At 42.8% G+C, this 57,671-nt stretch carries 51 protein-coding genes (1 of these 51 running past the window's edge); 25 read left to right on the top strand and 26 right to left on the bottom strand.

The features are described 5' to 3' along the window. From KDU71_RS18030 to hutG, 3 genes are all read left to right on the top strand, one after another. Window positions 1–1,401 carry the 3' portion of an ATP-binding protein gene (locus KDU71_RS18030; RefSeq protein WP_212192498.1) on the top strand. It extends 426 nt beyond the left edge of the window, so 1,401 of the gene's 1,827 nt are visible here — the last part of the coding sequence; its start codon lies beyond the left edge, outside the window; it ends in the stop codon at window positions 1,399–1,401. Window positions 1,402–1,634: 233 nt separating this feature from the next. Continuing rightward, window positions 1,635–2,135: a hypothetical protein gene (locus KDU71_RS18025; RefSeq protein WP_212192497.1), complete on the top strand. Its 501-nt coding sequence runs from the start codon at window positions 1,635–1,637 to the stop codon at window positions 2,133–2,135. Window positions 2,136–2,262: 127 nt separating this feature from the next. Beyond that, the gene (gene hutG, locus KDU71_RS18020; protein WP_212192496.1) at window positions 2,263–3,252 is read left to right on the top strand and encodes a formimidoylglutamase; all 990 of its coding nucleotides are present in this window, start codon (window positions 2,263–2,265) and stop codon (window positions 3,250–3,252) included. Here hutG and KDU71_RS18015 read toward each other — a convergent pair. After that, window positions 3,236–3,931 carry a Crp/Fnr family transcriptional regulator gene (locus tag KDU71_RS18015; RefSeq protein ID WP_212192495.1) on the bottom strand — a complete coding sequence of 232 codons (696 nt, stop codon included), beginning with the start codon at window positions 3,929–3,931 and terminating at the stop codon, window positions 3,236–3,238. The two genes, hutG and KDU71_RS18015, sit on opposite strands and share 17 nt — an antisense overlap. A 310-nt stretch (window positions 3,932–4,241) precedes the next feature. Between KDU71_RS18015 and KDU71_RS18010 the strand changes: the two genes are divergently transcribed. From KDU71_RS18010 to KDU71_RS17985, 6 genes are all read left to right on the top strand, one after another. Further along, the gene (locus KDU71_RS18010; RefSeq protein ID WP_244828560.1) at window positions 4,242–5,837 is read left to right on the top strand and encodes a tetrathionate reductase family octaheme c-type cytochrome; all 1,596 of its coding nucleotides are present in this window, start codon (window positions 4,242–4,244) and stop codon (window positions 5,835–5,837) included. A 2-nt stretch (window positions 5,838–5,839) separates the two neighbouring features. Beyond that, a complete protein-coding gene (locus tag KDU71_RS18005; RefSeq protein ID WP_212192494.1) occupies window positions 5,840–6,454 on the top strand; it encodes a cytochrome b/b6 domain-containing protein in 615 nt (204 codons plus the stop codon). A gap of 5 nt (window positions 6,455–6,459) precedes the next feature. Next, the gene (locus KDU71_RS18000; RefSeq protein WP_212192493.1) at window positions 6,460–6,969 is read left to right on the top strand and encodes a rhodanese-like domain-containing protein; all 510 of its coding nucleotides are present in this window, start codon (window positions 6,460–6,462) and stop codon (window positions 6,967–6,969) included. A gap of 61 nt (window positions 6,970–7,030) precedes the next feature. Beyond that, window positions 7,031–8,026, top strand: a complete 996-nt coding sequence (locus KDU71_RS17995; protein ID WP_212192492.1) for a rhodanese-like domain-containing protein — start codon at window positions 7,031–7,033, stop codon at window positions 8,024–8,026. A 57-nt stretch (window positions 8,027–8,083) separates the two neighbouring features. Further along, entirely contained in the window at window positions 8,084–9,097 is a 1,014-nt protein-coding gene (locus tag KDU71_RS17990) for a porin (RefSeq protein ID WP_212192491.1), read from the top strand. 18 nt (window positions 9,098–9,115) lie between these two features. After that, window positions 9,116–9,955, top strand: a complete 840-nt coding sequence (locus tag KDU71_RS17985) for a sulfurtransferase (RefSeq protein WP_212192490.1) — start codon at window positions 9,116–9,118, stop codon at window positions 9,953–9,955. A 76-nt stretch (window positions 9,956–10,031) separates the two neighbouring features. Here KDU71_RS17985 and KDU71_RS17980 read toward each other — a convergent pair whose 3' ends face one another. From KDU71_RS17980 to KDU71_RS17955, 6 genes are all read right to left on the bottom strand, one after another. Further along, complete coding sequence (locus KDU71_RS17980) at window positions 10,032–10,412, bottom strand: hypothetical protein (protein WP_212192489.1); 381 nt, start codon at window positions 10,410–10,412, stop codon at window positions 10,032–10,034. 3 nt (window positions 10,413–10,415) lie between these two features. Further along, complete coding sequence (locus KDU71_RS17975; protein WP_212192488.1) at window positions 10,416–10,658, bottom strand: DUF2007-related protein; 243 nt, start codon at window positions 10,656–10,658, stop codon at window positions 10,416–10,418. Window positions 10,659–10,697: 39 nt separating this feature from the next. Then, window positions 10,698–11,525: a hypothetical protein gene (locus tag KDU71_RS17970; protein ID WP_212192487.1), complete on the bottom strand. Its 828-nt coding sequence runs from the start codon at window positions 11,523–11,525 to the stop codon at window positions 10,698–10,700. A 12-nt stretch (window positions 11,526–11,537) separates the two neighbouring features. Further along, entirely contained in the window at window positions 11,538–12,614 is a 1,077-nt protein-coding gene (locus KDU71_RS17965; protein ID WP_212192486.1) for an amidohydrolase family protein, read from the bottom strand. Between the two features lie 130 nt (window positions 12,615–12,744). Next, window positions 12,745–13,446 (bottom strand): LytR/AlgR family response regulator transcription factor, encoded by a 702-nt coding sequence (locus KDU71_RS17960; protein WP_212192485.1) that lies wholly within the window; start codon window positions 13,444–13,446, stop codon window positions 12,745–12,747. A 2-nt stretch (window positions 13,447–13,448) separates the two neighbouring features. Beyond that, window positions 13,449–14,504 (bottom strand): sensor histidine kinase, encoded by a 1,056-nt coding sequence (locus KDU71_RS17955; protein ID WP_212192484.1) that lies wholly within the window; start codon window positions 14,502–14,504, stop codon window positions 13,449–13,451. 212 nt (window positions 14,505–14,716) lie between these two features. Between KDU71_RS17955 and KDU71_RS17950 the strand changes: the two genes are divergently transcribed. Together KDU71_RS17950 and KDU71_RS17945 are read left to right on the top strand one after the other, a co-directional pair. Continuing rightward, window positions 14,717–15,076: a MotA/TolQ/ExbB proton channel family protein gene (locus KDU71_RS17950; protein ID WP_212192483.1), complete on the top strand. Its 360-nt coding sequence runs from the start codon at window positions 14,717–14,719 to the stop codon at window positions 15,074–15,076. Between the two features lie 131 nt (window positions 15,077–15,207). Further along, entirely contained in the window at window positions 15,208–16,461 is a 1,254-nt protein-coding gene (locus KDU71_RS17945; RefSeq protein WP_212192482.1) for a DEAD/DEAH box helicase, read from the top strand. On the opposite strand, the gene KDU71_RS17940 is transcribed toward KDU71_RS17945, so the two are convergent. The 5 genes from KDU71_RS17940 to KDU71_RS17920 form a co-directional block, all read right to left on the bottom strand. Continuing rightward, window positions 16,462–17,145 carry a hypothetical protein gene (locus KDU71_RS17940; protein ID WP_212192481.1) on the bottom strand — a complete coding sequence of 228 codons (684 nt, stop codon included), beginning with the start codon at window positions 17,143–17,145 and terminating at the stop codon, window positions 16,462–16,464. Window positions 17,146–17,202: 57 nt separating this feature from the next. Continuing rightward, complete coding sequence (locus KDU71_RS17935; RefSeq protein ID WP_212192480.1) at window positions 17,203–17,469, bottom strand: DUF4834 family protein; 267 nt, start codon at window positions 17,467–17,469, stop codon at window positions 17,203–17,205. A 192-nt stretch (window positions 17,470–17,661) separates the two neighbouring features. Then, a complete protein-coding gene (locus tag KDU71_RS17930; protein ID WP_212192479.1) occupies window positions 17,662–19,275 on the bottom strand; it encodes a S41 family peptidase in 1,614 nt (537 codons plus the stop codon). 36 nt (window positions 19,276–19,311) lie between these two features. Beyond that, entirely contained in the window at window positions 19,312–19,797 is a 486-nt protein-coding gene (locus KDU71_RS17925; protein ID WP_212192478.1) for a deoxycytidylate deaminase, read from the bottom strand. 114 nt (window positions 19,798–19,911) lie between these two features. Then, the gene (locus KDU71_RS17920; RefSeq protein WP_212192477.1) at window positions 19,912–20,304 is read right to left on the bottom strand and encodes a DUF7670 domain-containing protein; all 393 of its coding nucleotides are present in this window, start codon (window positions 20,302–20,304) and stop codon (window positions 19,912–19,914) included. A gap of 424 nt (window positions 20,305–20,728) precedes the next feature. Between KDU71_RS17920 and KDU71_RS17915 the strand changes: the two genes are divergently transcribed. Next, window positions 20,729–23,419 carry a glycoside hydrolase family 3 C-terminal domain-containing protein gene (locus tag KDU71_RS17915; RefSeq protein WP_212192476.1) on the top strand — a complete coding sequence of 897 codons (2,691 nt, stop codon included), beginning with the start codon at window positions 20,729–20,731 and terminating at the stop codon, window positions 23,417–23,419. Between the two features lie 256 nt (window positions 23,420–23,675). Here KDU71_RS17915 and KDU71_RS17910 read toward each other — a convergent pair whose 3' ends face one another. Next, a complete protein-coding gene (locus tag KDU71_RS17910; RefSeq protein ID WP_212192475.1) occupies window positions 23,676–26,168 on the bottom strand; it encodes a YfhO family protein in 2,493 nt (830 codons plus the stop codon). 349 nt (window positions 26,169–26,517) lie between these two features. Here KDU71_RS17910 and KDU71_RS17905 point away from each other — a divergent pair, with 349 nt between their 5' ends. Continuing rightward, window positions 26,518–27,198, top strand: coding sequence for a pseudouridine synthase (locus KDU71_RS17905; protein ID WP_212192474.1), 681 nt, complete (start codon window positions 26,518–26,520; stop codon window positions 27,196–27,198). 65 nt (window positions 27,199–27,263) lie between these two features. Here KDU71_RS17905 and KDU71_RS17900 read toward each other — a convergent pair whose 3' ends face one another. Further along, window positions 27,264–27,515: a hypothetical protein gene (locus KDU71_RS17900; RefSeq protein WP_212192473.1), complete on the bottom strand. Its 252-nt coding sequence runs from the start codon at window positions 27,513–27,515 to the stop codon at window positions 27,264–27,266. 238 nt (window positions 27,516–27,753) lie between these two features. On the opposite strand from KDU71_RS17900, the gene KDU71_RS17895 reads away from it, so the two are divergent. Further along, entirely contained in the window at window positions 27,754–27,978 is a 225-nt protein-coding gene (locus KDU71_RS17895; RefSeq protein WP_212192472.1) for a hypothetical protein, read from the top strand. A gap of 137 nt (window positions 27,979–28,115) precedes the next feature. Here the strand turns inward: KDU71_RS17895 and KDU71_RS17890 are convergent, their stop codons facing one another. Further along, window positions 28,116–29,666: a glycine--tRNA ligase gene (locus KDU71_RS17890; protein ID WP_212192471.1), complete on the bottom strand. Its 1,551-nt coding sequence runs from the start codon at window positions 29,664–29,666 to the stop codon at window positions 28,116–28,118. Between the two features lie 279 nt (window positions 29,667–29,945). Between KDU71_RS17890 and KDU71_RS17885 the strand changes: the two genes are divergently transcribed. After that, entirely contained in the window at window positions 29,946–30,146 is a 201-nt protein-coding gene (locus KDU71_RS17885; RefSeq protein ID WP_212192470.1) for a hypothetical protein, read from the top strand. A gap of 96 nt (window positions 30,147–30,242) precedes the next feature. Here KDU71_RS17885 and KDU71_RS17880 read toward each other — a convergent pair whose 3' ends face one another. After that, a complete protein-coding gene (locus KDU71_RS17880; RefSeq protein WP_212192469.1) occupies window positions 30,243–32,714 on the bottom strand; it encodes a TonB-dependent receptor plug domain-containing protein in 2,472 nt (823 codons plus the stop codon). A gap of 24 nt (window positions 32,715–32,738) precedes the next feature. Continuing rightward, entirely contained in the window at window positions 32,739–33,251 is a 513-nt protein-coding gene (locus KDU71_RS17875) for a YfiR family protein (protein ID WP_212192468.1), read from the bottom strand. Window positions 33,252–33,703: 452 nt separating this feature from the next. Here KDU71_RS17875 and KDU71_RS17870 point away from each other — a divergent pair, with 452 nt between their 5' ends. Next, complete coding sequence (locus KDU71_RS17870; protein ID WP_212192467.1) at window positions 33,704–34,552, top strand: patatin-like phospholipase family protein; 849 nt, start codon at window positions 33,704–33,706, stop codon at window positions 34,550–34,552. On the opposite strand, the gene KDU71_RS17865 is transcribed toward KDU71_RS17870, so the two are convergent. The 6 genes from KDU71_RS17865 to KDU71_RS17840 form a co-directional block, all read right to left on the bottom strand. Continuing rightward, the gene (locus tag KDU71_RS17865) at window positions 34,549–38,109 is read right to left on the bottom strand and encodes an SbcC/MukB-like Walker B domain-containing protein (protein ID WP_212192466.1); all 3,561 of its coding nucleotides are present in this window, start codon (window positions 38,107–38,109) and stop codon (window positions 34,549–34,551) included. The two genes, KDU71_RS17870 and KDU71_RS17865, sit on opposite strands and share 4 nt — an antisense overlap. A 3-nt stretch (window positions 38,110–38,112) precedes the next feature. Further along, window positions 38,113–39,327 (bottom strand): exonuclease SbcCD subunit D C-terminal domain-containing protein, encoded by a 1,215-nt coding sequence (locus KDU71_RS17860; protein WP_212192465.1) that lies wholly within the window; start codon window positions 39,325–39,327, stop codon window positions 38,113–38,115. Between the two features lie 3 nt (window positions 39,328–39,330). Then, window positions 39,331–39,774: a C-GCAxxG-C-C family protein gene (locus KDU71_RS17855; protein WP_212192464.1), complete on the bottom strand. Its 444-nt coding sequence runs from the start codon at window positions 39,772–39,774 to the stop codon at window positions 39,331–39,333. Between the two features lie 104 nt (window positions 39,775–39,878). Continuing rightward, window positions 39,879–41,903 (bottom strand): helix-hairpin-helix domain-containing protein, encoded by a 2,025-nt coding sequence (locus KDU71_RS17850; protein ID WP_212192463.1) that lies wholly within the window; start codon window positions 41,901–41,903, stop codon window positions 39,879–39,881. Window position 41,904: 1 nt separating this feature from the next. Continuing rightward, the gene (locus tag KDU71_RS17845; protein WP_212192462.1) at window positions 41,905–42,732 is read right to left on the bottom strand and encodes a PorV/PorQ family protein; all 828 of its coding nucleotides are present in this window, start codon (window positions 42,730–42,732) and stop codon (window positions 41,905–41,907) included. Window positions 42,733–42,802: 70 nt separating this feature from the next. Continuing rightward, entirely contained in the window at window positions 42,803–43,429 is a 627-nt protein-coding gene (locus tag KDU71_RS17840) for an HAD family hydrolase (protein ID WP_212192461.1), read from the bottom strand. Between the two features lie 195 nt (window positions 43,430–43,624). Between KDU71_RS17840 and lysS the strand changes: the two genes are divergently transcribed. The 6 genes from lysS to KDU71_RS17810 all read left to right on the top strand — a co-directional run bounded on the left by lysS (window position 43,625) and on the right by KDU71_RS17810 (window position 51,097). Further along, window positions 43,625–45,346, top strand: coding sequence for a lysine--tRNA ligase (lysS, locus tag KDU71_RS17835; protein WP_212192460.1), 1,722 nt, complete (start codon window positions 43,625–43,627; stop codon window positions 45,344–45,346). Window positions 45,347–45,430: 84 nt separating this feature from the next. Further along, a complete protein-coding gene (locus KDU71_RS17830) occupies window positions 45,431–46,426 on the top strand; it encodes an NAD(P)H-dependent glycerol-3-phosphate dehydrogenase (RefSeq protein ID WP_212192459.1) in 996 nt (331 codons plus the stop codon). A 72-nt stretch (window positions 46,427–46,498) separates the two neighbouring features. Beyond that, window positions 46,499–48,148, top strand: coding sequence for a glucose-6-phosphate isomerase (gene pgi / locus KDU71_RS17825; RefSeq protein ID WP_212192458.1), 1,650 nt, complete (start codon window positions 46,499–46,501; stop codon window positions 48,146–48,148). A 283-nt stretch (window positions 48,149–48,431) separates the two neighbouring features. Continuing rightward, the gene (locus tag KDU71_RS17820; protein WP_212192457.1) at window positions 48,432–49,277 is read left to right on the top strand and encodes a C-GCAxxG-C-C family (seleno)protein; all 846 of its coding nucleotides are present in this window, start codon (window positions 48,432–48,434) and stop codon (window positions 49,275–49,277) included. An 11-nt stretch (window positions 49,278–49,288) separates the two neighbouring features. Next, a complete protein-coding gene (locus tag KDU71_RS17815; RefSeq protein WP_212192456.1) occupies window positions 49,289–50,440 on the top strand; it encodes a cysteine desulfurase family protein in 1,152 nt (383 codons plus the stop codon). 78 nt (window positions 50,441–50,518) lie between these two features. Then, on the top strand, window positions 50,519–51,097 hold the full coding sequence (locus tag KDU71_RS17810; RefSeq protein WP_212192455.1) for a DUF2179 domain-containing protein: 579 nt from the start codon (window positions 50,519–50,521) through the stop codon (window positions 51,095–51,097). A gap of 111 nt (window positions 51,098–51,208) precedes the next feature. On the opposite strand, the gene KDU71_RS17805 is transcribed toward KDU71_RS17810, so the two are convergent. Continuing rightward, on the bottom strand, window positions 51,209–53,023 hold the full coding sequence (locus KDU71_RS17805; RefSeq protein ID WP_212192454.1) for an AMP-dependent synthetase/ligase: 1,815 nt from the start codon (window positions 53,021–53,023) through the stop codon (window positions 51,209–51,211). 231 nt (window positions 53,024–53,254) lie between these two features. Between KDU71_RS17805 and KDU71_RS17800 the strand changes: the two genes are divergently transcribed. The 3 genes from KDU71_RS17800 to KDU71_RS17790 all read left to right on the top strand — a co-directional run bounded on the left by KDU71_RS17800 (window position 53,255) and on the right by KDU71_RS17790 (window position 55,057). Beyond that, complete coding sequence (locus tag KDU71_RS17800; protein WP_212192453.1) at window positions 53,255–53,668, top strand: hypothetical protein; 414 nt, start codon at window positions 53,255–53,257, stop codon at window positions 53,666–53,668. A 1-nt stretch (window position 53,669) separates the two neighbouring features. Next, the gene (locus tag KDU71_RS17795) at window positions 53,670–54,098 is read left to right on the top strand and encodes an SRPBCC family protein (protein WP_212192452.1); all 429 of its coding nucleotides are present in this window, start codon (window positions 53,670–53,672) and stop codon (window positions 54,096–54,098) included. Between the two features lie 152 nt (window positions 54,099–54,250). Then, a complete protein-coding gene (locus tag KDU71_RS17790) occupies window positions 54,251–55,057 on the top strand; it encodes a hypothetical protein (RefSeq protein ID WP_212192451.1) in 807 nt (268 codons plus the stop codon). Window positions 55,058–55,104: 47 nt separating this feature from the next. Here KDU71_RS17790 and KDU71_RS17785 read toward each other — a convergent pair whose 3' ends face one another. Next, window positions 55,105–56,481 (bottom strand): alpha-L-fucosidase, encoded by a 1,377-nt coding sequence (locus tag KDU71_RS17785; protein WP_212192450.1) that lies wholly within the window; start codon window positions 56,479–56,481, stop codon window positions 55,105–55,107. A gap of 245 nt (window positions 56,482–56,726) precedes the next feature. After that, window positions 56,727–57,491, bottom strand: coding sequence for a trypsin-like peptidase domain-containing protein (locus KDU71_RS17780; RefSeq protein ID WP_212192449.1), 765 nt, complete (start codon window positions 57,489–57,491; stop codon window positions 56,727–56,729). Window positions 57,492–57,671 lie beyond the last annotated feature (180 nt).

The following is a 57,671-nucleotide window of genomic DNA, read 5'->3' as shown; positions in this document are numbered from 1 at the left end:
TCGGTAATTACAATCGGCATTACAATTGCAGCCATTGCCATGGTGCTCTATACCAACATACTCAGCGTACCTTTCGAAGCATCTATACCTCTTAAAGCATACATCAAGACGTCCATTATCTTCCTGGTGATTATCTTAGTAACGCTTCTTCCCCTTGTAAGCCTGCTAAATGGTCTGATATTTAACCTGGAGAAAGAAACACGCTACCGAAGACTTTTAAGGCGCGAGCATGAGGATCTCACCCTGGCCAAACGCAAGGCTGAGGAAAGTGATCATCTGAAAACTTCATTCCTTTCCAACATGTCGCATGAGATTAGAACGCCGATGAATGCCATTCTGGGCTTCTCTAATTTATTGTCTCACCCTGACATAAGCACAACGGAAAAAGAAGAATTTATCAACCTCATACGCATCAATGGTAAAAACCTGTTGACGCTGGTGGAGGATATTATTGATATCTCAAAGATTGACAGTGGACAACTTCAGATTAAGAATGCTCCTTGTAAGTTGCACCATGTGATGATGCAGGTATATGAATCATTTTTAGATGACATCAAACGTCGTGGATTATTCAACCTGAAGCTGTATCTGAAAGAAGGAGTGAGTGATGAAAACATCCGAATACTAACGGATGAACACCGCTTGAAGCAGATTCTGATTAACCTGGTTGGCAATGCTGTTAAATTTACCGAAAGAGGATTTATTGAATTTGGCTACACACAAGAGGATGACCAGTTTCTGAGGTTTTATGTGAAAGATACAGGCATTGGACTGCCCAAAGGTAAAGAGAATGAAATCTTTGACCGTTTTTCTAAATTTAACGATGACAAAGAGCGCTTATATGGTGGCACTGGCATTGGCCTATCCATTGTGAAACACCTTGTTACGCTAATGGGTGGAGAAGTGTGGGTAGAATCAGAACCACTAGTGGGTACGACCTTCTTTTTTACAGTACCATATCACCGACTGGCTATTCCTGAGAACTTCAAGGAAGAAAGCAAAGAGCCTGTCAGGGAATTTAACTGGGAAGGTAAAACATTCTTAGTAGCAGAGGATGAAGAAGATAACTTCAGATATATTGAAGTTGCTTTAGCCTTATCAAATGCCAGCCTTATCTGGGCTCGCGACGGTCAGGAAGCAGTGGATGTATTTAAACGCATTGATGGTATTGATTTGGTTCTGATGGATATTAAAATGCCATTGATGGATGGCTATACGGCTACCCGCCAAATTAAGAGCCTCAGTAAAAAAGTGCCGGTTATTGCACAAACGGCCTATGCTATGTCTGAAGAAAAAGAGAAATCGCGCGAAGCCGGATGTGATGATTATATTGCCAAGCCAATTGGCTATGATGACCTGCTCAGCACCATCAACCGTTTTGTTCCCAGCAACGGACACTAAACAGATTTCTACACTCTTTAATGCGATTTAAACGGACAATTTCAGCACCACGCCTCGTCCAAAATCAAGTACGACTACAATTGCAATAAGTTATTATTCTGCCAGTTACGTCCGCAGTGTCATTTTTTATTACGTGTGAAGGATAAGTCATCTGTCATATCAGTACACAGTGAGAATGTTATCAGGGCCCGAAAACAGAAGCTGTAACTTGTATAACCATTAATCCACAAGTTATGAAAGCGAAATATATACTAATACTGATAGCCATCATTTCAACCAGCTGCTCAAAATCGGTTTTGAGCGATATGGAAATAACAGACCCGCACTTGCTAAAGGTGAAGGTGAAGATTGAACAAAATGTGCATGACGAAAGAGAAGTGCAGGTTTTTATAAGGGATAGAAACAATCGCCCTATCGATCTTTTGGCGGGCAAGGTGATAGTTAATGAATACATGGTACCCTTTGACAGGGCCGAAGTAAATGCTGCAGGTGCACGTGGTTACATTTACCAACCCTGCATGGATGAGCAGATATTCAAAATCACTATTTACTGGAATTCCTACGATTCGCACACATTTATACTAAGTCCGCAAAATGGCTGGCCCGGATTCAGATATCCCGACTGTTCATGCAACTATAATGATCCGGACTATATATATGACAGCTATTCTCTCAAACCGGCACCATTTTACGACCATGAAATTGATATTGTTTATAACATCATCAACTGGTAGCGATGTTATAAGCAAATTTTGATAGCGAGAAAAGGCCCATGCGGCCTTTTTTATTTCTACCACACAATTGATGCATATCAGAAGTTCTGTCAGTATTATCCAGCATCTTTGCATCAAAACGTGAACCATGCACATCAGATACCAGCAGCCAACAGCCTGGCAAGGACGAATAGATAGCATCAGTGATCCAATGGCTTTTAGATGGCACCAGATCGTCCATCCATTGAACCTCAACCAACCAGTAAAGGCCAATAGCGCGGTGATAAATATCTGTTTCTTAGGCTTCTGTTGCGACGAAGGTGTAAAGCGAAACCTGGGACGACCGGGTGCGGCCAAAGGCCCGGCCAGCATTCGTAAGGAAATGGCGAATTGGCCGGCCAACTGCCACCCGCATGCCCAGCTGTTTGATGCCGGTAACATTACCTGTACAGACAGTAATCTTGAAGAAGCCCAGGAAGCTTTAGCCAAGGCGGTACAGCTGATTTTGGAACATGGCTATTTCCCCATATTACTGGGAGGTGGTCACGAGATAGCGCTTGGTCATTTCAATGGCATACTTCAATCAAAAGGAGCAGCTCCTGCTATAGTTAATTTTGATGCTCACCTCGACTTAAGACCTGTGCAGGATAAAGGTTCATCGGGTACTATGTTTAATCAGATTCATGAAATCTGTTCTCAACTCCAACAGCCGTTTAATTACTTATGCGTCGGACCACAGACCTATGCCAACACGCAAAGTTTGTTTGCTAAAGCCGATGAAATGGGCGCCCGGTATATTTTGGCCAAAGAGATAACCGCGGCCCATATTTCTCAGGTAGATGAGCAAATACACTATTACCTGCACGACAAAGATGCCGTTTACCTGACACTATGTACCGATGTGCTTTCGGCAGCCCATGCGCCAGGCGTATCTGCCGTACAGCCCTTTGGACTGGACCCTGACTTAGTTCTTCAGCTTATTAAGAGCATTATAAAAACCGGTAAAGTGTGCAGCATTGATTTTGCAGAAGTATCGCCCCGCTTTGATGCGGATAACCGAACAGCCAAATTAATTGCCGTCTATATTTATGCCGTCATCAATGCCATTATTGAACAACAGATCAACCAATCGCACTAATTTCAAGTAATTTATCCGGGTCGAGTATCTCTATCTCATTGCAGTGAATGGCTATCAGTCCTTCCTCTTTAAACTTCGTTAAAATGCGCGTTGTACTTTCAATAGACATACTGGCCAGTTCAGACAGATCCTTGCGGGTAAGTTGCAGCGGGAATTTATCCTGCTTATAAATACGCTGGGCCAGGCATAATAACACATCAGCCAAACGACCATAGGTTTGTTTCTTGGTTAAGCAGAAGAAACGACCATTAATAATGACAGAATTCTCGGCCAGCAGACTTATAATCTGTACTGCGAAATGAGCATTGTTCTCTATTAAGCTTTTGAATGCGCCTATTTCAATAAGCTTAACGGTTGAATCCATGTAGGTCTGTGCACTATACGGGAAGGTGTTATTCCCATCAAATAAAGCGGGTAAACCAATAATATTAATTGCAGGTAGTATTTTCAGAATCAATGAGTCATTGCCATTCTCCAGGTAAATCTTGGCCAGGCCTTCTTTCATTACCATAATGTGCGAGGCAAATGCTCCTTGCTTGCATATTGTTTCACCACGCTTATACTCCACCTCAACACTGTTCTTTTCAACAAATGCAATTTCATCATCTGTCAAATTATCAAAACAACATAGTGGATTCTCTCCCACTGAACATCCGTTATAAACAACTGATTTTGGCATTTCTTTAGCTTTTAAGGGTTAGGTAAATATACTTAAAACATGATTATTACCATCATGACATTACTCATGTTAAACCTACTTATAATCAACCATAACCGTCACTACTATCTAATTATATATATTCATCATTGCAATTATACATATATACATACGTTTTGTTGCAAGCTTTTGACCGTAACGCATCATACTTTTCCTTGATTTGGATCATATAAAGCCGCCAAAAGTTACCATCCGATCCGCGTTTTGTTGCAGACACTTTTATATAGAGAAAAAATTCTTCAAAGCTAATTTTGCTTCAAATCCAATTTATATGAAAAATCAATTCTCGAAATCAGTGATGGCTTTATTGGTAAGTTTACTGCTCCCGCTTGCCGTATTGCTGTTAACCTTAAAGGTTGCTGCCCATAAGGGCACCCCTGATGTAGTGGATGTTAAGCTTAAGGCCGAACACATTTCATCGGTAGACCATTCGCAATTTGAAATCCTTCAGCAGGATTTTGAAACACCGCATGATGTGACAGCTGCATGCTTATCGTGTCACACAGGCCGCGATGAAGAAATAATGGCCACTGCACACTGGAAATGGGAGCGTGAAGAGGAAATTCCTGGCCGGGGAGTTGTTTCGGTAGGTAAAAAGAACCTGTTAAATAATTTCTGTACAGGTGCCAATGGTAATAATGGCTCCTGCATGCGTTGCCACATTGGTTTGGGCTGGAAAGATAAAAGTTTTGATTTTGCCGACAACCGCAACATTGACTGTTTAGTGTGTCATGATCAGACTGACACGTATTTTAAACAAAAAGGACAAGGTGGTATGCCGGCAACTGCCGAAACAGCCAACTCAGCATATCAGGTGCCCGATTATCCTTACGTAGCTCAGAACGTTGGTTTGCCAAAGAAAAATAACTGTGGGATCTGCCATTTTTATGGTGGTGGTGGTAACAATGTGAAGCATGGGGATCTCGAGGAGGCACTGTTATCGTGCACAAAAGAAGTGGATGTGCACATGGCCATGGACGGTCCTGATATGGCCTGTATTGATTGCCATACAACCGAACGTCATAACATCATGGGTAAATTGTATTCGGTTTCATCGGCCAATACTAATCGTATACATTGTGACCAGTGCCACACAACAACACCCCATAATGACAAGGTATTAGACAACCATTTTGAGAAGGTTGCCTGCCAAACCTGTCATATACCCATCTATGCCAAAGCCAATGCTACCAAGCTCTACTGGGACTGGTCATCGGCCGGGCTAACCGACGACCATGGTAATGGCTACTCTGAAGATGATGCTGATGGCAACCACAACTACTTATCCATCAAAGGTAATTTTGTGTGGGACGACCATGTAAAGCCTGAATACTACTGGTTCAACGGTACTGTTGATCATTACCTGTCTTCTGACACTATTACGGAAGTACCGGTTAAAATCAACAGCCTGTTTGGTGCTTACCGCGATTCAACCGCCAAGATATGGCCGGTGAAAGTGCACCGAGGCAAGCAAATCTACGATACCGGGAACAACACACTCATCAGCCTGAAGCTGTGGGCAGCTGAGAAAGGCGAAGGCGCCTTCTGGAAGGATTTTGACTGGGATACAGCTGCACGCCTGGGTATGGAGTATAACAATCGCCCTTACAGTGGCAACTATGATTTTATCGCCTCAGAAGTATACTGGCCCATCAACCACATGGTGTCGCCTAAAGAGGAAACACTTAGCTGTACCGAATGTCACAGCCGCGATGGCCGTCTGGCGCAACTCAATGACTTTTACTTACCTGGTCGCGATTACAACAAATCGGTTGATTACGCAGGCTTTGGTCTCATCTTCATGACCCTAATTGGTATTGTAGCACACTTCTTTGGGCGCCTTGTTGCCTATTTCAAAAACCGATAACTATGGAAAAAGTAAAAATATACAGCCGCTTTGAGCGCTTTTGGCACTGGACACAAATGATGCTCATCCTACTATTAATCATCACCGGGTTTGAAATCCACGGCACCTTTGAGGCATTCGGCTTTGAAACCTCAGTGCGTCTGCATTCAGCTGCCGGATGGGCCTTTCTGATACTGACTATCTTCGCCATCTTCTGGATGCTGGTAACCGGCCAGAGCCGACAATTTGTGCCTGTGCGCAACAATATCAAATCCCAAATAATGTATTACATATCGGGCATTTTCAAGAAAGAACCTCATCCGGTGAAGAAGACTGCCGATAGCAAGCTCAATCCGCTTCAGCGCATCATCTATTTTGGTTTGATTATCCTGGTATTTCCGGTGCAATTGATTACCGGATTCTCTTACCTGTTCTTTCATTATCCTGATAAGCCATTTGCTTTTGAAGGGCTGGAGGCCATTGCAGTGCTGCACACACTGGGCGCCTTTCTGCTGGTCGCCTTCGTGTTGGCGCACCTCTACCTCATTACAACAGGACATACGATTACTTCCAACCTTCAGGCCATGATAACAGGCTATGAAGAGCTTGATGAAGAAACTGAAACTGCTACAAACTAACAACTATGAAAAGATTATTTGTATACATCTCGTGCCTGGCTGCCTTAATGAGCTGCCAGACACAATCCGGCAACCTGAGTGTTGACGACATGGTGGCATCAGCCTCTAAAGTGGTGACCTACACAACACCAGCCGATTTAATGAAAACGATGGAATCTGAAGAGATATTTTCAGTCATCGACGTACGCCAAAGCAATGAACATTATCATGGATTCATTCCTGGCGCTGTTAATATTCCTCGCGGCAGTATGGAGTTCAATATTGGCACCGAAGCGTTTTGGGAAGCAGAAGGCTTATATGTTCCTCAAAAAGAGGAGATGCTTTTCCTCTACTGTAAAAAAGGTAAGCGCTCCACTTTAGCTGCACAAACGCTGATGCAGATGGGCTATAAAAAAGTCTATGTGCTTGAAGGAGGCTGGAAAAACTGGGAACTCACCTACCCCGATTTTTGCGATAAGAACCTGGAAATGCTGGCTGGCGGACCTGCCAAACATGATGATGGCGGTGGCTGCTAAAAATTGATTCTAACAATAATGTAAATACATACAATTCTTTAATTATTAAATCCTTTAAGTTATGAAAAATCTATTTCGTTATTTCTTTTTTATGCTGGCTATCAGCGCAGTAGTTTTTACCGGATGTAAGGACGACAATGATCCTACCACAACTACAAATCCAGCTGAAACATTGATGGACTACCTGGTGGAGATTGATATGGATCTGAACCATGTTATCAAAAACAGTGATGGGCAAAAATTTGTGATGGGCGCACCGGCCGATGGTAATGTGAGCAGCAAGTATATCATTGATATCAGAAGCGCTGAAGCTTTTAATGCTGGCCATATCACCAATGCGGTTAACGTACCTGATTTTAAAAACATCCTGACTGAAGCTGCCAAAGCAGACAAGCCAATATTAGTGGTTTGTTATACCGGCCAAACGGCTTGCTATGCAACTTCATTATTAAGGCTATATGGTTACCACGATGCACAGGCCTTAAAATGGGGAATGTCTGGTTGGAACGAAGCTACCGCCGGCCCATGGGATAATGCCATAGCCGATATTAGTGATGGTCACTCAAACTGGACGTTTAATGCCAGCGAACCTACCTTAGGTGTATACGATGCTCCTGCTTTCACCTCTACAGCTACAGAAGGTGAAGCTATTCTAAAAGAGCGTATTGAATACATCGTATCTCAAGGCTTCAAAGGAGTTGAAGCTTCAGATGTTTTGGGAAGCCCTAGCGGATACTTTATCAATAACTATTTTAATACAACCGACTACAGTGCTTTCGGGCATGTAGATGGAGCTTACCGAATGAATCCTTTATTAGTTAGCCCCAGCTCAACAGAGGAAGCTGCTGTAACCAACCTTGATCCTTCAAAGAAGGTGGTTACCTATTGCTACACCGGTCAAACATCAGCTGTTATTACTGCATACCTGCGCGTACTGGGTTATGATGCCTACAGCCTGAAGTTTGGTATGAATAAACTATCAAACTCAAGCGATGCATGGACCGCCAACCAGTGGAGAGGCGATTCAAACCCTAAGAATTTACCACTTGAGCAGTAATCCGAGATAAAGCCGCTTCGAGGAGCGGCTTCTTTTTCCCATCTTAATTAAATGATCATGACTAAAAATATTATTCTACTCATCTTGGCTTCCTGTCTGCTGTTGCCCGCTAACTTGTTGGCGCAGGGCTGCGAAGAAGCAGCCGGGAGTGATGAAGCACTAAAAATATTCGGGTTTTTACAGGCCGAATACGACCAACAGTTTACCGACGAAACAACCAGCTCGTTCAGCTTTAGAAGAGCACGACTAGGAGCGACCGGTAACATCCCTTACGACTTCTCCTATTATGTGGTAATGGAAATGAGTCCTATGCTCAGCAGCAACGGAAGTGCCTATCTACTAGATGCATTTATTACTTATGGCCGATGGGATTGGGCGAAAATTTCCATGGGTTCATTCAAAAATCCTTTTAGTATGGATTTGGGTGGTACAGCCTGTAGTGGTATTAATACCATTTTCCGCTCACGGGCAGTTGATCAGCTGGTGGTGCCACAGCGCGACTTAGGCATAATGGTGCTGGGTGGCGACCGCAGCACGTTCTTCCAGTATCGCCTGGCTTATATGAATGGTGCTGGCCTGAAGAAGGACAATAACAATTCAAAAGACATTATTGCCCGTGCCGTATTCCATCCGCTTGATTTCTTATACGTAGGTGGTAGTTATCGTTTGGGTTATCCAACCAATGACGATGATAAGCGCACATCATATGCTTTGGAGGCCGAATTCAATTATGGTCCCTTCAGAGCAATGGGTGAATACATTGTTGACGAAGGCGAATACGATCGCTCACTGGGCGGTGGTTGCGGTGGCGAATTGATTGCCCTTGGCGATGAGCGTAAAGGTGCATACGTGCAAGCCATGTACATGACCAAATGGAATGTTGAACCAGTCTTTAAATATGAGTTCTTTGATGCCGGAGTCAACGACTATCGCGAGGACATCATGACCTTTGGTGCCAATTACTTTTTCAACGACTGGACACGTCTGCAAGTGAACTACCTCTATCGTGCCGAGGAGCCGGTTGAAGGCAATAACGATGGTTTGTATGTACAATTACAAGTGAAATTTTAATCGATAAACAACAAAGAGATGAAGAAACTATGTATAGTAGCTGCCCTTGTTATTTATACCATAGGAGCAGTTGCACAGGGTGATTTTATTTCGGTTAAAGAATTAGCGGGTAAAATCAATGATTCTAAAGTGCAGATTTTTGATGCACGCAAAGAAGCCGAATACAAACAAGTACACATCCGTAACGCTGTCAGTTTCCCGGTTGAAGAGCTATCGACCAAAACACCCATTGAAGGTATCCTGAAAAGTGATGCTGAAATAGCGAAGGTAATGGGCGCTCATGGTGTTGATTTCAGCAAAGAAATTGTATTGTACTGCAATAAAGGCAGCAATGCCGGCCGTATGTATTGGATTATGAAAATGATGGGTGCCAGCAATGTAAAACTGCTTGATGGCAATCTGGATGCCTGGAAAGCAGCCCGCAAACCGGTTACCCGCATGCCAAAAATGCCAAAGAAAACGACCGTAACAGCTAATGTGGACCGTTCAAGTTACCTGACTATGGATGATGTAAAGGCCCAAAAAGCTAAAAGCAACGTTGTATTGGTGGATGCGCGCGCTGATAACTATTTCAATGGTACCGATCCTAAAAGCAAAGGCCATATAGAAGGTGCCATCAGCATCAACTCTGATTTGATGCGCGATGACAAAGGCCTGATTAAATCAGCTGAAGATTTAAACAAGCTGTTTGCTTCCAAAGGCGTTACAAAAGACAAGGAAGTGATTCTGTATTGCCAGACCAGCACGCGTGCCGGTTTGCTGTATACTATAATGACAACCAAATTGGGTTATACAAATGTGAAAGTATATGATGGAGCCTACAACGAGTGGGTGACCTCCAATAAGGTTGTATCGTAAAATACCCTTTTAATCAGTTAAACTTGATTTTCCAGACAGGCCGCTCCTCAACCCTTGAGCGGCCTGTTGTTATCTATTATCGCAGGAAAATAAAGAGTGCTATTAACACCCAAAAAATCCATTGGAACATCTTAAATAAGCCTCCCTGAACAGAAGACGTTAAAGCAATAATGATTTGAACCAAGGCAAAAAAGGCATAATTCATTCCTATAAAATTAAGTACCATGGTAGGGTCATACATACAGTTTTCGAAATTGACTCCCACCATTATCAGCAACAGCGAAGACAAAATCTGATAAACTGACACATAATGAAATACCGACAAAATCACATTCTTTGGCACAACATCCAGATCACATGCCTTAAAAGGCTTTAAATACATTTTTGTGCCGGCTGTAAAATGTCCCAGAGTTGCCAACCCGGCAATGACCCCGGCTAATAATACCATTGTATTCATAAATCACATATTTAGGTTTTGTAAATAGTTGTCAATAATTTCCTTCGCCCGTTCTACTTCGTTCTCCAGCACCATCACTTTAACCCCTTCTGCACCAATCGGATCATACATAAAGTCGTTCAAAGTTGAATTCTTTAGAAAGTGGGCTATCTGTGCATCCATCAATAAGGTGCGTATCATTTCAGCCTCCCATAAGGTGCCGGAAAATACTTCTACCGTAGCCTGCTGTGCTGAAGATAAAGCCATGCCCGCAACATAGCCAAATAACAGATTAATGTCAAACAGTTAATGGCTGGCTCTATCGATGATTTGCTGCAATTCGCTTTTTAACTCATCTGATATAACCGTACTTACCTGGTTATGCTCCCAATCAAAACTGACTATTGTCGTTGGCTCGTTCTTATAGTCAAAACGCCCGTCATTATTACGATCAACACCCAAGGTAACCATTAATTGGTGTTTATCTGGTACTCGCTCATAGTTAAGTACTGTTGTCGAACTCACAGGCAATGGCATCAGTTTCTGATTACCGACGGAATAGATATGCAGGGTGGATAAATCTTGTTCTGAGATTTCACCGTCATTATTAGTATCACTATCAACAATATTAAAGATTAACAACACATCCTTCTCCATGTAATTATAGGTCAAATCAGTGCCAACAACTCTTTCATTCAATATTTTATGAGTTATCCCAGCATGTCCGTCATACACCAGCAGGTTATTAAAAGCATCATAATAGTAGGTTCTTTTTTTCCATTTAGAACTCCTGAAGCTTCCCTCCTCTTCATACATATTCATTACACCTTCACCAATGTCCTCGGGGCGACTCAGCTGTTTGGTTTTAACCGGTATAATGTAAAGTAATGCTGCCGTATCAACGAGATGCGGTGCATCAAACGACACCAAATGTTTTCGCAGGTTATTAGCAACCAGCTGCTCAGCCTTATCATCTGCCACGAGCGTATTATTATCCACTCGCTGCCTTGGCAATAAGTCACTAATAAAAACACCGGCTATAGCAACAATCGCTATGACACCTAACAGCACAAGAATGGTCGACAACAATGCCAGCATCCGTGCATTGTAGTCCTTCACTTTTTCAATGTTCATAACAGGATCATTTTAGTCATTAAGATGGGTTCTAAAAAACTGCTCAGGATTTGTTCGGGCTATGGTCATAAAATCATCTTCGCCCAGGTAAGCCCGTAAGTCGAGGCTAAATCGTCGTTCGGTCGCCTCTGTTTCTACCATGTAATAATCGGAGCCAAACAATACCTTTGAGCGCAGTTGCTTATCCTGCAGCAGCACTTTCAGCAATGGGAAGAACTCTTTTTTATTGAGCGTAAAAGAAATATCGGAATACAGGTTAGGATGCTTCTCCAGCATCTCCTTAATAATCAAGAACCAGTTATCCGGTCCATCCGGGTTATCCAAAAATTCACTCCAGTAGTGAGCTGAACCAAAGTGCCCCAGGCAAATTTTCAGTTCAGGAAAGTCCTGCATCACATACTCCCAGTTTAAGGGATGCGTAAACCTGGAGCACATCTCTTTGCGATTCATCCCCCGCGTATCTATCTTGTCGCGCGACTTTTCCAAGAGCTTCCTTAGTTCCTTTTTTTTACCCTTGAAATGAACGGGATTGAAGGGACTGCAGTGCGTCACAATGGGCAGGTTATGTTGCTGACAATACTCATATACCGGATACATGCGCTCATCGTATGGGAAATAGCCCAGTGGCGGATACACTTTCAGCCCTCTGAACCCCCATTCCTCCACGCACTTTTTAAGAATATCCATGTACTCGTCGCGTCGCGGATCGATATGCACAAAAGGGATCACCTCGGGATGCTTTTGTTTTAATTGGCCCAGCTCGTGCAACTGGTCCATATAATCACGTGGCACCTTGCCGGCTCCCATGTAGGCCATATCCATTGCTAACACGCCAAACCGGCTGTTCCTCGGGTAAAACTTACGACAGTTGAGATAAATAGCTTCCTGCGAGCCCAGTCGGCCCAACTCAACAAACTTCACATAGCGATCGAAGGTGTCGTTATCAGAAAAGGGATTAATATTATTAAGTATCCTCGACACCACGCGAAAGCCGGGCTTGGTGGACAATATGCGCACTAAACCAAGTGGCAGGAATCCACGTGGTATATCGGCATCTTTAAAAGTGTGAATGTGGCAGTTGTAAATCATATTATTGCTTTAGGTTAGCTACAGTTAACAATGTTAATGAAAATGCCTGAGGATTTACCAACATTGAAAATCCTTTCTGATAAAATCAATAAACACGGTTACCTACCCAAAGCGATTCTGCCTGTTAAATCTAAACTCCAAGAACGCTTTCCTTGATATTACCACGATAGGTTCGTCCGATTGGCAGTTGTTTGTCTCCTATGAGAATCATGTTACCCCTTATGGCTGTAATCTTATTAACGGCCACCAGGTATTGCCGGTGAATGCGTATAAACTGATAAACGGACAGTTGTTCCTCCATGCAACTAATGCGTTCGCGCGAAACATGCTTACCCATTTTATCATATATGATGATGTAATCGCCAAAACTCTCAATATACAGTATTTCATCAATGGCCAGACGAAGTATTTCCTTGCTGGTCTTTACATTGATACAGGCACCTGTTCCTATAGCACTGACTTGTTTTGCCTGATTACAACGCTCTTCATAGCGATTGAGCGCCCTACCCAAACGCTCAACCGAGATGGGTTTTAAGAGGTAATCCACCACATCCATATCATAGGCTTCCACAGCATAGTTACGATACGCAGTGGTGAATATTATAGCAGGAGGTTCTTTTACCGCTTTCAGAAAATCCATGCCTGTCATACGTGGCATTTCAATGTCTAAAAACACAAGGTCGATTTTATTTGTTCGAATAAACTCCAGGGCCAAAGCTGCCTGAGTAAAGGTATTTTCAATTACTACCTGGGGAAACAATTCGAGGTGACGCTCCAATATGCGAATGGCTATTGGTTCATCATCTACTATAAGGCATCTGATCGGTTTCATAATTAACACAGGTTAAGCTTGAGATTAACATGGAAGGTATTGCTTTCAAAGCGCTGATAAAGTTCATAACGTTCTGGATAAAGCAATGCCAGGCGTCTCTGAAGGTTTGAGAGGCCAATTCCTCCCGATTTATCTCTCTTTACATTCGAATCACAGGTATTGGTAATGCTTACATACAAACCATTACCATTCCTGATAGTAATACCAATATACAATACTCCATCATCTGCGGGGCGCCCATGTTTAAAGGCATTTTCAACCAGAGGTAGCAACAGCAAAGGAGCGACCTTAAAATCCCTTCCTATTTCAGTGTGCATGGTTAATTGCAGAGCATCACCAAAACGTACCCTTTGAATGGCTGTATAGTTTTCTATCTGCTGTATCTCTTCACTTAATAGCACATTTCGCTCGCATTTGTACAGCATATAATCCAGCATGCCCGATAGCTGCAAAATGACTTCTGGCGTTCGCTCCGACTTCTCCAGGCTAAGACCGTAAACACAGTTGAGTGCATTAAACAGAAAATGTGGATTCACCTGCTTCTTGAGCATCTCCAGCTCTTTTTCTTTCAGCATGAGTTCGCGCTCAAACACTTTCTTATCCTGTAGTTCTTTGTCCTGCGTTAAGCGGAAAGTTTCCAACATAAACTGAATGGCCACCCCACCAAAAACTATCATGTTAACACCACCCACCTGGTAACTCACGTTTGCAGCATCCTCAATAACACGGCCATTTTCATAATCCCAGAAGTAAAGGTTAAGAATAAAAGACAAAACACTTTCCAGCCAGAATGCCCCCATAAACACATATAATGAAAAGATGATAAAGCGAAAATAACGCTTTGCTTCCAGATTAGGGCGGGTAACAAACCGATGATGAATATCGACACACACAAAGGAGATAAACCAAAAGATAGTAGTAAAAATTAATGTAACTTTTTGCTCGGAGTTGTTGCCTCCATAAAATCCTTTGAAAAAGAAAAACGCGATTAGCCAATAGACAGCGAATGTAAGTCCTATGGTAACTTTGCGTGTATTTAATGAGCGCAATGCAAGCATAGTGGCAAATTAACAAAATTAAGATGCAAAGCTGCTTTAAGCCTTGAATTTTGCGATAAAAGGTTCGTTAAATAAGACGAACCGCAATATTACCATGTAACTGCTATAAATGGTCGTTGGACTTGTCTTTAGTGTCACTCAACGCATTTTTTTCCTACTTCTATGGTTCACCAATAAGTTTGGCATATATTGTTAAACCTAAATGATTCATCATGTTTGATTTTTTAATTCAGGGTGGCATCTACGGGATGTCGATTATAACCTTACTAGGCATAGCCGCATTGGCAATGGCTGTTTATAACTTTAGCCGTCAGGCTGCCCGAAAAGAAACTTCTCCCAAGCTACTCAACAGTGTACTTTACCTGGGCAGTATGTCCTTTTTTGCGGGCTTAGTGTGGAATGCAATGGGGCTATATCAGATCCTTGATGTTATCCAGCAAATGGGTGAGGTATCACAAACAGCACTGGCCGGTGGTTTAAAAGCTGCGAGTGTCAGCACCATCTGGGGCCTGTTTCTGCTCTTTATCTCTTATGTATGCTGGTTTATTTTACGATTAAGAATCACAGAATAGTTAGTTTTAAGCAACTTGTTTAGCCTCTGTTATTCTAAGCAAGTTGCTTTCCAATCCACTCATTCACCACCTCAGCTACTGTTTCGCAACTTTCTTACTTTTAATCGTATCTTTGCCGAAAATTAGATACAATGAAGTTTGAAGAGTTTGGCTTAGACGAGAAGATTACCAAAAGCATCGACCAATTAGGGTATAAGCGCCCAACGGACATCCAGTTTAAAGCCATTCCGGCTATACTGGAGAAAGAAGACGTATTGGCCATTGCCCAAACCGGAACCGGTAAATCGGCTGCTTTTGTTATTCCAATTCTTCAGTTACTTCAGAAAAAGCGCAAAAAGCAGGATACCGGTGTTCGTTGTATTGTGATGGTACCTACCCACGAATTGGCCAAACAGATTACGGATGTGTTTAAGCAGATTGGCAAGAACACATCACTGAAGTTCACAGCTATCTATGGCGGTGTTGACCAAACGGAACAGGTGGAGCGCCTGAAAAAAGAAACCGATGTATTGGTAGCCACACCAGGGCGTTTATTCGACTACATCAACCAGGGCGTTGTAAAAGTGTATAATGCAGAAATACTGGTATTGGATGAAGCCGATCACATGCTCGATTTGGGCTTTTACAAAGATATTCAGGACCTGATTAAGTACCTGCCCAAACAACGACAAACCTTATTCTTTTCGGCCACCATCGACAAAAAGATAAAAAAACTTGCCTACTCGCTGGTTCGCCGCCCCATTCGTATACAGATATCGCCTAAAAATCCGGTAGCTAAGAATATTGACCATTCGGTGGCCTTTATCAAAATGGATGATAAACGCTTTTTCCTGGAGCGGATTATTCGCTCTAATCCGGAGAAGAAGATTCTGGCCTTTGTGCGAACCAAAGTACGCTGTGAGCGCGTGCTAAAAGCCATGGAGCGCGTCGACATACAAGCTGTAACGATCCACAGCGACAAATCACAAAACGAACGCGATGAGGCCATGAAAGACTTCAAATCGGGTGAGATAAAACTATTGATTGCCACCGATGTAAGTGCCCGTGGTATTGACATTCCCAATGTAGACTATGTGGTAAATTACGATTTACCCGAACAACCTGAGAACTACGTACACCGTGTTGGACGAACTGGTCGTGGCAAACAGAAGGGTTATGCCATTGCTTTTTGCGCAGAAGAAGAAAAAGAGCTGTTGGAGACCATTGAGAACTACACCGGCTATCCCATTGATGTTACAGACATTGATCGTGAGGAATATGCAGATACCATTGACTTTTCAACCGAGACACACGCCGACTGGAAAACACTGATGCGTCAGGCTGAAGAAGATGAGATCGCCTATGAAGCCATTAAAAAGAAACGGGCTAAGAAAAAGAAGAAATAACTAAAGGGAGTTATAATATTCCACCACTTCTTTTACACTTTCAGGTTTTCGAAATTTGATCTTGTTCTTTTTAATAAAACTGCTGAGTTCTTGCTGGTGGTCTGGCAGCATGTCGATTAAATCATTTTTGTTGCTGACAACCTGCAATACGCCGTCGTTTATCGATAGGTAAAGATCCGGCGCCCTGTTTTTAAACTCAGCCGGCTTAGCATCCTGGAATGGTTTAGGTTCTTCGGCAGCCTGTAAGAATACTTTGTGCTTTAAATATAAGCTGCAACCTGAATCGACCACCAGGGCCTCAAAATAACCAATCTGCTTTTTGTTGATGAGCTGATACACCTTCAGCCCAAAACTATGCTCACCAAGGGTAAATAATGGAAACTCTTTTTGCTTGGGAATGGTATAATAACGCTCATCCTTTTTGATTTCCATTACATCATCATGCACGTTATAACGGAGAATTAATGGCTTAATTTGCTGGCCATTTTCAAGGGTGATAAAGGCCTCTTCCGATTCATAAATATAGGGAGAGCCTTTATACTCAACCGGCTGTTCACCTTCCAGCATTTTGATGTTTTCCAGATTGCGCCAAAAGTTATTAAACTCCGGAGACGCCAGATAATCTTGTGCGGACATGCCTGTCAGGCAAAACAGGCTAATAAGAAGGGATAACGTTAGTCGCATAGCAGAAGTTTTAATTACTAAAATTATAAAACTTCAGGCAACATTCAAATCAGACAACTACTTTACTTCTTCATAATCAACATACTCGCCCTCATTGTCATTCACTATATGAGTCGATTGCTTATGAGCATCCTGCTTAATAGTGACTTTTCCTTCTTGCTTACGGGCTTGCTGCTGATAGTTGGTGGCGGCTTGTTGCTGCTGTTGTTGCATGCGTTCCACACCTTTCTTCATCACATATGGCAATAGCAAACGGCCAATTATTTTAAACAGGTAGTAAAAGGTAATCAGGAAGAATATGGTTTTAGCAAGACCTATAAGCATAGCAATAATGTTTTTGTAAATATACCGATTATCTCAACAATTATCGTGCAAAAGATAAACTGAGAATGGCAACCTGTCAAGCCGTCGTTAATATGGCTGTTTCAGAGTCAATATGTCATGTGTCAATGAAATTGGAACAAAAAAGCGCAGAATGTATATATCCTGCGCTTTAATAATTTATCCATCAACAGCCTAGCTGCCCATATTAGAAGCTTCTTCTACAGCCCTCTGAAATACATCATCAACCTCATGGAAAATTGGATAGAATCCTTCATTATCCAGGATATTACGCGCGATGTAGGCCTTCAGCTCAATATCAATCTGCGCTTTTGAAATATTGTATTCATCCTGCTTAAACGCTACACCCTTATCCTTGGCAAAGCGCAGGAAATCGGCTAATAAATTCTGCTTATCGAGGTACTCTTTAATCGCTTTAGCAGTGGTGAACTGCTCCAGCTTCTGCCGATTATTATCGGTATACTGCAAAGCATAGCGATACATGATACCATTCATACGCAAATGCACAAAATAGTTGGTGATCATGGAAGTATCGCGTGGCACAAAAATATCAGGCATAATACCACCGCCGCCATAAACGGTGCGGCCATTTTTAGTGGTGTACTTTAAATCATCATCAAAACTGATGCTATCGGCATTGTAAAACTCACCATGCTCCAGTCGATTGTAAATATCTTCGTAATATTCATCCACCCCGTTTTCGTATGGTTTCTGAATGCAACGTCCACTAGGCGTGTGATAGCGAGCCACCGTCAGTCGCAATGCCGAACCGTCTGGTAATGGAATCTGTTGCTGCACCAGGCCTTTACCAAACGAACGACGACCAATCACCAAACCACGGTCGTTATCCTGAATAGCGCCGGCAAAAATTTCACTGGCCGAAGCCGAGAACTCATCAATCAGCACCACCACTTTCGTATCCTGGCACGTACCTGCTCCATTGGCATGCACGTTCTGTCGCTTCTGCGATTTGCCTTCGGTATACACAATCAGGTCTTTGGCAGGTAAAAACTCATTACACAATCGAATAGCTACATCCAGCAGTCCGCCTGAGTTGCCCCTGAAATCGATGATTACCTGCTGGCAGTTATTCGCTTTTAGCTTAGCCAGGGCTGTTAAAAACTCCTGGTAGGTATTCTGAGCAAAACGGTCAACTTTAATATAACCGGTTGTTTCGTTCACCATGTAGCTCACATCCACACTGTAAAGAGGAATGCTGCCACGTGTAATATTAAAATCGATTAAATCTTTATTCGGACGACGTAGCACACCCACTTTTACATCAGTACCCATTTCGCCACGCAGCTTCTTCATCACATCATCGGTCGCTATTCCTTTACCGGCAATAATTGAATCATCAACCGCCACAATACGGTCGCCCGGCAGAATACCCACCTTTTCCGATGGTCCGCCCTGAATGACCTGAATCACCATCACCGTATCATTCTGCATGCTAAACTGCACACCAATGCCACCAAAGTTACCCTGCAGCTCTTCATTGACCTTATTTAGATCCTTCGCCGGTATATACACCGAGTGTGGATCTAAATCCTTCAGTATCTCAGGAATAATACGCTCTTCAATGGCCATGCGATCCACTGTATCCACATACTCCTCCTCAATAAGATTCATAAGTGCATCCAGCTTATTGGCTTGCGGATAAATCATCAGCGAATTGCTTTTACCGCCCGGTGCACTAAAGAAATTGCGTCCTATGAATACGCCCAGTGCGACTAACAGGCCGAACAGGAAAGGCATAAATATTTGCTTGCGTGTATTTGACTGCATAATGGTGTAGTATTTTCTAATAAGGAACTTTAAATATTATTCGTGTGTATTACCAAGAATTAAACCATCTTCTACCCTAATCAGTTCATCCTGGATGTGTACCACTTCTATATTGGCACGTGTCAACAAGTCAAGACCATCGGTATTGTGATACTTTTCGGCAAACACTACCCGCTTAATACCTGCCTGAATAATCAGCTTTGAACACTCAATGCAGGGGGAGGCAGTCACATATAAAGTAGAAGCATCAGAGCTATTGTTGGAGCGCGCTACCTTGGTGATAGCATTAGCTTCAGCATGCAGTACATAAGGTTTGGTTTTGTTGTTACAATCCTCACACTCATTTTCAAAGCCCGATGGCGTACCATTGTAACCATCGCTGATGATCATCTTATCCTTAACAATAATAGCTCCCACCTGCCGGCGGTTACAATAGGAATTTTGGGCCCATATGCGCGCCATGGCCAAATAACGTTGATCGAGTAAAAACTGTTTCGTCTGAATTTTATCGTCTGCTTGCATGATTTATACTTGCTTGTTACAAAAGTAACAAAATATGCTACGGACAAAAGACGACGAAATAAAAGATTGGTGTAGGAAGTGATGATCAGCCACTATTTGAACCCTGCCGGTTTTTTAATGAATCAGATTTCCACGCTTCCGCTTATAGAAATAATGCATGACAAACAAACAACCAGTCAAGCACAAAGGAAACGCCATTATAATAACCCGCCAAGCACTTTTTATAAAAGAATGACTCAGATGATAATGATACTTATAGACAAAAAAGGCCATAATTGCTCCAATAATTATGAAAAAAGTACCGCCGGCCAGCTCCCTTCGCCAGGCAAAAATTAATAATAGCACTAATGCAAATGAAGGCACCATTTGCATAAAAAACGTACGAAGCTGATGCCATGAAGTAAACTCTGGCTTAAACGCTTCAAAGGTGAGCATGGAAATCACCACAATAGCCACCATGCACAAAAAACGGGGCGTCCAGTACAATATCTCACCTGTTTTAGTCATACTCTGAATTTATAACTGACTACCATTTTTGTCAATAATTATTTTTCTGGAACATGAGACACAGAACCTATGATTCACTCTCAAGATGCCGGGGCCAGGCAACTACTTACAATAGAATAAAAACATAGCCCCATTTGCACCACTACAGATACTGCAGATACCTTATGACCCACGTGGGTCATAACCAACTTCCTTATCATCCCTTCTACATTCCCTGTCTAAGGGGATTCCATATAACCATATGCAGTGTTATTAACCGCTACCTCAATAGTGCCTTAAAAGTATCAGCATAATTGAACATGCCTCACCCCTAAACCAGGCAAAATATTGATTCCTTTATGTTTGAATACTCTATTGCCTTAAGAAAAACAGTACAGGTGGCTTGTTTGGACTATAAAGCTGCCAATTCAATAATGAAAAAACTATGAAACGATTTCACACAATCAGCCTGCTTTTGGTGACATTATTTATGTTGCTACACGGCTGTCAACAGGCAGATGACCCTGCTTACAAAAATCCGGAATTACCCATTGAGGACAGGGTTGATGATCTACTGTCGCGAATGACGCTGGAAGAAAAGTTCTGGCAACTGTTTATGATACCGGGTGACTTATCGGATGGTAAAGAGCGCTATCGCCATGGTATATTTGGCTTTCAGGTGGCCACCAAGGGCCAGTCGGCCAATGAAGTAGAACAACTGCTCGACTATTTGGGCGAAGGCACGGCACAGGAAACAGCCGAACTCATTAACGACATCCAGAAATACTTTGTGGAAGAAACCCGCCTGGGCATACCTATCATCCCGTTTGATGAAGCATTGCATGGACTGGTGCGCGATGGTGCCACGGCATTTCCGCAAGCCATTGGCCTGGCCGCCAGCTGGGATACCACGATGATTGGCGATGTGGCGCGTGCCATCACCCAGGAAACCAAAACGCGCGGTATCCGCCAAATATTATCACCAGTGCTGAATATAGCACGCGATGTGCGCTGGGGACGCACCGAAGAAACCTATGGTGAGGATCCTTACCTGACCACACAGATGGCCTATTCCTTTATCACCCAGTTTGAAAAATCGGGCGTTATCACCACCCCAAAGCATTTTGTGGCTAACGTTGGTGATGGCGGACGTGATAGCTACCCCATTCACTTTAACGAGCGCCTGTTGGAGGAAATTTACTTTCCAGCCTTTAAGAAGTGCTTTATTGATGGACAGGCCTGGTCGGTAATGACTTCTTACAACTCGCTGGATGGACGCCAATGCACCGCCAACGACTGGTTGCTTAATAAAAAACTGAAAGATGAATGGGGCTTCGATGGTTTCGTTATTTCCGATGCAGGTGCTACAGGTGGGGCCAATGTGTTGCATTACACGGCAAAGAATTATGCCGAATCAACTGAACAGGCAATTGAAAACGGGCTGGATGTGATCTTCCAGACTTCGTACGACCACTATCCGCTATTCTTCGAGGCCTTTGAGGAAGGCATGATTGATGAAGCAGCCATTGACGAAGCAGTGAGACGCGTTCTGCGAGCTAAGTTTAAGCTGGGCTTGTTTGAAAATCCTTATATCGATCCTGCACAGGCCGACAAGGTGAATGGCTCCCAGGCGCACCGTGAGGTGGCCAAACAGGCAGCACTCAAGTCGATGGTACTGCTTAAAAACGACCATCACACATTGCCTCTTAGTAAAGAGATACTCTCCATTGCTCTTATTGGTACCGATGCTGTGGAAGCTCGCTTAGGCGGCTACTCTGGTCCGGGTAACGAATCTGTTAGCATCAAGGATGGCATCCAACAAAAGCTGGGCACTGCCTGCCAGGTAAACTATGCTCCCGGCTGCGGACGCGAATCTGAAAGCTTCGTAACGATACCAGCCGGACAGCTTTCGCATCAACTGGCAAATGAAAAACAAAAGGGCCTGAAAGCCGCGTATTTTAACAATATTACGCTTGAAGGCGAACCTGCTTTGGAGCGCATCGATCCAGTGATTGATTTCCGCTGGACGCTTTTCTCGCCCGACCAGGCCACCATCAATTACGATTTCTATTCGGCTCGCTGGACCGGACAACTGACGGCGCCTGCCACCGGCCAATATGAGATTGGCATTAAAGGGGACGATGGCTATCGCCTCTACATCAATGATGAGCTACACATTGATAACTGGCAGAAACAAACCTTCCGACAGCTGACCAGGCCTTATCATTTTGTCAAAGGCAAGACCTATGACATACGACTGGAATTTTATGAAACCACGGGCAATGTCAACCTGAAACTGATTTGGAATGCAGGGGTAAAAGACCGCTGGCAAGAAGAGATAAAAGGAGCCGTTAACATCGCTAAAAAAAGTGATGTGGCTATAGTCGTTGTTGGCATCGAAGAAGGCGAGTTCAGAGACAGAGCCTACCTGACGCTGCCGGGTCACCAGGAAGCGTTAATACAAGAAGTGACAGCCACAGGGAAACCGGTGGTAGTTGTGTTGATTGGTGGCAGCGCCATTACCATGAACAACTGGATAAATGATGTGCCCGCTATCGTTGATGCCTGGTATCCGGGCGATGAGGGTGGTAATGCGGTGGCCGATGTGCTATTTGGCGATTATAACCCGGCCGGACGTCTGCCTATCACCTTCCCTATACATGAGTCACAGTTACCACTGTATTACAACCATAAACCTACTGGCCGTGGCGATGACTACCTTAACCTGAGTGGCAAACCGCTTTTCCCCTTTGGCTATGGACTGAGCTATACCTCATTCGCCTATAGCAAACTAGAGATAGATCAACCGGTTATTGCTGCCGGTGAATCGAGCACCGTGCGTTTTAAGATTACAAACACCGGTGCCTACGATGGCGATGAGGTGGTACAGATGTATATCAAAGATTTGTATGCATCAGTCGTTCGTCCAGTAATGGAGCTGAAAGGTTTTCAGCGCATTCACCTGAAGCAAGGTGAAACAAAAGAAGTCAGCTTTACCATTACGCCCGAGCAGCTGAGCATGCTCAACGAAGCCATGGACAGGGTGATTGAACCAGGTGATTTCAGAATCATGATTGGCGCCTCATCCAATGACATCAGACTGCGCTCCACATTGACAGTGTCTGAAGGCAGATGACCAAAGACCGAAGGATGGCATCTTTATTTACACAATGGACATTAAGATGCGATCCTTAAGACATAATGAAATATAAAGACAAGACATAAGACCCAGGACTTAATGCAAAACTCAAAGGAAATTAAGCACTTGGTAATAGCTGATAGCTAACAGCTAGCGGCCAAAAGCTAAAAAAAGGGCCGTATCCAACGATTATTCGACAGGATACGGCCCTTGGTTTTTAAATGAAGATTAACTCTTCCTGTATCTTAATTTCTTACTGCTTCTTACGGGCGATTACAACGGCACCAATGATAAGCAACAGAATGATGATGGAGCTGATGATGGCCACTGTTTGTCCTACAGCAAAAGATTGTGGCTTAAAACGGAACTCAATATCGTGCTCACCAGCCGGAATCATCAAGCCGCGCAGAATATAGTTGGTACGTATCATCTCCGCTTCTTTTCCATCAATATAGGCTTTCCACCCTTTGTCGTAGTAGATATCACTGAAAACAGCCAGTTGATCCTGTGGTGCATTCGACTCAAATATCAGGTAGTCGGGTGCATAGTGTGTCAACTGAATACGTCCCATCACCGAATCTACAGCATAGCCCTGTACCTGCTCGATAAAGCGCTTCTCAACCACTGCTGTTCTATGTAAGTCGGTAGTTCCCAACGCGGCAATCTCCTCATCAGGACTAGCCACTTGCTGAACATCTTTCACAAACCAGGCATTGCCCATGTAGTTAGGATTGAAGATAGGCGCTGCATTGCCACTATAGATTATGTACTTCGCATTCATCATGTTTAATACCGGCATGCTCTCCATGGCCACTTCCAGTTCGCCTGGTGTTTGAGCTGTTTGAAGCACACGCACCAGCTCCTGCCAGTCATTCATTAGGTACTTATCAACCACATCCTGGTAACGGCGCAGCTTGGCACCGTGAAATCCACCAACCGACTTATGCCAGTATGGGGTAAAGCCATCTTTAAACGGATCACGGTTGATTGGGAATACCCGGTAATAATCATCAGTATCTTTCAAAATGGCCTGATCGGCTTTGGACTGGGCCAGTTCCTGACGTGCCTTTGTTTTGGTCACAAAATTATCATTGTTCAGGTAGCGCTTTGATACGCCCCAAAGGTCAATAAAGACAATTAAAGCCAGTCCCCACATGAGGTAACGCTTCTGAAGCTTTCCTTGTGCAAAAAACCAAATAGAACCCGAACCAAGCAAGATGAATACAAATGAGCGCCATGCATCGGAAGTCATTAATACCTGACGCGCAGCAATCAGGTTAGACTCCAATAGCTGGTACATTTGAGCCTGCTCACCACCTTGTTGTATCTGTGCACCAAACTGTTGTGACTCCATTGGCGACAGAAACTCATATATTCCAAAGGCACCCGGAAATAAAGCAAATAATAGACTAACACCACCTGTTAGTGCGAAAGCAATGGCAAACCTCTTGCTATCTTTCTTAAGCTCCTCTGGCTTCTCCAGAATGGTTTTTAAGCCCAGAAAGCCTAACACCGGCATAGCCATAGAGGCCAATACCAACGCCATCTCAACAGTTCGGAATTTATTGTATAAGGGGAAATTGTAGAACATGAAATAGTTGAACCACTGCAGGTTTTTACCCCAGGCCAGCAATATTGAAAACACGGTAATTCCAATCAACCACCAGCGCTCTTTACCCTTGTAATAGAAGGCGCCAATAAAGAATAAAAAGCATATTAAGGCACCGGCATAAACGGGTCCACTGGTGAAGATACGACCACCCCAGTATTGGCTCGATTGCCCCACATATTCTTTCAAACGTGGATCAACGTGCTTCATAGCATCATCTGAATTAGCCAGAGCTTCAGAAGCACCACCTACAATATTAGGGATTAGCAGCGTTAATGTTTCGTGCTTGCCATAGCTCCAGCTAAAGGCATAGTCCACATCCAACCCCGAATGCTCCTTATGACCCTCTTTGGGCGTTAGCTCTGAAGCACCACGGATGGAGTATTTACCATACTCAGCAGTGGTCCACAGGTTGGTAATATTGGGCAACACCGCCAGCAGAGCAGCAATAACTAACATACCCGTTGTTTGGGCAAAAGGCTTAATGGCCTTTTCTTTAATAGCATATACCAATCGCGACAGCACAATGAAACCCACCATAAACGCCAGGTAATAGGTAATCTGCACATGGTTATAGGCAATTTCCATCCCCAATGCCACAGTGGTTATCACCACACCAATAAAGCGGTTGCGATTATAGGCATACAGCACACCTGCCACCACCGGTGCCATCAGCGCAATGGCATAGGTTTTTGTGATGTGCCCGGCGATAATTATTATGAGGTTGTAGGAACCAAAGGCAAAGGCAATGGCCCCAATCACACTGAGCCAGTGATCAACTTTCATACTCAACAGCAAAAGGTAAAAACCCAGCATGTATAAGAACACGATGGCTACAGTTTCGTATGGTAAACCCAAACGCGTGTAGCGGTTCAGGTAACTGAAAATATTTTTGGACGAGTCGCTTTTAATCTGGTAGGCCGGCATACCGCCAAACATGGAGTTGGTCCACATGGCCTTTTCACCGGTTTCTTTTTCATAGTCGTTTAACTCTTTTGACATGGCCTTGGCATGGGTATTATCCAGCTGCGGCAATTGCTTCCCTTCCAGCACTGGTGAGAAGTAAACAAAACTTAAAACGATAAATAACAAAACTGCGCCTAAATAAGGCAGATAGCCTTTCAATTTGTCGAACATGGTAGTGTGTTTATATTTTGCATGTGAAAATACGTAATGTAATTGGATTAGAAAAAAAGCTAATAATGTGAATCAATCGTTAAAACTTGCTTAACTATAAACCTTCAACCCATATCAGGATTGTTTTCTCACCATATTAACAACCCCGCGCTTCGCACGGGGCTATTATTGTTAATGTCCTACGGACATTTTCTTTATCCCGAAGGGATTTAATTTTAACATACCATGAATGCAACCAGCGGTATATTAATATATTACAAATAGTAACCCGGAGTGGGCTCAACTATTGATTCGCACTAATAGCTAACAGCTATCAGCTTTTCCAATACCTTTGTAACAAAATACAGCTATGCTCGAAATTATATACCAAGACCAATACCTGGTTGTTATCAACAAGCCCCACGGCCTGCTGGTGCACCGCAGCTCTATTGCGGCCGATGCTGAGGAGTTTGCCCTGCAGATGGTCCGCGATCAGATTGGCAAAACAGTATACCCGGTGCATCGGCTTGACCGGAAGACTTCGGGCATTCTGGTGTTTGCACTAAACAGCCGTGTAGCAGCCAGACTGAAAACCATCTTTGAGAATCCGGAAACGCAAAAAACATACATTGCCATCGTACGTGGATATTTCCCTGATGCCATTGTGGTGGACTATGCCCTCACCAATGACCGTGGTAAAACACAAGATGCCATTACTCACTTTAAAACCATCCGGCGAAGTGAACTGCACATTCCGTTTGGCAAATTTGACACATCGCGCTACTCGTTGATTGAGGCATACCCCAAAACAGGGCGGATGCACCAGATACGCAAACACTTGAACCACCTGCGCCACCCAATAATTGGCGACCGGCCGCACGGTTGCAACAAGCAAAACCGCTTGTTTAAAGAGCGTTGGAACATGACCACCATGCTGCTGCATGCCCGTCAACTGGAATTTGAGCATCCGATAACCAACGAAATGCTGGTGTTAAAAGCTGAGCCATTTGAAGAGTTTAAGAGGATGCTGAACGTACTGGAATTGAATTAGTATATCTTTTAGGTGCTACCTTCAGAAAATCATAATCACTATGAGGTTGCTCCATCCCTTATTCTTTATTCATTTGTTTCTTTCGCTCGACGAACCAGGTAACGCGACCCTATAAATTGCCCTAATATAGCAATCGCTATAAATAGTGGAATAAAGGCAACAGGTGTATCCAGCCATATGCGCAAGGGTATCAACACCGGTATTGAAGCATGGATGAGCAACCACCAGGGTATGCTCATCTTTTTGTAGTTAGCACGGTATTTCCCCAATACAAGATTCATTGCCAATGAAGCGACTGAAACATAAACAACTGCCATACCCTTAGTTTTATTTGCTTGCTAATATAGATGATAATAAGTTTTTAATGACGAAAGTTCTTTATAAGTTACCATTTGCATATAAGATTCCATGGCCCGTCATTAATATTCATCAAAAGAAAACTGTAAAGATCTTAATGAACCCATCAAACTCGTGAGCTGCGTTTATTTTCGTACAAAGCAATTAATTTATTATTGCTATTTTTAAATACACTTAATAAACTCAACACATCACATTATGAAGCATCTTATGTATGGGACCTGCCTCCTACTTTTTACCGGCATCTTTGGCTGCAAAAGCATTGGCATCTCTGGTAGTGGCTATGATGAATACCCCGAATACAAAGAAGGCTACCGCGATGGAGATCCGGATGCACCAAAGTTTGAAACAGTTGAGGAATGGAAGAAACGACAGGAAGAAGAAAAGGCTGAAGCAGAAAAGAAGAAGAATAAGAAGAATTGAATTTTTATCTTCTAAAAGCCTGATTTGACATTTTATTTATAGAAATACAAAGCCCGACTGATTTAACAGCCGGGCTTATTACTATTTTATAGCATCCGGCAACTTCTGCCTTCAGCCTTATAACTATCAACTGACTTCTACAAATTCTTAAACGCTTCGCGCATGCTCACCTTCTTGCCGATGATACCTTGCAGATCAGCAATTTTCACGCGCTCCTGCTCCATGGTGTCGCGGTAGCGAATGGTTACTGTATCGTCTTCCAGCGCCTGGTGGTCAACCGTTACACAGAAAGGTGTACCAATGGCATCCTGACGACGGTAACGCTTACCAATACTGTCTTTCTCATCGTACTGGCAGTTGAAGTCAAACTTCAACTCATCAATAATGGCACGTGCCTTTTCAGGCAGTCCGTCTTTCTTCACCAACGGCATAACGGCCAGTTTGATTGGAGCCAATACCGGTGGCAGGTTTAGTACCACACGTGTTTCCTTCTTACCATCTTTACCCTCTACCTCTTCCTCGTTGTAGGCACCTGCCATGATGCTCAGGAACATGCGGTCCACACCAATAGATGTTTCTACCACGTATGGCACATAGCTTTTGTTCAGCTCAGGATCGAAATATTGAATCTTCTTACCAGAGAATTCCTGGTGCTGAGACAAGTCGAAGTCGGTACGTGAGTGAATACCTTCCACTTCTTTAAACCCAAATGGCATTTTGAATTCGATATCGGTAGCTGCATTGGCATAGTGCGCCAGCTTCTCATGGTCGTGGTAGCGGTATTTCTCCTCACCCATACCCAGCGACTTGTGCCAGCGCAGGCGGGCTTCCTTCCAGTATTCGAACCACTTCATCTCTTCACCCGGACGCACAAAGAATTGCATTTCCATCTGTTCGAACTCACGCATGCGGAAGATGAACTGACGAGCCACTATCTCGTTACGGAAAGCTTTACCAATCTGGGCAATACCAAATGGCAGCTTCATACGACCTGTTTTCTGCACATTCAGGTAGTTAACGAAGATACCCTGTGCCGTCTCTGGACGTAGGTAAATTTTTTGTGCACCATCGGCTGTTGAACCCATTTCGGTTGAGAACATCAGGTTAAACTGACGTACATCGGTCCAGTTTTTAGTCCCTGAAATAGGACAGGCTATTTCATAATCGACAATGATCTGACGCAAATCTTCCAAATCATTATCGTTTAATGCTTTGGCAAAGCGGGTGTGTACCTCATCAATTTTCTTTTGATTAGCCAATACGCGCGGATTCGTCTCGCGGAATTGAGCTTCGTCAAAAGCCTCACCAAAACGCTTTTTAGCCTTGGTAACTTCCTTGTTGATTTTCTCTTCGAACTTCTGAATTAAGTCCTCCACCAACACATCGGCACGGTAACGCTTTTTAGAATCTTTGTTATCAATCAAGGGATCGTTAAACGCATCTACATGGCCCGAAGCCTTCCAGGTAGTTGGGTGCATAAAAATGGCTGAGTCAATACCCACCACATTCTCGTGCAGCAATACCATCGAATCCCACCAGTATTTCTTGATGTTATTCTTGAGCTCAACACCATTTTGCGCATAATCGTAAACCGCGCCTAATCCATCATAGATTTCGCTTGACTGAAAAACAAAACCGTACTCCTTACAGTGAGCCACCAGCTTCTTAAAAACGTCCTCTTGTGCCATATTATATTGTTATGATTTTTAATCAGAAGCACAAAAATAGTTGAAATTTGAAAAGTAGAGAAGTTTTTTTGTGATGGGTTTAAAATTAGATACAAGGATTTGGCTTTCATTAACATTCTTTGGCTTACTCAACACAGCAGGATGTTCAGTTATTTGCAACAAAAAGTAACCATTAGCCAGGTAATTCGTAGGATAGCGATCAATGGTATTTATGCATTGCAGTGCACAAATATATATAACCTTTTACACTGCAGTGAAGTTGAGGAGAACTATCCGTTAATGAAGAAAAGTTATACAAGGCCACAAATAACTCAAATAACTATTGATAAAAATATATCGCTGGTAATGATGAGCAATGTACTAGGCAATGGTAACGGGCAAGGCGGAGGCTGGGGGCCCGGAGGTAAACCTAAAGGTGCTGCACAAGCTACCAATACTCAACTCAACAGTAACCCATTCGAAAGCAATCCATTTCAGTAACAGACAATTATTGCATACAAAAAGCCATCCCGAAATGAGATGGCTTTCCTTTTTTTTAAGATGTTGTCCCTGAATCTTGTCAGGATATAATTCTCGTTAGAATTTAAAGTTAAGACCGCCCAGTACCATACCAGGTATCTCATCCATGTAAGCAAATTCTCTGTCTTTCATATTCAGGATATTTCGCCCGTTTACAAAGAAAGTAAGGTTATCGTTCGCTTTGTAACTCACCTTTGCATTCAATAAGAACTTAGCATCAATCGTTTCAGTACTGTATTGGTTTTCGAACGTTTGCTCACCAAAAAAATAGGCTTGCGGGAATATCTCAAGCTTTTTACAAGGGCGATACGTTAAAGAAAAACCTCCAAAATAGGATGGCGTAGCTTTATGCTCGTAATCGTCTTGCTCTACATCAGGTACTCCTCCTGTTGAGGAAACAATGGCATATGTCTGCTCTTCAGGATTTATTAGTCCTCCTTGCACTCCTCCGACATAGTCTGCAATTGCCTGTCCTATCTTAGTTGGTAAATCCGGATCAGCACTTAAAACACCGGCCTGATAGCCTACCACTTCATTTCTGTTTAAAGGAAAGTAGTTATCAAGCTTAGTTTGCTGATAGGTAAAGTTACCATTAGCCACCAGTTTCTCAGAAATCACCCAATCGAAAGAAGCTGTTACACCTTGTTGCTTAGCCACAAGATCCATGTTTTGATAATTGATATTAACAATGCCGTTAACATCAGGAGTTGCGCCGGTCATTGCAACGTCCAGAGGATTAAACACGGCAAAAGAAGTTGAAGAAGGCATTAATGCGCCAAAATCTTCAGATATTGTATAAAAAGCCTCAATATCCAGGAATAAGCTTTTAGCTGGTCTCGTTCGATAACCAACCTCAAACATGTCCATTGTTTTCAAATCATGGTCCTCATTACCATCAAATTGCATAATACGCGGGTATTCCATATTTACCACATTCCAGGTATAATTAGAATACGTATTAACCAGGAATGATGATTGATTAGCTCTTGAATAAACAGCTCTTACAATGTTATCATCACTGATTTTATAGGAGCCAACCAACTGCCATGATGCATATACATCATCAGGTTTATTATATTTTTCCGCACGCAAAGCAGCTACCAGACGCAACTTATCAGTTGGTCGGTAATCAAAGCGGGCACTACCGGCCAAAATATTGATAGTTCTTTTTTGGTTCAGGTAACCATTACCTACTTTAGCAATGTGTTCCGAATCATCATACGACATTGACTGATAGCTCACACCGGGACGAATGCTTACCTTACCCAGGTTCCAATCATATTCGGCCTGCAGGTTAAGCTGCTGGTTATCCAACTCAAAACCTTCATTACCTGACATATAGTCAATGGTTCCACCATTGTAATTAGCTTGCAGACTAAGTCCTTTATAATTAGCACGCATATCAACATACGAAGTAGAGGCAATTTTTGTGGTATAAGGAGTTGGCACATCACCCATACTTGAGGTCACAGCCTGCGAATTCTGATGCCCGGCCATTAAGCTGATATTTGTACTTTCAGATACTTTGTAATCTAGATAGGCATTAATACCCCTACGCTCTTTCGCTTGCTCAGGATCAGGAAAGGACTTGTAGATATCATATCTTTCACCTTTCACATCGTATGGAGGCCAAACAGGTAACGAACCATTTCTCATACGATTTATCTCTCCAACATTATAATATCCGGGATCTACAGGCTGACCATCTAACGAATATTGTGAACCACCTCGATCGTATATCAGGATTTCTTCACGTTCACGATCGCGTGCTTCAAAATTACCTGTTACTCCAATACTTATTTTATCGTTAAGCTTTTCACGATAAGCAATATCACCAATTAATGTATTTAAACTACCTGCCTGCACATTACCCGATACCAAAGGCGATTCGTCGGTAATGGTTTGTGTAATAATATTAATTACACCTGAAAGTGCATTGGGCCCATAAAGCGCACTAGATGGGCCACGAACAACCTCAATACGATCAATATCTTCAAAACCAACGGGCAATGTTTCCCATAATGTTCCCCCGTGCGAGTAGTTAAATACCGGACGGCCATTAATCATTACCAGCGTATTCATGTTTTCGGAATATAACAGCATGTTTTTGGCCGGTAGATTATCATTACCACGGATATGCACATCAAAATTACCATTGGTTTTTTCGCGCACAATTAAACCTGGCACAAGGCGCAAAGCCTCTTCAATAGTTGTTGCACCTGAAGCAATAATCTGGTCATGCGACAATACGGTTGTTGATAATGGTGAGTCGAAAAGGCTCTCTTCTGATTTTGATGCGGACGTCACATCCTTATTCAGCAATAGCTCATACAGTTCTTCGAGCGATGAAACACCTACTACATCAATGGCTGACATCAAATCTTCGAGTGATAAGGCACTCAGTTCCTCGGTTGTCATCGATAGTACTTTTTCTTTGGTTAAAGAAGTTTTTTCACCTTCTTGTGCCATTACACCAGCACAGGCAAACAGTGAAAACAATACGATGATAATGTATTTTGTTTTTAACATTTTTACGACTTTAAACAGTTGTTGCTATTGGACTTCAATGCCCAGACTTATTATTTTTTGTGTGACCTTAAGGTTGTGTGATTCGATTAATGCAGGACAGATTTCGTAACGTAACTTACCGCTGACGGTTACAAAAGAAATACCTGCACCCTGCTTACATAAACCACCTTTATCGGCCACCAGCAGCACAGGTTTATCCTGTTGCTCATAACTCAATGTCTGCATTAACGCGCTTTTGGCAGCGCCTAAAAATACAATGTGCGAATCACCCACTTCTTTCACACTTCGGGCCTGAACAATCTTAATGCTTTTGTTTCCGGCCTTTTTAACCTTCGCAATCTTCTCCAATTCTGCACTCACATCATCGTCACCCAAAATGGTGATTACCAAATCAGAGCCATTAGCTTCAGCCGGCCAGTCGATGTTTTTAGTAAAGTTGTAGAGGAAAAGTGCTTTGAAAGTGGCTGTTTGCCCTTTCATCTCACTTAACAATGCGCCTAAGCATAAGACGCAGATTAACAAGATTGATTTTCTCATGTTTGTTGTTTGTTATGCATGTATATCAATTTAAATGTATAATCAATATATCTGGCAAGACAAACGACCCGGAGAGACTTATTAGCTTAACGACAAAAGAATCTCATCAGCATAACTACTGCACATTACCGGTGCATGCACCGGCCACCAACAAAAACTGGTGCTTTAGCCGTTAATCCCAATGAGTCTTATGTCCGAAGTCAATTATCTCCCTAATATAATCTACTTCGATAATGGACGTGAAAATAGGTGTATACTGATAATTACACAAAAAAATATGATTAAATTACCATTACTTATGACGAATATAAACAGGTAAATGAGTACTCATAACAATTGTCATAATTTCAGCAATTATATGACAATAGCCTGCCAGACCTGTTATAGGTGGACTTACAAAGAAAAAGTGATATTTTGTATTACCGGTTTCAATCAATAATAACAACAGCATTATGAAAAGAAACAATAACAATAAAACGGTGTCACTCGTACTCGGAAGCGGCGGAGCAAGAGGATTAGCCCACATCGGTATCATACGATGGCTTCTGGAAAACAACTACACCATTCATTCCATTTCTGGCTGCTCAATTGGTTCGGTAATTGGCGGCATATACGCAGCCGGACAACTTGACAAGTTTGAAGAATGGGTACGATCACTCACCTTAGTGGATATTGCTTCTTATATGGACATTTCCTGGGGCAGCAGCGGACTAATCAAAGGTGAAAAACTAATTAATAAGCTTAAGGACCTTATAGGAGACACACATATCGAGCGACTTCCTATTAAGTTTGTTGCCGTTGCAGCTGACGTTAAAAATGAGAAGGAGGTATGGCTGTCGAAAGGCAACTTATTTGATGCCATCAGAGCCTCTATTTCATTACCATTGTTTCTTACTCCGGTTAATATTAATAATACCGAGCTGATTGATGGTGGTGTATTGAACCCTATCCCAATTGCGCCTGTTTTTAGTGACAGCAGCGACCTTATTATAGCAGTAAACCTTGGTGCCAAGTCCGATGCGTTAGAGAATAAGCCTACTGCTTCAAACAATAAAACTTCCGCTTTATGGAGAAAGAATATAAAAGAGCCGCAACAAAGCCAATCAGGCATGTATCAAATTGCCGATCAAGCATTTGATGCTATGCAAAATGCCATTGCACGACAAAAGCTGGCCGCATACCCTCCAGACTATATAATTGAGATTGCACGTAATGCCTGTGGGACCCTCGATTTTCACAAAGCAGATGAAATGATAGACCTGGGTTATAATAAAGCAGCTGAACTATTAAAGGACATCTAGCTTCTTACCATAAAAGTACTATAACCAGCTGCATCCTTTTGTAACTCAATCTGTGTAGTTACGCGCTCTTTGAGTGCCGGCACATGACTGATTATACCAATGGTTCGGTTGGTTTCAAGCTGCAGCCTTTCAAGTGCCGATAGTGCAAGGTCCAGTGTATTCTGATCCAGTGTTCCAAAACCCTCATCGATAAACAAACTGCCGATAACCGTATTTTGACCGGCCAAATCGGATAAGCCCAGCGCAAGCGCTAAACTTACCAGAAAACTTTCACCACCCGATAAGGTTTTGACCGACCGTTCAGCATTACCGTGGTATAAATCAACCACGAACAAATCGTCCAGATTGTCATTTTTAATGTACTTAACCTTGTAGCGATCACTTAAAGTTCCCAGGTGCTGGTTAGCCAGCTGTAAAACTTGTTTAAGTGTTAACTCCTGTGCAAACCTGGCGAATTTATTGCCGGTTGCATCACCTATCAAAAGTGTCAAGTCATTCCAGCGATTGACCACCTGCTCCTGCTTTTCTATTAACAAAGCTTTCTCCTTATGTTTGGCCTTGTTACTTTTATCTGCCTTTACACGCTCTGATAAGGCGCCAGCCTTACCAAGCGCCTCATTCAATAGGAGTTCTTTCGCTCTAAGAGCTTCCACTATCACTTCTTTACCTGGCAATTCTCTTGCTTTTTCTTCAAGTTTAGATAACCTGGCCTTGTGGTCTTTTAGTAAGTGCTCTAAGCGGTTTTCAGTTGCAGTAATTTCTTTTTGGCGACTTTCCAGTTGCTGCACTTCTTGTTCGGCTAATAAACTATTTAATGCAGCATCAATACTGGCAAGGTTGTGTGCTTCGAGTCGCTTTAGCAAAGCGTTTGAATCAGACATCAATCGTTGCTCATCCGTTTGTACCTGAGCACCTAATACCTCTTGACGCTTAGTTAATGTTGCTATTAAGGTAGAATTTTCTTTTAACCTGACATTCAGCTCATTGCTTCTATTTGCAACCTGCTCAGCCTGTTGCTTCAACTCCTGCTCAGCCTCATCGGGCAGTCGTTTACCAAACAGATTATCCCGCTCTGCATGTTTTGTTTTCACTGCTTTCTCAGCCATTTCAAGTTCTTTATCAAGTTCGGCAAAACGCCCCATGGTTTTCTTTAACTGCGCGCCCTTTTCATCACGGCTTACCTTCAACTGCAGCAATTGCTTCTCGTTTGCTTGCAAGGCTTCATGCTTAGATTGATAGCGTTGAAGTTTTTGTTCAAGCAATTGAATCAATTGATTAGATGACACCTGACGATCATCTATATTGTATTGTTTTAAAAACTGGTCTAACTTAAACTGCTCTGATGAAAAATTTTCCAATTGCTCCAACAGGTTCTGGAAATCTTTACTGCGCGAAACAGCCGTATTAAATTGCTCCACCAACCTGATAGTCTGTTCGACTTCAATCAGTTGCTTTGTCAGATGTTCTTTTTCTTCCTGTATCGTCTTCTGACTAATTGTAGACAACTTTATCTCCATGTCTTTGACCAGTCCTTCAATTGTTCTGCTATACTCTGCTGCTTTAAGCCCTACTTGTTCTATCTGCTGCTTATAAGCTATGATAGAGGATTTTAACCTCGAAACTTCTGCAATGAGTTGCTTCTCTTCATTTTTTAAGTTTAGCTGTTCTTCGTTTCTTTTAGCTAATTTGGTCTCTGTCTCATTAGAATTGACAGTGTAATGTTCCACATAAGGATGTTCCAGAGAGCCGCATAAGGGACACGCCTCTTCGGGTTTGAGCCTTTTCCGCGCTTCGTCATATTTAGCCTCCAGCAGTTCACGTTCCCTTCTTGCTTTTAGCTCCTCAATATGCTTGATATTAATCAGTTGAGCCTTATCAATTACTTGAAGCTTATTCTCATTCATTAACAACTCCTTGGATGCCTTATCTAAAGTCACAGATAAATCTTGTTGTTCCTTCTTCATCTCCTCCCGGGACTTTTCCAGCTCAAGGGCCTTTTCCAATGCGCGGTCTTTCTGCTGCACTATTTTTAGCGTCTCATACAGCTGCTCTTTATCATTTAACTGAGAACCCAGCAATTGCTTTTTATCCACAATAAATGCCTGACTTTGCTCTATGGCTTTGGACAGTATTTCCTTTTTTTCTGCCACATGTCGCACACTCTCCAATTGCTGCTTAGTCGGTGATGGCTCAAGCTCCTGTTGCTTTGATTCAGCCACTTTCTGTAATGATAGCACTACTTCTGATGTTTGCTTGATGAGAGGCAGCTGTTCGGCCAGCCGCTCTAATTGCTTATTGGAATCAATAAACGTATGCAGCTCCTTTTGGGTGACCTCCAACTGTTCAAGCTTCGCATCCTGCTCTTTTAATTCTTTGTGCAGGCTATCAATGAGCTTACCTTCTTCATCAGCCGTTTTCTTTAGGCGTAACAAAGAACTGTTTTCCAGCCTAATCGCTTCATCCAGCAGGCGCACCTGTTTGATGATGGGCCGTAACTCTTCTTCCCTAACTTTATGCTGTTCTATCAGCTGACTAAGGTCAGCTTTTTCCTCATTCAACGTTGACTGTTCATGCGTATAAGCAGCCAATTGCTCTTCATTTGTTTTAAACTCTTTACGCTTATCTTGCAGTAAATTTCGTTGACCCTGAATAGCTACAATATCAGCTTTCAGAGGCAGCACCTTCAAATGCTGCTGCAACCTTTTCTGATCCGGCTCAAAAGCTTCCTTTTGCTGTTTGACTGCCATCAGTTTCTCTTCGGTCAGTCCAACATCATTTTTTACTTGAGTGTATTCTTCCATCAAGCGTTGCTGATTTCTCAACTCGTCAATATGCTGACGTTGGTCTTTGGTCGAACCGTCAATTTCAAGCAGTTCCTTTTCTAACAGCAGCACTTGTTCTTCGGGTAATAGCTCTATTCCTTCAAGCTGCAATTGTAGTTGCCTGAGTACATCATTTTCTGCTTTTTGTCTTTCAAAACAGGTCTTGCCTATCTCGCGGTATATCTCGGTCCCAGTAATTTTCTCGAGTAACTCACCTCGCTCATTGGCATTCGACTTAAGAAAGCGGGCAAAATCGCCCTGAGAAAGTAATATGGAACGCAAAAACTGATCGAAATTCAACCCGATTAGTTGCGCATTATGCCTGGGCACCTCATTACGCTTAACATCCAGTGCTACAAAAGTTTCATCAGGCTCCTGCCTAGACAATACCAATGAGTAATCGCGTAAATTTCCGTTACGGTTAACAGAGATACCCCAATGCGAGCGATAGGTCACTCCTTTAGTACGATAGTCTAGTTGAGCCCACGCCTCTTCGGTGTTACGCGTTATAATGCTTCCCAAGCGGGCAATATCATTCTTCGAAACGGAACCGCTCCTTGGTGTTTGATTATAAAGTGCAAGGGTAATGGCATCCAGGATTGTTGATTTACCGGCTCCGGTTGGGCCAGTAATGGCAAATAAGCCAGTAGCCCCCAACGGGCCATTCACAAAATCTATATGGTGTTCTCCTTTTAGAGAGTTCAGGTTTTTGATGCGTAAATGAAGTAACTGCATGCACTATTCTTTTTCCGTCTGATGATAAAACTGATCCAACAATTCGGCGAATGTTTGGTTAAGGGTATCGACGTTGCTCACTTGTTTATTGTCCAAAAGGCTGTTGAATACATCTTGTACACTTAAATCACTCAAGGAAGTCGTTACAACACTATCATCCATTTCATTCCCTCCTGCAAACTTCAGCAAGGGTTTTATCACCATCAAATTGTTGTCAGCCTGATTTGTTTCCTCAATCAGTTTCTCAAAACTCTGGCGAATGGCCGTATCCATTTGCTCTTCCTCAACAAGCACTTCGGCCCAATCGGCCAGTTGTGATTCTCCCCGGTAGTTTTTTAATGCTGTTTTCACCTCCTCAAAGGTGCCGCTTACACGAATAAGCTTTCTGAAACTGGGGACTTTTAGCTCTGCCATTTCGATTGTTTGATCCTTTCGTACATCCAGTAACACCAGTTGCTTATTATCCTTTCGCTCTGAGAAGCTCAAAGGCAGGGGTGAACCTGAATAGCGTATTTTTCCATCAGCCGATAACTTTTGGGGCCGATGAATGTGCCCCAAGGCCACATAATCAAATACATTGGGGAATGATGTTGCCTGCAAACCCGCCAGGTTACCTATATGAATATCGCGCTCACTGTCCGATAACCCAGCCCCCTGCACATACAAGTGTCCCATGGCAATTATCGGGCACTTAAATGCTTTCGCCTCTGCCGCTACTTGCTCATAATGTTTGACAATACCTTGATTGGTAGCTTTCACACTGTCTTCATAGGACTCCCCCGCATTCACCTGCCGGATATCTTTATCGCGTAAAAATGGCACGGCCGCTACTACGCATTCGGTTTGTCCGTTAACAGCCAGCTCAATAATTTCATCTGCAATTGATGATTTGGCACCGCCTATTACCTGTATGTTTAAGGCCGAAAGTATTTCAGAAGGTGCTTCAAGTGTGCTGATATAATCGTGGTTACCTCCTGTAATGATCACCTGGCTGCAGTGCGTATGAATGAGAGAGGTCAAAAAGTTATAATACAACTTAAGCGCACTATTGGATGGGAAACCCACATCGAAAACATCACCAGCCACCAATAGAACATCTATTTGTAATTCATTAATCTTTTGCTTCAGCCAATCGAAGAAAAGTTGATGTTCTTCCTCCCGATCATTACCATGTAACTTTTGCCCAATGTGCCAATCTGAGGTATGAAGTATTCGCATGCATTAGTGTTTAAAAAGTTCATCCAATATCTGTAGCGAAGACTCAATGCACTTGGAGCAAACCTTGTCTTTCAACTTGTGATCATTGAAGTATTGTCTGCCTGCATCGGTGCGTATATCGCAACCTAAAAGGTGGACGCACTGGTCGGTCTGGTGCCGTTGACAGAACTGCTTGCGAAAGGCCTGCACCATTTCAGGGGTTTTCTCTTTTCGCTCATCAAAATCGGCAATGGCCTTTGAATTGCGCAATCCAATCACCATATAAGCCCCCGTAACAGCTCCGCAGGCTTTCTGCATTTTACCCATTCCCCCACCAAACCCTAGCGCTAAAGCCAGCGCCTGTTCCTCGTCAAACTTTAACTCATCTGCATAAGCCTTCAGAACCGATTGTGCGCAGTTATGGCCATTGTAAAAGGCTTCAATGGCTGTTTCCTTCTTCTTTTCCATGATACAGGTGATTTGTTCACTGTAAAAATAGCAAATGATTCGAAATAGGAATAGCTTAACGCTGGCTTTCGTGGCAGCATTTTATGCAATTTTAATCACACGGGCTAAAAGCGATATTGAAGCTGAAGTTTCCACTCTGTGAACTGATGGCCTTTGATTAACTGATTACCAGAACCTATCTCTTCAAGGTTAGTATAACTTGTGTGAGCAAGGCGGCCCCAAAGACGAAGATTTGGCAGTGGCGAATAACTCAGATTACATATTACGCGAGAACCAGCATTGAGATAGGCCGGTATGGTAAAGGCATACAACACATCGGGTTCGTAACTGTAGATGCGACTGTCATAATCATCGATGTCGAACAGCACATAACGCAACGACATAATGTAACTTTGACTAGCCTTAAACCGGACATCCTGAAAGGCCATCCAACCGTTCGACTCCTGCTCGCTCTCATTGTAAAAGGCATACTCAATTTGGGTTTGAAACCGCCACTTCTCACTGGAATTTAAGGCATAAAACAGGCGGATATTATCCTTTTGATAGGTGTTAATCTCATAATTGGCGGTACTTTGATAGCCATTAATCTCCTTTTGACTTGACTTATAGCGCAAATAAGCCGAATGAACATCATTAATACGATAATCGGCCTGTAAAAACCATTCGAATCCATCGGAAGGGCGGTACACATTGTATCGCAACCAATCGTATGAAAACACATCGGCAAAGGCCTTTAGTTCCAATTTTGCCAGTGGCTTAAAACTCATGGATGCGAATAAACCCGACTCGCCAGCCGGTGTTGATGATTCGGAGAATGGGTTCGATAAAATGGCAGTATATCCTCTGCTGTATTTCCGATAAGCAAAGGAAACCACCACATCGCTTCCCGCATTGTAGGTCATCCCCTGGTAAATACCATAATCGACCTGGTTCTGCAGCGCCACTTCACCAAAAATCATCAGTCTGTTCAGAAAAATGGAATGAGACAGCCATACACTCTCCTGGTCGCTTCCGGTAAATCGGTACTTGTCCTTCAGGTGTTCTTTGGGAGCAATCGCTTGATCGACGGACCAATTAGCATACCCTGTTTCCAGCTGAAATAAATGATGGTGATACCCAATACGCCCACCATACACCAGTTCATTAACAGCATACCTGTTCGATAGCTCGGTTACTGTGCGATGATAACCGGTTTCTTGTAAAGAGGATAAATACTGATTCTCCACCGAGTCTTCCAATGTCGAAGCATCGCGTTTTTTATAGGACACGAATGGTGCAACCATCCACCTGCCAAATTTAAGCTGCAAGGCTGTGCCTCTTAAAAAAGAGCTTTCGTTAACCGATGTGTAAGAGTTAATGCCTTTGGGACGACGGCGTAACTGTGCCGTTTCAGGCGATTTGGAAAAGGCCATATCAGTCCACACAGCCAGCCCCTGTCCAAAGGACAAGCGATAGTCGCCGACTATCCATGTATCAATAAACTTCAAAGGCTGATTAAGTCGCAGAAAACCTGATGTAAAGTCAGCTGCCGGGAAATACTCCGGGATAGCTTGCTCGCCCTGATCTTTCTCCAATGTAAAACCAGCTTCCACTTTATCGCCAAACCCAATACGTCCGCGGGTCATCCATTTCTCTTTTCCTCCCAGGTAAGCAGCCGCTACTGAGTCATTTTTAGGCTTGTAGCCAAGTGGTGTTTGAATAGTACTTTGGACACGCGCCATGATTTGACCCATCACTCGTTTGGATGGAGCACTACCTAATTCCTCAACCACCACAAAAGGCAGCATATTTCTAATTGTGAGGCTATCCATCCGCTCAACAGCCTGCAGCTCATATATACTATAAAGCGGCCCATTGGTATAGCGGTAGTACAGGAAGTTTTCTATTTGGTAGTCAGTCAGGAAAAACAATTGCTCCAAATCACTTTTAGTGGCGGTATTGAGGTTGATAGGCTGCTGATTCAAGGCGATTAAGTCGTTCACCAGCTCTTCATAGTCGGCTTTTAGCAATTGTTTATCAGCTAAAGATTCAAGCATGTCACTAATGAGTTTTTGAATGTCTCCGGCTTGTTGTGAAATAACACCAAAAGGTATGAGGCAGACTGTGAGTAAAAAGAACAAGCGCTTCATACTAACGGTGTTTTCGGTTAAATGAATAGCTCAGTCCCACTCCTGAAGTCATTCCTAACTGCTGATGATGTGCAAAACCAGCGTCAATGAATAATCCAGCAAAGCGAACGCCCCCTCCAAAGGTCATTTCAACAGGGTTGCTTTTAATACCTCCACGCACAAACAGCCGTTCATTAAAACTAAACTGAATTCCTGTTTTATAAATAAGGTTGCGCTCAAGCTGCTTTTCTGTCTCTACAATCAACATAAAATGCGAAGTAGGGCGCCAGCGGCAACCCGCATTGAATAAAACAGGTATTACATAGCTGGTGGATTGGTAACTGAGTTGACTCTGTTCCGGATTCTGTATAAAGACTCCAACAGCCCACTGTTCCGATATCAGGAAGTTAAACCCAAGGCTCGTATAAAAGGAATTGGCCGGATCGGCCCCTTCTATTTGATGAGTCAGGTAATTAAACTGCAGACCGGCAGAAACTTTTTCACCAAACAAACGACTGTAGCTAAAGGCGTAGCGACTATAATTGCTTTTAGAATAGCCACTCTGAAAAATGACACCTCCAAAAGTACCCAACCTGGTAGGCGCTACTAGCGTTGCGGCCCGCGCACTCATCTCATCCATATTGAAACGCATCTGATAGGCGGCTCCTACTGCATAATGTTCAAATGAAGCCAGGTTAGCCACATTATTAAGTCCTGACATGGAGGAATTGTCAAACACTTTTGTAAAACCCAAAGCAGCGCTGACGGGTCCTGAATAGTCTATGGTTTGAGCAAATGTAAGCGCTCCAGTAAGCACTGCCACACAAAAGGTTAAGGTTAGTCGATTCATGATAATACAATATATTATCAATAAATTTATTAACCTATATTTTAAAAGTCAAGATCTACCTTACATTGAACTACAATCCGTTAAATATTTCTAAAACACCCCTTTCCTGTGTCACCAACTCAGTTTGAAATCCTAAGCTGGCTGCAGCCTCCAGATTGGCGAGCGAATCATCTAAAAACAGTGTCCTGCGAGGAACAATATTGGTCTTCTCAATCACATAGTTAAACGAGCGAACATCGGGCTTGCTTAATTGCATCCGATAGGAATAGAATACATCAGTAAACAATTTTTCAAGATTACCATAATCGTTTGCCATGCCTATAAATGCTTTGCGATGTATGGCATTGGTATTGCTCAATAAATAAACAGGTTTTTCATTGCGAAGCTTATTTAGCAAGGTTACGCGTTCATTTGGCAAACTCACCAACATAGCATTCCAGGCAGCTATTATCTGATTAGGCTCTACCTCGTTTGGCAGCTCACTTTGAATGGCTGCAATAAATTCATCATCGCTTATAGCACCAATCTCATATTGTTTGAATAATCCTTCGTGATGGCTTTGTGTAATGTGCTTTTGCATACTAACGAAACCTAAAGCGGCAAAGGCATCAATGGCAGCCTGTGGACTAATATCAACAATAACACCTCCTAAATCAAACAAATAGGCATCAACAGCCGAAAAGTCAATCGTTTTCATACCATGCAATTTTTATAACAAATGTACTCCAAGCTGTTAAATAAACTAATTGTGTGTCAACTTATAAATGACAAAATACCAAATTCGATGAAAACCATTATCTTTGCAAAACTTTTTCACTTTTTACAAGCGAAATAATAACGGTTGACAGGCAAATCTGTCATTTTAGTAATGTTCTAAAAATAGATTAATAGAATGAGTACGTTGGAACTGAGCGAACAGGAAATTATCAGACGAAAAAGTTTAGAAGAGCTAAACAAGCTGGGTATTAACGCGTATCCGGCAGCAGAATTTAAAACCACTCATCTGTCAACTGAGATAAAACAGGAATTTGATCCTGAAAAAGATAACCTGAAAGAGGTGGTGATCGCCGGACGTATCATGAGCCGACGTATCATGGGTAAAGCTTCTTTCGCCGAGCTAAAAGATGCCGAAGGGCGTATTCAGATTTACCTGAACCGCGACGATATGTGTCCGGGTGAGGATAAAACATTATATAATACCGTATTCAAGAAACTGTTGGATATTGGTGATATTATTGGCGTAAAAGGATTTATTTTCCAGACACAAATGGGCGAAACCACCCTCCATGTGCAGGAGATGACTATCCTGAGTAAATCACTTAAGCCACTGCCAATTGTTAAAGAAAAAGATGGCAAGGTGTATGATGCATTCAGCGATCCTGAGTTGCGTTACCGCCAGCGCTATGTTGACTTAATCGTTAACGAAGGCGTTAAAGATGTATTCATCAAACGCACCAAGCTGATGAACAGCATGCGTCAGTTCTTCAACGAACGTGGCTACCTGGAGGTAGAAACACCAATTTTACAATCAATTCCGGGTGGGGCTGCAGCGCGCCCATTTATTACACACCACAATGCCTTGGATATTCCTTTGTATTTACGTATTGCCAACGAGCTTTACTTAAAGCGCTTAATTGTTGGTGGTTTTGATGGTGTATATGAGTTTGCCAAGGATTTCCGTAACGAAGGTATGGATCGTACCCACAACCCTGAGTTTACAGTGATGGAAATCTATGTGGCCTACAAAGATTATAAATGGATGATGGACTTCACCGAAGAGATGGTGGAAAAAATCGCCCTTGACCTGCATGATAAAACCGAATTGCAAGTAGGTGATAAAACGATTGATTTCAAACGCCCATTCAAACGCATCTCTATCCTTGATTCTATCAAAGAACATACAGGCATTGATGTATCGGACATGAACGAAGAAGAGTTGCGCAAAGTATGTGGTGAGCTGGAAATTGAGATTGATGACTCAATGGGTAAAGGCAAGCTGATTGATGAAATTTTTGGTGAGAAGTGTGAGCACAACTACATACAACCAACGTTTATCACCGATTATCCTGTGGAGATGTCGCCACTGGCTAAGCGCCACCGCGACAACCCAGAGTTAACAGAGCGTTTTGAGTTGATGGTGAATGGTAAAGAAATCTGTAATGCCTACTCAGAGCTAAACCATCCGATCGACCAGAAAGAGCGTTTTGAGGAGCAGATGCGTTTATCGGAAAAAGGTGATGACGAAGCCATGTTTATTGACCACGACTTTGTGCGCGCATTAGAGTACGGTATGCCTCCAACATCGGGTATGGGTATTGGTATCGACCGTTTAACCATGCTGATGACCAACTCTGATTCTATTCAGGATGTGTTGTTCTTCCCGCAAATGCGCCCAGAGAAACGCATCTTGCCAGATAGCGACGAGAAATTTGCTGAGCTGGGTATTCCTGCCGAATGGATCGAGGTCATCCGCAAAGTAGGTTTCAGCAAGGTGGATGCCTTGAAAGAAGCCAAGCCAACAAAGGTTTTCCAGGATATTTGTGGCTATAACAAGAAAAATAAGCTGGGCTTAAATAATCCATCGCAAGACGATGTAAAAGCCTGGTTATCTTAATACGAACTAATCAATTAAGACAAAAAAGGTAATTGTTCCTTTTTTGTCTTATTTTTAACATTCTAATTCAAAACAACTGTATTTATGGATGAATCATCAAAGGTAGGTATTATAGGTAGCGGAAGCTGGGCAACTGCTATTGCTAAAATGCTATTGAATAATGTTCCATCCATCAACTGGTATTTTCGGGATCAAGTACACATCGATGACTTCAGACGCTTCAGGCACAACCCGAACTATCTGACCAGTGTTGAATTTAACCCGGACCGAATTAACTTTTCGGATGATATCAACGAGGTTGTTCAGCAATCTGATATCCTCATACTGGCTATCCCGTCAGCATTTATCAAGTCGGCACTTAAGAAGTTAACAGCTCCTCTCAAAGACAAATTTGTGGTCTCGGCCATTAAAGGACTGGTGCCGGATGAGAACCTTATCATCGGTCAGTATTTTAACCAGGTGTACGATGTACCTACCGAATCAATTGGTGTTATCAGTGGCCCTTGCCATGCCGAGGAAGTAGCATTGGAGCGTCTTTCTTATCTGACTATTGCTTGTCAGGACATCAAAAAAGGTCGTGCCTTTTCGGCTTTTCTGAAGACACCATATATCATGACGACCATTTCGGATGATATTTATGGCACCGAGTACTCGGCTGTTTTGAAAAATATTATGGCCGTTGCATCAGGTATTTGTCATGGCTTGGGTTATGGTGATAACTTTCAGGCCGTGCTCATTTCCAATGCCATCCAAGAGATGAAGCGTTTTGTAGATACCGTTCATCCTATCACGCGCGACATCAAGAGCTCAGCCTATTTGGGCGACTTGCTGGTAACAGCCTATTCGCAGTTTAGCCGCAACCGCATGTTCGGTACCATGATTGGAAAAGGCTATTCGGTAAAATATGCCCAAATGGAGATGCTGATGATTGCCGAAGGATACTATGCTGTTAAAAGCATCCATGAAATAAATGATAAGTACAAAGTAAACATGCCCATTACAGAGGCTGTTTACAACATCATTTACGATCGCATATCACCAGCTATGGAGATACGACTGTTGACAGAGCATCTGCGTTAAATAGCTGTTTGCTATAAGCTAATAGCTATTTACTTTTCTTGAAATCAATACAAACAAACAAATACTACTAACATGTTACCAGGTATTAATCCCACTACTACCAAAGCGTGGAAAGAGCTTGAGGCGTATTATGCCCAGTTTAAAGACACGCAGATGAAAGACCTGTTCGCTAAAGATGGTGAGCGTTTTAACAAGTATTCTTTGCGTTTTGAAGATATTCTTTTGGATTATTCCAAAAACCGTATCGACGAAAAAGTGATGTCATTACTATTTCAATTGGCCGATGAGTGTGGGTTGAAGAGTGCTATTGACAGCGTTTTTGCAGGTGATAAAATTAACGTGACGGAAGACCGTGCGGTATTGCACACAGCCCTGCGTAATCGCAGTAATACACCGGTAATGGTTGATGGCAAAGACGTGATGCCGGCTGTTAATGCAGTATTGGATCAGATGAAAGCTTTCTCCGAAAAAGTTATTTCGGGCGAATGGAAAGGTTATTCAGGCAAAGCCATCACTGACATTGTAAATATTGGTATTGGTGGTTCAGACTTAGGCCCGTTAATGGTAACCGAAGCGTTGAAGCCATACAAAAAGAATGTCAACCTTCACTTCGTATCTAATGTAGATGGCACCCACATTGCTGAAGCATTAAAAGTGGTGAATCCAGAAACAACACTATTCATCATTGCTTCAAAAACTTTTACTACCCAGGAAACGATGACCAACGCCAACTCGGCTAAATCGTGGTTCCTGGAAGCAGCCAAAGATGAAAAAGCGGTTGCCAAACATTTTGTGGCCTTATCAACTAACGCCGAAGCAGTTTCAGCTTTTGGTATTGACACGGCTAATATGTTCGAGTTCTGGAATTGGGTAGGTGGCCGTTATTCCTTATGGTCGGCTATTGGACTAAGCATTGCCTGTGGCATTGGCTTTGACAACTTCCGTGAACTACTGGAAGGGGCTCATGCGATGGATAATCATTTCAAAACTGAGTCGTTCGAAAGCAACCTGCCGGTTATCCTGGCCATGATTGGTATCTGGTACAATAACTTCTACGGCGCCGAGACAGAGGCTATCCTGCCATACGACCAGTATATGCACCGTTTCTCTGCTTATTTCCAGCAAGGTAATATGGAAAGTAATGGTAAGTATGTTGACCGCAATGGTGAGCAGGTAAACTACCAGACAGGGCCTATCCTTTGGGGTGAGCCGGGAACCAATGGTCAGCATGCCTTCTATCAGCTGATTCACCAAGGAACAAAACTGATTCCATGTGATTTTATGGCCACTGCTAAAAGCCACAATCCACTGAGTGATCATCATCCGAAATTGCTGGCTAACTTCTTTGCACAGACAGAAGCTATGATGGTTGGTAAAACTGAGGAACAGGTGACTGCAGAGCTGAAGGCAGCCGGTAAATCAGATGAAGAGATCAAGGCCTTACTACCTTACAAAATATTCCTGGGTAATATACCAACCAACTCTATCCTTATGAAAGAGTTGAACCCACGTACGCTTGGTGCTTTAATCGCCATGTACGAACACAAAATATTTGTACAAGGCATCATCTGGAACATATACAGCTTTGACCAATGGGGCGTTGAATTAGGCAAGCAACTGGCTAACGCTATTTTACCTGAGTTGCAAAGTGATGATGAAGTGACTTCGCATGATGCATCAACCAATGGTTTGGTGAATGCTTACAAGGAAATGAAAAAGTAAGAGATGAGAACACAGATGTGAGTAGTGAGTCTATTTGCAGCTTGTAAAAATAATAAAGGCTCTGGAGCATATCCAGAGCCTTTGTTGTTTTCAAAGCCCTTATCATCAACAATACTATTAAAGATAAGCTCTTTGCCAATTACAATTAGGCAAGTTTTAAATTAAGTCCGTAACTTCCATACAATTAAATATGCATCAAACGACCGATTCTTTCGAATGTCTAATCCGGATCGTTGAATGTATTTGAGAAATAATCATCTAACCCCAAAAACAACTCTAAACGATGAACACCATCAAAACCAAATTGAATCCCCGAAAAACATTCTGGAAGGACGGAGCCTGCTCACACGCCATGTTCCACCTGTTGAATCATGAATTTGATAATGTAAAACCTTTGGAAGAAAAAGCCTCGGACCTGTTAGCAGGTGGCATTGCACAAAAAGGACATCAATGCGGAATGCTTTGGGGTGCTTCTTTAGCGATAGGTACAGAGTCATTTCGCAAATACAAAGACAGAAACATGGCCATTGCCACTGCCATCAATGCTTCAAAATTATTGGTTAATTCATTTCAGAAGCGAACCAAGACAGTTAATTGCAGGGATATCTCGAGGGTCAATTGGGAGAATAAATTTGAGCTGGCGCTATATATGCTAAAAACCTTCGCCAGAGGTTTTGTTTTCAGCCCCTGCTTTAATCTGATAGTAAAGTGGACCCCAGAAGCTTTAAATGCATCCAATAAAGGACTTAATGAACAACCGGACTTCAGTATCCCTGTTCATAGCTGTTCAACTGAACTGATCAAAAAAATGGGTGGTAGCGAAGAGGAATCAATTATGGTTGCAGGGTTTGCCGGTGGCATAGGCTTAAGCGGCCACGCATGCGGTGCATTGAGTGCCGCCATATGGTATAAAATGCTTCAGCTAAGTAAAAGCGAACAGGGTAAATCTCAGGCCATGTTCAACAATCCGGATGCCAGGAAGATTTTAAGAACATTTTACATGCAAACAGATTCGGAGGTGTTGTGTAAAAACATCTGCCAGCGTCAGTTTAAATCGGTCGACGAGCACTCCGACTACATTAAAACAGGCGGCTGCAGCCATATCATTAACGCCTTGGAAAAAATATAAAAGCCAGCTTTATGCTAAACTTTTTGAGACGAAAGGTTTATCTCGACAATAATGCCACAACCCGAGTGAGCTACTCTGTCAGAAAAACCATGAACCGTGTTCTTAAACGCCATTGGGGCAATCCTTCATCGGGCTACCGAAGTGGAAAAGTTGCCAGCCAGATTATTGAACAAGCACGTGAGCAAGTTGCCAAGGCCATTAATGCCCATACACACGAAACCTATTTTACAGGATGTGCAACTGAATCCAACAACGCAGTTCTTCAAACTTTAAGCAACCATTTCTACCCGGAAAAGAGGAAAATTATCTCATCACCTATCGAGCATCCATCAATAGCGAATACGCTCGAGTTTTTGAAACCAAAAGGCATTATTGTGGAATATTGCTCAGTCGATAAATTTGGTTTTGTTTCGGCTAAAGAAATAGAAAAACTAATTGATAATGACACCTTTTTGATATGCTGCATGCTGGCAAATAACGAAATAGGAAGCATACAAAACATAACAGAAATATCCGCCCTGGCCCATAAAAATAATATCCTTACCCTATCGGATTGTGTGCAGGCATTTGGAAAAATACCTATCGATGTAAAAGCATTAGGAGTTGATTATGCCACATTTTCAGCCCATAAACTATATGGTCCCAAAGGTGTTGGTGCATTATACGCAAGAATTAGCAGTCCGCTTGCTCCTTTTATTCACGGAGGGCATCAGGAAGAAGGGATGCGTGCAGGAACAGAATCCGTTCATAATATCGCAGGATTTGGGAAAGCCTGTACCGACGTTCCAAAGCTTCTCTCCCACACTCAACGTATAAAGCAACTAAAGGAGCTATTGGCGGACCAATTACGTTCAGCTGTACCTGGTATCATTATCAATTCGCCATCTGAAAACTGTCTGCCAAATACAATTAGCGCTACCATCCCCAATGTGAGCAGCAAAGAGTCGATGATGCTATTGGATTATTATGGAATTTCAGTGTCATCAGGCTCGGCATGCAGCACCCATCAAGACAAACCTTCGCGGGTTTTAAAATCAATCGGACTATCTGATAAAGCAGCAAAAGAAACCCTCAGGATAAGTTTAGGAATTCATACACGAAAAAATGACATAGCTTATACCCTTAAAATTATAAAAAAGTACTTAGCTTCGCGAACGCAATAGCGTCAAGGTTTTTTTAATACGATAACGGACAGCATAATTTTTGTTCAGTAATTTATTAATCCCATATAATACTTCATCATGTCGGCCTTAGACAGTTTTACCGTCACCTATATTGCCATCCCACTTTTAATATTTCTGTCAAGAGTAGCTGATGTGACCATTGGCACTTTACGCATTGTATTTATTTCCAAAGGCCTGAAACTGCTGGCTCCCATACTGGGCTTTTTCGAAATCCTGATCTGGCTGCTGGCCATGTCCAAAGTGTTTCAAAACCTGGATAACTGGCTGTATTTTATTGCCTATGCAGGCGGATTTGCCATGGGTAACTTTGTGGGTTTAAAAATAGAGGAACGTTTGGCTCTGGGTTATGTCAACATTCGCATTACAACCCAAAAGCCCGGCACTGAACTAATCCAAAACCTAAGTGATGCCGGCTACGGTGTTACATACATGAATGCTTATGGCAGTAAAGGCCATGTAAACATCATATACTGCGTGCTTAAACGAAAAGACATCACGGAAGTAACCCAGATTATAAAGAAGTTTAACCCCAAAGCCTTCTATACGGTGGAAGATATTCGCCTGGCCAACTCGGGTGTTTTCAGAACACGCGCTTTAGGACAAAAGAATCCGATTCCGCTCCGGAAGGGAAAATAGGCAGTTAAGCCCAGACAACTTATCACCTCAAGCTGTACATAAGGCTATTATAAGAAAGCCCCGGGAATACTCCCAGGGCAATCATTACATTACCTATTTCATGCTAGCCAATTAACTAAACTTAATCGAGCCTTTATTCTCTTCATTTTCACCATAGGCATACATCTCGCGTAATATATCAGCATATTTACGATAGATTATTCGGCGACGCAGCTTTAGTGTTGGTGATAATTCACCGGTTGCTGAAGTCCAGGCCTCATGCACCAACCTGAAACGCTTAATTTCTTCGTGCTTGCCAAGCATTTTATTGTATCGCATCACTTCTTTACGAAACACGGCCAGCACCTTTTCATCCTGAATCAGCTCTTCATTATCGCGGAAATGCACCTTATGGTCATGTGCCCACATATGCAGATACTCAAAATTAGGTGACAGCAACGCACCAGCATACTTTTCACTCTCGCCAACAATAATGGCCTGCTCAATAAAATCTGATTCCTTCAGCAGGTTCTCAATGGATTGGGGTGCAATGTATTTACCACTTGAGAGCTTGAACATTTCTTTTTTGCGGTCGGTAATTTTCAAGAACTTACCCTTGACTAGGGTGCCAATATCGCCCGTGTGAAACCAACCATCCTTATCAATCACTTCGGCGGTGGTTTTTTCATCTTTATAATAGCCCATCATAATGTTAGGACCTTTGGCTAATATCTCGCCATCATCATCGATAGACACCTCAACACTATCAAAAACGGTTCCTACGGTACCTATCATCAGGTTACCGCTTTCTTCGGTATAATTAGAGGCCAGCACCGGCGATGTCTCCGTCAATCCATAACCTTCCATCAATGGAATACCGGCCGCGAAGAACAAACGGCTTAATCGCGGCTGCAGGGCAGCTCCACCGCTCACCACAAAACGTAGGTGCCCGCCAAAAGCCTTTTGCCACTTCGAGAAAACCAGCTTACGTGCCAGTTTAAGCTTAGCCGCATACAAAGGGTAGTTATTGCCATTAGTGCGATAACGTTCGCCCAGGCGCATGGCCCAGAAAAATACAGCCTTTTGAACACCAGACAGGTCGTTGCCTTTCGACACCAGCTTATCGTAGATGCGCTCAATTACACGCGGCACTGTCACAAAGGCATTGGCTTGAATTTCTTTTAAATCACGAGCTATCGTGCCAAGGTTCTCGGCATAATAGATGCTACACCCATTGGCCTGATACAGGTAGTTGATCATGCGCTCATACACATGACAGAGAGGCAGGAAGCTGAGCACCTTATCATTGCTTGATAAAGGATAACGTGGAATAGCATCCTTCATATTACTCATGAAATTCTTATGGCTGAGCATCACGCCCTTGGGGTTTCCTGTGGTGCCCGATGTGTAGATAATAGACACCATGTCATCTTCAGAGATACCATCCCGAATAGCTTTGAACTCTTCTTTACGCTGAATACGTTCCTGTTCGCCCAGCTCAATTATCTCGCTCCAGTTGGCCGCATCTTTGATATCGTTGAAGGTATAAACTTCCTGGATGCTGTCAATTTCGTCGGCAATCACTTTCAGGCGCCTGTACAAGATAATATCAGACACTATGAGCATGCGGGCATCACTGTGCTCGAGTATGTACCGGTACTCCTCATCGGAGATGGTTGGGTAAATAGGCACATGTACCACACCTATCATCGACATACCCATATCCACAAAATTCCACTCGGGACGGTTATTGGAAACGGTGGCTATTTTATCACCCTTTTGAAAACCTTTGGCCAGCAGCCCGTAACTAAATAAACGTGCCTGCTCGCTGTATTCTTTAACACTAAATTTCACCCAATCGCCATCGCGCTTGGCACACAATATATCTTCCTTGCTACTATCCTGCTTAAGATTAGCCAGCAAATCAAACGTCCTTTTAATCTCCATAAAACTGATTTATCGGATTTTTCCACTCAAACTCAACCAACAAAGATATAATTTTTTTAAAAGTGGCTGCATAAACACGTAACGCTTTGGTGTTAAGCCACAAAGTTGTAATTTTGAGTTATGACCAAGATGCTAAAACCAGTCCTTCTATACATTCCCTTTCTATTAGTCCTTGCCTTTCTTATATACAGGATATACTACCATATTGATTATATAGACACTGTTCAGCAAATGCAAAATATACGTTTAGGCTGGCTGGATAGCATCAGGCTTGAGGTAGTATTGGGCCGCTTCGTTCCTCCTGTTATGATACTTTTAAGTGCTATTGGTTTTTTCATACGAAAGGTCTGGGGATGGGTGCTTTGGGTAGCGTTTTACTATTACATTAGCATTTTTCCGTTTATGCTGGCAACCAATCTTGAAGGCATATTCGGCGGTGGTCTCATCTTACTTATTGTATCTGCCTTAATTATTGTCCTCAACATGCCATATATTCGGCAGAAGTTTAATGCAGGTAACTCATCACTATTAACGATAAATCTAATGGCAATACTTATAGCGATGGTTGCCAATAGTATTCATGGCTATACCATTACCGGCTACCACATCACACTCTCTGAAGCACTAACAAAAATTGGCTATTAACATGTTAGCAATTACTATATCCGAAGTTTACCCGGTGAAGCCCGAAACTGTGTGGAATGCCATTACACAGCTTAAACAGATGCGTCAGTGGTTCTTCGAAAATATTCCTGCTTTTAAAGCTGAAATAGGTTTCACCACGCAATTTGAAGTGGATGCCGGCGAAAGGCAGTTTATACACAAGTGGAAGATCGTTGAAGTAATTCCTGGTCAATTGATTAAATACGAATGGAGCTACGAACATTACCGGGGCATGGGCTATGTGACATTTAATATTGAGCATGAAGCCGGGCAAACAAAACTAACGCTGGTAAGTGAAGGACTGGATAGCTTTAAGCCAAAGGTACCTGAGTTTACTACCGAAAGCTGTCAGGCTGGTTGGAATTACTTTATCAAAGAACGATTACAAGCCTATCTTTCTGGTAGTCTATAGAATACCTGCTGACTTGTATGTGCCTCTTTAATTGAGATACGACACACGGCAATCGCATTTAAAAAATATTTTTCCAACTCAAGCCGTTGAGGCCTCACACAACCATTTAAAATAATAATGGTATCTTGCAATCAATACATCCAAAATCATTGATGAGCAAACGCGGCAAAATACTACTTCACACCCTTGTGTTTATAGTGCTAACGGCATTAACACAAATTGGTGGAGTCGTTTACCTGATGTCGTTTGTTTTCTGCGGCCGTATCAAATATGCTTTTCCATTAAAAGGACTGGCTGCTTTTCTTATCATATACAGCCTTGGTACTTTTGTAACAGCTCCCATGTTGGCTAAGCTATTCGACCGTGAGCGTATTGAGCACTACGACAACCTGCACCCGGCCAACTATATGACTATCATTTTGAATCGTAACTATGTACGCCCTGAGGTAAACACCTATCTGAAAACCGTGTCGGAAACATTGCAGGAAACCAATCCCGATGTAAAAATGCGCTATCTGGATGCCAACTTCCCCTTGATTGACGGCTTCCCAATGCTGCCGCATCTGAGCCACTACGACGGTAAAAAGATTGACCTGAGCCTGGTCTACGAAAATGAGCAGGGTGACATTATAGATGCCTGCAAGTCGGTGAGTGGCTACGGCGTGTTTGAAGGTCCCCGAAAAGGCGAGGTAAACCAATACAAAGCATGTATAACAGCTGGCTTTAGCTACTACGATGCCCCCAAATATATGACGCTGGGTAGCATTAACGAGGAGCTGCGATTCTCCGAAAAAGGTACTCGTGCCCTGATGGACGCCCTTACGCGCCCCGACGAAGTGGACAAAGTGTTTATGGAACCTCACCTGACACAACGCCTGCGACTAAAAAATAGAAAGATACGCTTTCAGGGCTGTCACTCGGTACGGCACGATGACCATATCCATGTGCAGGTGAGGTAAAATTATTAGATGCTAAACGTCGCTATCCATCATTATCATTTGCCTTGCTAATCATTCAATATCAGTTCAATTACAGGTATTTCGGTTAAAGGCTTTACAACCGGCAATTTCAAAACAATGTTACCCTTGACATTTTGCTCATGAGCTGGTCCGTAGCCATGTCGCCTGGTCGACATTTTAATCTCTGAACCATCGTGTAAGAATTGAGCGTAAGCAATTTTACCTTCATAGCCCGGAAGTATGAGGTCGCCCATCGGGTAGTCCACAAGATGGATGTACAAACGATGCGTTGATGCATTATAGGTGAGAATTGTATGCGGTGGCACTTTATATTGTTCAGGTGCCTGGGTGCAACCATATATCGCGCGGTCGTTGAATTTCATCCACTGCCCCATGGCCTTCAGCCGCTCCTGCGCACGGTAATCAAAAACACCGCGGGCGGTAGGCCCCACGTTTAGCAACAGGTTGCCTCCGTTACTAACCGACTCAATGAGCAATACAAGCAGCTGTTTGGTATCTTTCCAGGTATGTTCATCGCGGTAATAGCCCCACGAACCCGAAAAAGTCTGGCAGGTTTCCCATGGCACACGTTGCCCGTCTATCTCCACCCACTTGCTGGGTTTAAACTGTTCAGGTGTGGTAAAGTCCCAGCCACCTTTAACATCTTTCAGGTCCAGGCGATCATTAACCAGGATACCGGGCTGCAACTGACGGACCATTTTCAACAACTCCACTGAGTCCCAGTCATCGCGTCCCTTACCATTGTTACCCGGGTATGAATAATCGAGCCACAAGATATCTATCTGACCATAGTTAGTCAAAATCTCACGCACCTGGTTATGCAGGTATTTGCGGTATTTAGCCATGTCCCGTTCCTTATTCATCGCTTTCAGCTGTTTGGCATCGTCGGTTCGTAAAGGATGAATACGGTCAACGGTGAAATCGGGATGGTGCCAGTCGATGAGCGAATAGTAGAAACCAACTTTTAACCCTTCGGCGCGCAAAGCCTCCACATACTCTTTAACCAAATCACGACCAATAGGCGTGTTGGTCACCTTATAATCGGTATACTGCGAGTCAAACAAACAAAAACCCTCGTGATGCTTCACCGTCAGCACCACATATTTCATACCGGCCGCTTTTGCCTGTCTGGCCCACTCTGTGGCATCATACAGGTCCGGGTTAAAATAGTCGAAGTACTTCTGATAGGCTTCATCGTCCATGCGCTCGCGCATCTTCACCCACTCATGACGAGCCGGCAGGGCATACAAGCCCCAATGGATGAACATCCCAAAACGGTCATGTGTCCACCAGGCCATGCGTTCCTGCTTTTCGGCAGGTGTTTCATTCCAGATAGCAGCTTGCTGAGCGCCTATACCCATGTACAACAGGCATAAAAAAGTGATTAAAAGGATTTTTTTCATGATGATATTTTCTTTACTTAATGACAAGCTAACAGTGTTCAACCACATTCATTTACCTACCCCCTTCTGCCATTGCGTTTTAAAAATGGTTAAAATTGGCCAGAGCAACAAACCCATCCAATGAATAAACCAAGTACAGAGAGAAGCCAATAAAATGTGGTATGATAAAACAGCTGAATAGTCTATAGTCAGAATCACTCGGGACGTTCAGACTTGGGTTTTCAACCAGCCAGAACGCTTAGTTATTAGTGACCAGGCTTGTTATGTTTTATGCCATATTGGTCTAACATTGTGATTAAATACTTAACCCCTCCTATTACTCCCAGATTTCCTTCTTGTCCTGATACAATTCCAACTAAGTACCCATTCTTATCAATTACAGGAGAACCACTTCTTCCTGCCGGATGAGTGTCTGTTTTGAATGGTTTAATATAAAAATAGTCTCCCAGGTTTTTGACGCATTGCAGTTTTATTAAGGCTGGTTTTGAATTGTCTTTCTGTTTTAATCCCCACCCAACTGCATATACTGTCTCGTTACTTTTTACAGGTGAGTATCTAATCTTCAATGGGTAAAGCTGGTTGCTGTTATCTTCTAATTCAAAAATAATCCAGTCACGTGTTTTCAAAGTATTAAACTGACCAATCTGTTCGTTTGGGTCTTTATTAATTAATTGTTTTACAGTCACTGTTTTCTCTTTATGGTTTTTAGGGTACATCGTCCAATTATTGAATTTGGTCCCTAAATCAATACTGCTTAATCCAAGTTGATTTTCAAAAACCATAAACAGATGTTTACATGAAACACCAATGGTGTCATAGCCTGTATTTATGAGAAATGAGTTGGCAATGTCAGAATAGCTTGTGTCGGTGAAACTAATTTGGTTGGTTAATGCAAAATCAGGCCATGATGCAACAGGTTTATCAATCCAAGGTTCTTTGACGACCTGTGATGATTTCTGGCATCCAAACAGTAATGTTAAACCCACTAAAATCAAAACTAGATGCTTCATTATCTTTCAGTTTTTAAAGGACGAGACTATCAAGGCGGGAATCTGCCCACCCAAAGCCTTGCTGGGTCTGCTATGCGCTATGGCGGCGTGTTGCACTAAACCTAAAGGTAGCTAAAGTCCGTTGTCTCAGCTACCTTTATTTGTCTTATAATACTTAGTTATGAAAAAAAAGCTTTACCA

Source organism: Carboxylicivirga sediminis (assembly GCF_018156225.1).
In the GTDB taxonomy this organism is placed as follows: Bacteria; Bacteroidota; Bacteroidia; order Bacteroidales; family Marinilabiliaceae; genus Carboxylicivirga; species Carboxylicivirga sediminis.
Note: the sequence above shows the minus strand (reverse complement) of the source record. Positions and strands in the feature narration are given on the sequence as shown.

Bases quoted from the DNA above. Each gene is read 5' to 3' on its own strand.
- KDU71_RS17860 (WP_212192465.1), bottom strand. From the start codon at position 39,327: ATGCGAATACTTCATACCTCAGATTGGCACATTGGGCAAAAGTTACAT.
- KDU71_RS17885 (WP_212192470.1), top strand. From the start codon at position 29,946: ATGAAGAAAAGTTATACAAGGCCACAAATAACTCAAATAACTATTGAT.
- KDU71_RS17995 (WP_212192492.1), top strand. From the start codon at position 7,031: ATGAAAAATCTATTTCGTTATTTCTTTTTTATGCTGGCTATCAGCGCA.
- KDU71_RS17975 (WP_212192488.1), bottom strand. From the start codon at position 10,658: ATGGCTTTATCTTCAGCACAGCAGGCTACGGTAGAAGTATTTTCCGGC.
- KDU71_RS17820 (WP_212192457.1), top strand. From the start codon at position 48,432: ATGAACACCATCAAAACCAAATTGAATCCCCGAAAAACATTCTGGAAG.
- KDU71_RS17895 (WP_212192472.1), top strand. From the start codon at position 27,754: ATGAAGCATCTTATGTATGGGACCTGCCTCCTACTTTTTACCGGCATC.
- KDU71_RS17915 (WP_212192476.1), top strand. From the start codon at position 20,729: ATGAAACGATTTCACACAATCAGCCTGCTTTTGGTGACATTATTTATG.
- lysS (WP_212192460.1), top strand. From the start codon at position 43,625: ATGAGTACGTTGGAACTGAGCGAACAGGAAATTATCAGACGAAAAAGT.
- KDU71_RS17990 (WP_212192491.1), top strand. From the start codon at position 8,084: ATGACTAAAAATATTATTCTACTCATCTTGGCTTCCTGTCTGCTGTTG.
- KDU71_RS18005 (WP_212192494.1), top strand. From the start codon at position 5,840: ATGGAAAAAGTAAAAATATACAGCCGCTTTGAGCGCTTTTGGCACTGG.
- KDU71_RS17830 (WP_212192459.1), top strand. From the start codon at position 45,431: ATGGATGAATCATCAAAGGTAGGTATTATAGGTAGCGGAAGCTGGGCA.
- KDU71_RS17950 (WP_212192483.1), top strand. From the start codon at position 14,717: ATGTTTGATTTTTTAATTCAGGGTGGCATCTACGGGATGTCGATTATA.
- KDU71_RS17900 (WP_212192473.1), bottom strand. From the start codon at position 27,515: ATGGCAGTTGTTTATGTTTCAGTCGCTTCATTGGCAATGAATCTTGTA.
- KDU71_RS18010 (WP_244828560.1), top strand. From the start codon at position 4,242: ATGAAAAATCAATTCTCGAAATCAGTGATGGCTTTATTGGTAAGTTTA.
- KDU71_RS18015 (WP_212192495.1), bottom strand. From the start codon at position 3,931: ATGCCAAAATCAGTTGTTTATAACGGATGTTCAGTGGGAGAGAATCCA.
- KDU71_RS17810 (WP_212192455.1), top strand. From the start codon at position 50,519: ATGTCGGCCTTAGACAGTTTTACCGTCACCTATATTGCCATCCCACTT.
- KDU71_RS17925 (WP_212192478.1), bottom strand. From the start codon at position 19,797: ATGCAAGCAGACGATAAAATTCAGACGAAACAGTTTTTACTCGATCAA.
- hutG (WP_212192496.1), top strand. From the start codon at position 2,263: ATGCACATCAGATACCAGCAGCCAACAGCCTGGCAAGGACGAATAGAT.
- KDU71_RS17890 (WP_212192471.1), bottom strand. From the start codon at position 29,666: ATGGCACAAGAGGACGTTTTTAAGAAGCTGGTGGCTCACTGTAAGGAG.
- KDU71_RS17945 (WP_212192482.1), top strand. From the start codon at position 15,208: ATGAAGTTTGAAGAGTTTGGCTTAGACGAGAAGATTACCAAAAGCATC.
- KDU71_RS17840 (WP_212192461.1), bottom strand. From the start codon at position 43,429: ATGAAAACGATTGACTTTTCGGCTGTTGATGCCTATTTGTTTGATTTA.
- KDU71_RS17920 (WP_212192477.1), bottom strand. From the start codon at position 20,304: ATGACTAAAACAGGTGAGATATTGTACTGGACGCCCCGTTTTTTGTGC.
- KDU71_RS17780 (WP_212192449.1), bottom strand. From the start codon at position 57,491: ATGAAGCATCTAGTTTTGATTTTAGTGGGTTTAACATTACTGTTTGGA.
- KDU71_RS17970 (WP_212192487.1), bottom strand. From the start codon at position 11,525: ATGAACATTGAAAAAGTGAAGGACTACAATGCACGGATGCTGGCATTG.
- KDU71_RS17980 (WP_212192489.1), bottom strand. From the start codon at position 10,412: ATGAATACAATGGTATTATTAGCCGGGGTCATTGCCGGGTTGGCAACT.
- KDU71_RS17880 (WP_212192469.1), bottom strand. From the start codon at position 32,714: ATGTTAAAAACAAAATACATTATCATCGTATTGTTTTCACTGTTTGCC.
- KDU71_RS17800 (WP_212192453.1), top strand. From the start codon at position 53,255: ATGCAAAATATACGTTTAGGCTGGCTGGATAGCATCAGGCTTGAGGTA.
- KDU71_RS17960 (WP_212192485.1), bottom strand. From the start codon at position 13,446: ATGAAACCGATCAGATGCCTTATAGTAGATGATGAACCAATAGCCATT.
- pgi (WP_212192458.1), top strand. From the start codon at position 46,499: ATGTTACCAGGTATTAATCCCACTACTACCAAAGCGTGGAAAGAGCTT.
- KDU71_RS17985 (WP_212192490.1), top strand. From the start codon at position 9,116: ATGAAGAAACTATGTATAGTAGCTGCCCTTGTTATTTATACCATAGGA.
- KDU71_RS17790 (WP_212192451.1), top strand. From the start codon at position 54,251: ATGAGCAAACGCGGCAAAATACTACTTCACACCCTTGTGTTTATAGTG.
- KDU71_RS17845 (WP_212192462.1), bottom strand. From the start codon at position 42,732: ATGAATCGACTAACCTTAACCTTTTGTGTGGCAGTGCTTACTGGAGCG.
- KDU71_RS17940 (WP_212192481.1), bottom strand. From the start codon at position 17,145: ATGCGACTAACGTTATCCCTTCTTATTAGCCTGTTTTGCCTGACAGGC.
- KDU71_RS17910 (WP_212192475.1), bottom strand. From the start codon at position 26,168: ATGTTCGACAAATTGAAAGGCTATCTGCCTTATTTAGGCGCAGTTTTG.
- KDU71_RS17965 (WP_212192486.1), bottom strand. From the start codon at position 12,614: ATGATTTACAACTGCCACATTCACACTTTTAAAGATGCCGATATACCA.
- KDU71_RS18000 (WP_212192493.1), top strand. From the start codon at position 6,460: ATGAAAAGATTATTTGTATACATCTCGTGCCTGGCTGCCTTAATGAGC.
- KDU71_RS17865 (WP_212192466.1), bottom strand. From the start codon at position 38,109: ATGCAGTTACTTCATTTACGCATCAAAAACCTGAACTCTCTAAAAGGA.
- KDU71_RS17930 (WP_212192479.1), bottom strand. From the start codon at position 19,275: ATGCAGTCAAATACACGCAAGCAAATATTTATGCCTTTCCTGTTCGGC.
- KDU71_RS17875 (WP_212192468.1), bottom strand. From the start codon at position 33,251: ATGAGAAAATCAATCTTGTTAATCTGCGTCTTATGCTTAGGCGCATTG.
- KDU71_RS17850 (WP_212192463.1), bottom strand. From the start codon at position 41,903: ATGAAGCGCTTGTTCTTTTTACTCACAGTCTGCCTCATACCTTTTGGT.
- KDU71_RS17870 (WP_212192467.1), top strand. From the start codon at position 33,704: ATGAAAAGAAACAATAACAATAAAACGGTGTCACTCGTACTCGGAAGC.
- KDU71_RS17805 (WP_212192454.1), bottom strand. From the start codon at position 53,023: ATGGAGATTAAAAGGACGTTTGATTTGCTGGCTAATCTTAAGCAGGAT.
- KDU71_RS17815 (WP_212192456.1), top strand. From the start codon at position 49,289: ATGCTAAACTTTTTGAGACGAAAGGTTTATCTCGACAATAATGCCACA.
- KDU71_RS17955 (WP_212192484.1), bottom strand. From the start codon at position 14,504: ATGCTTGCATTGCGCTCATTAAATACACGCAAAGTTACCATAGGACTT.
- KDU71_RS18025 (WP_212192497.1), top strand. From the start codon at position 1,635: ATGAAAGCGAAATATATACTAATACTGATAGCCATCATTTCAACCAGC.
- KDU71_RS17905 (WP_212192474.1), top strand. From the start codon at position 26,518: ATGCTCGAAATTATATACCAAGACCAATACCTGGTTGTTATCAACAAG.
- KDU71_RS17935 (WP_212192480.1), bottom strand. From the start codon at position 17,469: ATGCTTATAGGTCTTGCTAAAACCATATTCTTCCTGATTACCTTTTAC.
- KDU71_RS17855 (WP_212192464.1), bottom strand. From the start codon at position 39,774: ATGGAAAAGAAGAAGGAAACAGCCATTGAAGCCTTTTACAATGGCCAT.
- KDU71_RS17795 (WP_212192452.1), top strand. From the start codon at position 53,670: ATGTTAGCAATTACTATATCCGAAGTTTACCCGGTGAAGCCCGAAACT.
- KDU71_RS17785 (WP_212192450.1), bottom strand. From the start codon at position 56,481: ATGAAAAAAATCCTTTTAATCACTTTTTTATGCCTGTTGTACATGGGT.